The sequence below is a fragment of the Arthrobacter sp. 01T428 genome (genome assembly GCF_056398685.1).
Genome location: NZ_JBFTPW010000009.1, coordinates 115,343 through 158,707, shown reverse-complemented (window position 1 = coordinate 158,707; position 43,365 = coordinate 115,343). Strand labels below are relative to the sequence as shown.

The 43,365-nt window shown below is 63.4% G+C and carries 36 protein-coding genes and 1 pseudogene (1 of these 37 running past the window's edge); 17 read left to right on the top strand and 20 right to left on the bottom strand.

All coding sequences use genetic code 11. The features are described 5' to 3' along the window. The 3 genes and pseudogenes from AC1DJB_RS12740 to AC1DJB_RS12730 all read left to right on the top strand — a co-directional run. Positions 1-988, top strand: a pseudogene (locus tag AC1DJB_RS12740) (HNH endonuclease signature motif containing protein); the annotation flags it as partial. A 276-nt stretch (positions 989-1,264) separates the two neighbouring features. After that, positions 1,265-2,014 (top strand): helix-hairpin-helix domain-containing protein, encoded by a 750-nt coding sequence (locus AC1DJB_RS12735; protein ID WP_306959808.1) that lies wholly within the window; start codon positions 1,265-1,267, stop codon positions 2,012-2,014. Position 2,015: 1 nt separating this feature from the next. Next, positions 2,016-2,948, top strand: a complete 933-nt coding sequence (locus AC1DJB_RS12730; RefSeq protein WP_476910387.1) for a ComEC/Rec2 family competence protein — start codon at positions 2,016-2,018, stop codon at positions 2,946-2,948. Between the two features lie 1,186 nt (positions 2,949-4,134). Here the strand turns inward: AC1DJB_RS12730 and AC1DJB_RS12725 are convergent. From AC1DJB_RS12725 to AC1DJB_RS12710, 4 genes are all read right to left on the bottom strand, one after another. Next, positions 4,135-5,241 (bottom strand): Gfo/Idh/MocA family protein, encoded by a 1,107-nt coding sequence (locus AC1DJB_RS12725; protein WP_476910386.1) that lies wholly within the window; start codon positions 5,239-5,241, stop codon positions 4,135-4,137. Then, positions 5,238-6,854: a glycoside hydrolase family 32 protein gene (locus AC1DJB_RS12720; RefSeq protein ID WP_476910385.1), complete on the bottom strand. Its 1,617-nt coding sequence runs from the start codon at positions 6,852-6,854 to the stop codon at positions 5,238-5,240. The genes AC1DJB_RS12725 and AC1DJB_RS12720 overlap by 4 nt, the downstream gene beginning before the upstream one ends. Before the next feature lie 219 nt (positions 6,855-7,073). Beyond that, a complete protein-coding gene (locus AC1DJB_RS12715; protein ID WP_476910384.1) occupies positions 7,074-8,135 on the bottom strand; it encodes a LacI family DNA-binding transcriptional regulator in 1,062 nt (353 codons plus the stop codon). An 11-nt stretch (positions 8,136-8,146) separates the two neighbouring features. Beyond that, the gene (locus tag AC1DJB_RS12710) at positions 8,147-9,379 is read right to left on the bottom strand and encodes a Gfo/Idh/MocA family protein (RefSeq protein WP_476910383.1); all 1,233 of its coding nucleotides are present in this window, start codon (positions 9,377-9,379) and stop codon (positions 8,147-8,149) included. A gap of 154 nt (positions 9,380-9,533) precedes the next feature. Between AC1DJB_RS12710 and AC1DJB_RS12705 the strand changes: the two genes are divergently transcribed. The 6 genes from AC1DJB_RS12705 to mgrA all read left to right on the top strand — a co-directional run bounded on the left by AC1DJB_RS12705 (position 9,534) and on the right by mgrA (position 14,875). Next, complete coding sequence (locus AC1DJB_RS12705) at positions 9,534-10,490, top strand: carbohydrate ABC transporter permease (protein ID WP_476910382.1); 957 nt, start codon at positions 9,534-9,536, stop codon at positions 10,488-10,490. 11 nt (positions 10,491-10,501) lie between these two features. After that, the gene (locus AC1DJB_RS12700) at positions 10,502-11,425 is read left to right on the top strand and encodes a carbohydrate ABC transporter permease (protein WP_476910381.1); all 924 of its coding nucleotides are present in this window, start codon (positions 10,502-10,504) and stop codon (positions 11,423-11,425) included. Between the two features lie 81 nt (positions 11,426-11,506). After that, entirely contained in the window at positions 11,507-12,859 is a 1,353-nt protein-coding gene (locus AC1DJB_RS12695) for an ABC transporter substrate-binding protein (RefSeq protein ID WP_476910380.1), read from the top strand. Between the two features lie 85 nt (positions 12,860-12,944). Then, positions 12,945-13,166, top strand: coding sequence for a hypothetical protein (locus AC1DJB_RS12690; protein ID WP_476910379.1), 222 nt, complete (start codon positions 12,945-12,947; stop codon positions 13,164-13,166). A 31-nt stretch (positions 13,167-13,197) separates the two neighbouring features. Further along, positions 13,198-13,557, top strand: coding sequence for a hypothetical protein (locus AC1DJB_RS12685; RefSeq protein ID WP_476910378.1), 360 nt, complete (start codon positions 13,198-13,200; stop codon positions 13,555-13,557). Between the two features lie 280 nt (positions 13,558-13,837). After that, on the top strand, positions 13,838-14,875 hold the full coding sequence (gene mgrA / locus AC1DJB_RS12680; RefSeq protein WP_476910377.1) for an L-glyceraldehyde 3-phosphate reductase: 1,038 nt from the start codon (positions 13,838-13,840) through the stop codon (positions 14,873-14,875). Between the two features lie 440 nt (positions 14,876-15,315). Here the strand turns inward: mgrA and AC1DJB_RS12675 are convergent, their stop codons facing one another. Further along, positions 15,316-16,347 carry a LacI family DNA-binding transcriptional regulator gene (locus tag AC1DJB_RS12675; protein ID WP_476910393.1) on the bottom strand — a complete coding sequence of 344 codons (1,032 nt, stop codon included), beginning with the start codon at positions 16,345-16,347 and terminating at the stop codon, positions 15,316-15,318. 212 nt (positions 16,348-16,559) lie between these two features. Here AC1DJB_RS12675 and AC1DJB_RS12670 point away from each other — a divergent pair, with 212 nt between their 5' ends. From AC1DJB_RS12670 to AC1DJB_RS12655, 4 genes are all read left to right on the top strand, one after another. Next, positions 16,560-17,915, top strand: coding sequence for an ABC transporter substrate-binding protein (locus tag AC1DJB_RS12670; protein WP_476910376.1), 1,356 nt, complete (start codon positions 16,560-16,562; stop codon positions 17,913-17,915). Then, on the top strand, positions 17,912-18,859 hold the full coding sequence (locus AC1DJB_RS12665; RefSeq protein ID WP_476910375.1) for a carbohydrate ABC transporter permease: 948 nt from the start codon (positions 17,912-17,914) through the stop codon (positions 18,857-18,859). Before AC1DJB_RS12670 ends, AC1DJB_RS12665 begins: the two co-directional genes overlap by 4 nt. 1 nt (position 18,860) lies before the next feature. Next, on the top strand, positions 18,861-19,688 hold the full coding sequence (locus AC1DJB_RS12660) for a carbohydrate ABC transporter permease (RefSeq protein ID WP_476910374.1): 828 nt from the start codon (positions 18,861-18,863) through the stop codon (positions 19,686-19,688). 135 nt (positions 19,689-19,823) lie between these two features. Continuing rightward, the gene (locus AC1DJB_RS12655) at positions 19,824-21,557 is read left to right on the top strand and encodes an alpha-amylase family protein (RefSeq protein ID WP_476910373.1); all 1,734 of its coding nucleotides are present in this window, start codon (positions 19,824-19,826) and stop codon (positions 21,555-21,557) included. A gap of 429 nt (positions 21,558-21,986) precedes the next feature. Here the strand turns inward: AC1DJB_RS12655 and AC1DJB_RS12650 are convergent, their stop codons facing one another. Beyond that, positions 21,987-22,478 carry a TIM barrel protein gene (locus AC1DJB_RS12650; RefSeq protein ID WP_476910392.1) on the bottom strand — a complete coding sequence of 164 codons (492 nt, stop codon included), beginning with the start codon at positions 22,476-22,478 and terminating at the stop codon, positions 21,987-21,989. 17 nt (positions 22,479-22,495) lie between these two features. Between AC1DJB_RS12650 and AC1DJB_RS12645 the strand changes: the two genes are divergently transcribed. Both AC1DJB_RS12645 and AC1DJB_RS12640 read left to right on the top strand, forming a co-directional pair. Further along, positions 22,496-22,963 (top strand): hypothetical protein, encoded by a 468-nt coding sequence (locus AC1DJB_RS12645; protein ID WP_476910372.1) that lies wholly within the window; start codon positions 22,496-22,498, stop codon positions 22,961-22,963. Next, on the top strand, positions 22,950-23,876 hold the full coding sequence (locus AC1DJB_RS12640; protein ID WP_476910371.1) for a hypothetical protein: 927 nt from the start codon (positions 22,950-22,952) through the stop codon (positions 23,874-23,876). Before AC1DJB_RS12645 ends, AC1DJB_RS12640 begins: the two co-directional genes overlap by 14 nt. 246 nt (positions 23,877-24,122) lie before the next feature. Here AC1DJB_RS12640 and AC1DJB_RS12635 read toward each other — a convergent pair whose 3' ends face one another. The 5 genes from AC1DJB_RS12635 to AC1DJB_RS12615 all read right to left on the bottom strand — a co-directional run bounded on the left by AC1DJB_RS12635 (position 24,123) and on the right by AC1DJB_RS12615 (position 28,549). Then, positions 24,123-24,437 carry a hypothetical protein gene (locus AC1DJB_RS12635; RefSeq protein ID WP_476910370.1) on the bottom strand — a complete coding sequence of 105 codons (315 nt, stop codon included), beginning with the start codon at positions 24,435-24,437 and terminating at the stop codon, positions 24,123-24,125. Between the two features lie 275 nt (positions 24,438-24,712). Beyond that, the gene (locus AC1DJB_RS12630) at positions 24,713-24,922 is read right to left on the bottom strand and encodes a hypothetical protein (protein ID WP_476910369.1); all 210 of its coding nucleotides are present in this window, start codon (positions 24,920-24,922) and stop codon (positions 24,713-24,715) included. 35 nt (positions 24,923-24,957) lie between these two features. Continuing rightward, positions 24,958-25,554 carry a hypothetical protein gene (locus AC1DJB_RS12625; protein ID WP_476910368.1) on the bottom strand — a complete coding sequence of 199 codons (597 nt, stop codon included), beginning with the start codon at positions 25,552-25,554 and terminating at the stop codon, positions 24,958-24,960. After that, positions 25,551-27,401, bottom strand: coding sequence for a tyrosine-type recombinase/integrase (locus AC1DJB_RS12620; RefSeq protein WP_476910367.1), 1,851 nt, complete (start codon positions 27,399-27,401; stop codon positions 25,551-25,553). The genes AC1DJB_RS12625 and AC1DJB_RS12620 overlap by 4 nt, the downstream gene beginning before the upstream one ends. Continuing rightward, a complete protein-coding gene (locus AC1DJB_RS12615; RefSeq protein WP_476910366.1) occupies positions 27,398-28,549 on the bottom strand; it encodes a tyrosine-type recombinase/integrase in 1,152 nt (383 codons plus the stop codon). Before AC1DJB_RS12615 ends, AC1DJB_RS12620 begins: the two co-directional genes overlap by 4 nt. A gap of 111 nt (positions 28,550-28,660) precedes the next feature. Between AC1DJB_RS12615 and AC1DJB_RS12610 the strand changes: the two genes are divergently transcribed. Further along, positions 28,661-29,425 (top strand): hypothetical protein, encoded by a 765-nt coding sequence (locus AC1DJB_RS12610; RefSeq protein ID WP_476910365.1) that lies wholly within the window; start codon positions 28,661-28,663, stop codon positions 29,423-29,425. Position 29,426: 1 nt separating this feature from the next. Here the strand turns inward: AC1DJB_RS12610 and AC1DJB_RS12605 are convergent, their stop codons facing one another. Continuing rightward, positions 29,427-31,283 carry a PKD domain-containing protein gene (locus tag AC1DJB_RS12605; RefSeq protein WP_476910364.1) on the bottom strand — a complete coding sequence of 619 codons (1,857 nt, stop codon included), beginning with the start codon at positions 31,281-31,283 and terminating at the stop codon, positions 29,427-29,429. Positions 31,284-31,837: 554 nt separating this feature from the next. Here AC1DJB_RS12605 and AC1DJB_RS12600 point away from each other — a divergent pair. Continuing rightward, positions 31,838-32,782, top strand: a complete 945-nt coding sequence (locus AC1DJB_RS12600; protein ID WP_476910363.1) for an alpha/beta hydrolase — start codon at positions 31,838-31,840, stop codon at positions 32,780-32,782. 218 nt (positions 32,783-33,000) lie between these two features. Here AC1DJB_RS12600 and AC1DJB_RS12595 read toward each other — a convergent pair whose 3' ends face one another. The 8 genes from AC1DJB_RS12595 to AC1DJB_RS12560 form a co-directional block, all read right to left on the bottom strand. Then, complete coding sequence (locus tag AC1DJB_RS12595; RefSeq protein ID WP_476910362.1) at positions 33,001-33,675, bottom strand: SDR family NAD(P)-dependent oxidoreductase; 675 nt, start codon at positions 33,673-33,675, stop codon at positions 33,001-33,003. Continuing rightward, positions 33,672-34,709 (bottom strand): zinc-dependent alcohol dehydrogenase, encoded by a 1,038-nt coding sequence (locus AC1DJB_RS12590; protein WP_476910361.1) that lies wholly within the window; start codon positions 34,707-34,709, stop codon positions 33,672-33,674. Before AC1DJB_RS12590 ends, AC1DJB_RS12595 begins: the two co-directional genes overlap by 4 nt. Beyond that, the gene (locus tag AC1DJB_RS12585; protein WP_476910360.1) at positions 34,709-35,566 is read right to left on the bottom strand and encodes a fumarylacetoacetate hydrolase family protein; all 858 of its coding nucleotides are present in this window, start codon (positions 35,564-35,566) and stop codon (positions 34,709-34,711) included. The genes AC1DJB_RS12590 and AC1DJB_RS12585 overlap by 1 nt, the downstream gene beginning before the upstream one ends. Then, positions 35,511-36,476, bottom strand: coding sequence for an SMP-30/gluconolactonase/LRE family protein (locus AC1DJB_RS12580; RefSeq protein WP_476910359.1), 966 nt, complete (start codon positions 36,474-36,476; stop codon positions 35,511-35,513). The genes AC1DJB_RS12585 and AC1DJB_RS12580 overlap by 56 nt, the downstream gene beginning before the upstream one ends. After that, positions 36,473-39,349 (bottom strand): FAD-binding and (Fe-S)-binding domain-containing protein, encoded by a 2,877-nt coding sequence (locus tag AC1DJB_RS12575; protein WP_476910358.1) that lies wholly within the window; start codon positions 39,347-39,349, stop codon positions 36,473-36,475. The genes AC1DJB_RS12580 and AC1DJB_RS12575 overlap by 4 nt, the downstream gene beginning before the upstream one ends. Further along, positions 39,336-41,069: an IlvD/Edd family dehydratase gene (locus AC1DJB_RS12570; protein ID WP_476910357.1), complete on the bottom strand. Its 1,734-nt coding sequence runs from the start codon at positions 41,067-41,069 to the stop codon at positions 39,336-39,338. Before AC1DJB_RS12570 ends, AC1DJB_RS12575 begins: the two co-directional genes overlap by 14 nt. 32 nt (positions 41,070-41,101) lie before the next feature. Further along, complete coding sequence (locus AC1DJB_RS12565; RefSeq protein ID WP_476910356.1) at positions 41,102-42,130, bottom strand: family 43 glycosylhydrolase; 1,029 nt, start codon at positions 42,128-42,130, stop codon at positions 41,102-41,104. Positions 42,131-42,337: 207 nt separating this feature from the next. Next, positions 42,338-43,365 carry the final stretch of a glycoside hydrolase family 3 N-terminal domain-containing protein gene (locus AC1DJB_RS12560; protein WP_476910355.1) on the bottom strand. Its footprint extends 1,384 nt past the window's final position, so only the last 1,028 of its 2,412 coding nucleotides appear in the window; its start codon lies beyond the right edge, outside the window; the stop codon is at positions 42,338-42,340.

The following is a 43,365-nucleotide window of genomic DNA, read 5'->3' as shown; positions in this document are numbered from 1 at the left end:
TCACCGGGCAAACGGTCCCTGCCCGGCACGGGGAAACGGCCGCGGCGCTGGCGTCCGGGGTGATCGGGTCCCGCTCGGCCGGGATCATCACGATGGCCGTGGCGAAGGTGCGTCCGTTGTGCAGCCCGGAGAAGGCCACGGRGATGGAACATGCCCTGGCCCGCACCGCGGAGGAAAACGACCAGGACTTCCTGGCCAGGGTGGCCCGGCGCTGGATCGAGGCGATCGACCAGGACGGACCGGAACCGTCCGAAGAATCCCTGCGCCACCACCAGGGAGCGTTCCTGCGCCGCCCCAAACACGGCCTGGCGCATGTGGAGATCTTCGCCACCACCGAGCAATACGAACACCTGCTCACGGTCATGAACACCGCCACCAACCCCCGAACCCGCACACCCCAGGGCGCAGCAACCCAGGGCACAGCTCAGGTCTGCGCGGAGCCTTCCGGCGATTCGTCCGGGGGACCATCCGGCGATTCCCCCGGCGATTCGTCCGGCGATTCATCCGGCGAGTCGTCCGGGAGTGCCGGGGCGCCGGACCGGCGGTCGCGGGCGCAGAAGCTCCTGGACGGTCTGGTCGGCGCCTGCAAGCTCGCCCTGGCCACGGGATCCCTGCCCGCCACGGGCGGCCACCGCCCGACATCATCCCCGTGGTCCTGGGCGGCGAGGGCCAGGTCCTGGACATCGGACGGGCCTCACGGATCTTCCCGCCGCACATCCGCAAGGCCATCACCGCGCGGGACAAGGGCTGCGCCTTCCCCGGGTGCACCATGCCGGCCCCTTGGTGCGAGGCCCACCATATCGAGTACTGGTCCCGCGGCGGAGTCACGAGCGCCGCGAACGGGACGCTGCTCTGCAGCCATCACCACCACCTGATCCACAAGGAAGACTGGCACATCCAGGTCCAAGCGGGCGTGCCCTGGTTCATCCCGCCACCGCACACCGACCCCCACCGCAAACCCCGGAGAAACCACTACTTCCAGTTATGAGTCCCGAGATGGGCGTTCTCCTGTGCCCACTTATCCTCCACAAGCACTCTGCGGCGGGCCTGTCCACATAGCACCGGTCCGGGCTGCTGCTGCGGGCTCGGACCTTCTAGGCTCGTGGATATGCCACGTAGGAACCGAGCCTCACCCGCGGATGATGCTGCGAGTGCCGCCCGGCTCCGATTCGTTGCTCGTCTTGCGTCACCGACGGACCACGAGGCCGAGGCTCAGCCTGGCCACGTCAACAAAACGGAGCCTCTGCTTCCATTGCAGGCCTTGATGACATCCGGACCGGCTATGGACGATGTGGGGGAGCAGTCAGGCACCGAAGGGGTGTCCGAAGAGGCAGGACCTCCATCGAGGCTTCGGTGGCGCACTCCATGGCGGGTAGCCGTGTTGTTGGCTTTGCCTTGTTTGTTGCTGGTGATTTGGTTCTTCTGGCAGTCCTGGTCCGGGCAGCCGATGGTTGAGCCCCTCGTTCGAAGTTCACATGCGGGAGGAAATCCCGAAGCGGGCGCGGGAAGTAGAAATGGCGGTGTCGATGGGGACCTGGAATCACCCGATGGAGCCCAGCTCCTCATAGTCCACGTGGCGGGTGCCGTGAAGAACCCCGGGATTGTCAGGGTGCCCGCCGGTGCGCGGGTATTCGACGCGATCGCCGCAGCTGGTGGTGCGGATACAACTGCCCAGCTTGACAGCCTCAACCTTGCCGCCATCGTGGAGGACTCGGCGAAGATTCATGTTCCGCGGCTGGGGGAGGCTGTTCCGTCACAGCTTGCGGGGCCAATTGGCGGTGCGCCCACAGCCGGTGGCGCGGGAACCGGGACTTCTGGCGGTGGAAAAGTCAACCTCAATACCGCGACGGCCGAGGAGCTCGACGCCTTGCCCAAGGTCGGCCCCGTCCTGGCCAAACGCATTGTCGAATGGCGGCAGCAGCACGGCCCGTTCGCTGCCGTGGAGGACCTCGATGCCGTGGATGGTGTTGGTCCCAAGATGATGGAATCGCTTCTGCCCTTGGTGACGGTCTAGGGTGAGCGGAGTCAAGCTGAGCCCCGGCCGCGTAGACCTTCGGCTGGCCCCGTCTGCCGTTCTCACGTGGGCTGTCTCCCTTGCGGCCGCCTATCTACCTTCCCTCTGGACGGGAGTTGTGTGCGTGGCTTTGGCCCTCGCCGCGTGTCTTCTTCTCGCCACTCGGGCCAGGGCTCCTCGTAGCCTGAGGACGTTTCCTGCCACGTTGGCCGTTGCGTGTTTGTTCGGCGCGGCCGTGGCCGCCCACGCCGCAATGCAAGCCGGACAGCGCGACGACGGACCGGTTGCCGACGTTGCAGCGGCGCGCGATTCGGTGGTCATTCATGTGTTGATCGTGGGTGATCCTCGCGAGTTAGGCACGGATTCCCGTGGATCGGGACGGTGGGCCGTGCCGGCCGAAGTGATTGATATCGCGGCCGACGGCATGCTGATCCGCTCCCGCACCAGAATTCTGCTGACCGGAGGGGAAGGCTGGGGGCAGGTTGTCGCGGGACAGGAGGTAAGAACAGCCGGAAAACTGAAGCCTGCAAAGCCAGGACAAATCGAGGCTGGTGTTCTTGCCGCCGCCACCCCACCCATGCGGCCGGACTCACAGCGGAAGCCAGACACACAGAACAAGCCAGAAGCAAGGCACCCGACGCAAGGACCTGCCGACGTTCCCCACGGTCCCGCCCAATTGAAAAGGCAATTCAGTTCCGCCGCCGAGTGGTTGCAGGGCGACGCCGCCGGACTCCTGCCTGGAATGGTCACGGGCGACACCACGGGCTTGGACGAAAGCCTGGAGACGGCGATGAAAACCACCGGCACCACCCATCTCACCGCGGTCAGTGGCAAGAAAATCTTCTATATGATATGGGTTCAGCTCGGAGCAATTTCGCGCATCCCCGCAGGTCAAAGCCATTTCAACTACCCATCTCCTCTTAATAGTTTGTGACCAGTAATGTTTACTTTTAAGGTACTCGATGTGCCGATGACACTTCGACCGGGCGGAAATTCTGTTGACCGGCACTGGGCCGCGGCCCTTGAGAGTCGCAATCTGGGGGAGAGGATTCCACCGTCGGCGCGGCATGCATGATCCGCGAAACTGCAGTTGCTCAGCGACTGACATCGAGCCGGCCGGACTCAGGGCTCCTGCGAGGTCCTTGAACATCGAAATCCCCTAGTTCGCATCGTTGAGAGGCGTGGGAGATGCGGTGCCAGCGATCCTAGCGGAAGTGGCTTGCGCCGGTCGGGTCGGAGGCATCCGCGGGAGACGTACCCCAAGCAAGCCCATTCGGCTCAAGGACATGCTCGAGCGGAATGGCTTGCCGTTAGGATCCGGTCAGGGAACTATCGCCGTGAGGGCTGCCCTAGCTGAGACCTGGAAGACTACATCGCTCGGATGTGCGCGGCTGCCGCAGCAGACATCGTGGCCACGCTGTTGGGAACCGACTGCGAGGACGCCGAGTGAGTCAGGCGGTTAGCTGCCTGGGCCCCGGGGCCAGGGCTAATGCGGAAGTGGGCCCAGGATGGCGGTGCGTTCCAAGGGAAGAAGGTCGTTCGCCCCCACGTGTCAGGTTGAGTTCTACGACCCACTCGTCACCTTGCCAGGAAAGAAAGAAGTGGACCCCAATCTGACAGCACTCGGGGGGGACGCTGACGTCAGGTTGGGGTGTACCCCAGACAGAACTAAACACGGTGTGGTGCGATTCCAATTGTGAATCGCAGCGATAAATGGCGTCCTTTTCGCGGCGCTAGATTTCGGGATTGGGCTGGTTGCGCGCGTTGGAACTCGCGGTAGATGGCGGCACAGGAGACGCCGAATAGTTCTGCAAGCTCCGTCTTGGGGTGGGTGCGGGCAGCGTGGACGGCGACTAGGTGACCTTACGGCCCAACGCGATGGGCCGCGGCACGTTCCGGCGACACCCCTTGTGGTCACCAAACTCGACAATCTGGCCACGCTCTCTTCCAGATGCACGCGACATCGCCGACGAGCTAACACGGACATAATTTCGGCTTAGCCTAGGCCGAAGTGGGCGAAGCGCCTCAGCTGCTTTTACGTCCGTGCGGATGGTCGACCCGGGCGCGACGGCGCGCTGGCCGAACCTCACAGGTGCGAGCCTGCGGGCGTGGTCAGGATCTCAAGCCGGCGGCGGCTGATCGTTGGCGTACACCACACCCAACTGGGAGCGAACGCCGTCGAACAACTCCAGAATGGCCACCGAATCAGCCAATGGCATGGTGGCGCTTTCCAGTTGTCCTGCCTGGATGCAGCGGGTAACCTCACGCAGCTGGTAGGTGTAGCCGGACCCGGGCTGGTCGAAGGATTCCTCGCGGCTGGTGTCCCACCCGGTGCTGATCCGGATGGTCCTGGGATTGTTCACTAAATCCACAGTTTCGATCATGCCCTTGGTTCCCGAGACCACGGCCGTGCGGGGCCCTAAGGAGGACAGGTAGCTCATCAGCTGCGCCTGGGCACCACCGTCATACTCCAGCGTCAGTGCGTTCTGGCTGTCCACGCCAAAATCCGTCACAGTGCCGGAGGCGTGCACCGCGTTGGGGGCACCCAACGCACCCCAGGCCCAGAGCAGCGGGTAGACGGTAACATCCAACAACGCGCCACCGCCGTCGGCCGGGGCCCAGACGCGGGCACTGAGGTCTTCCGGCGCCGGGAAGCCCAGATCCGCACGGACCCAGCGCACGATGCCGATTTCTCCCGAGGCGATGATGTCCAGGGCCCGCTGGATGCCGGGCACGAAACGGGCCCAGACTGCCTCCATCAGGAACAGCCCGCCCTCACGGGCCAGCTCCACCAAGGCTCGGGCCTCGGCAGCATTGATGGTCAGCGCCTTCTCGCACAGGACATGCTTGCCTGCGTTGAGGGCCGCCTTGGCCACCTCGTAGTGGTAGGCATGCGGGGTGGCGATGTAGACCACGTCCACCTCGGGGTCCAGGACGAGCTGCTCATAGCCGGCCCCGCCGTCGTCCGCGGTCCTGTCGTAGTAGGCGCGGACAAAGCCAAACTCCGCTGCGAACTCCTCGGCATTCGCCTGGGTGCGGGAGCTGACTGCCTGAAGCACGGCATCCTCCAACAGCGCCAAGTCCGCCGTGACGGTGTGGGCGATGCCGCCGGTGGCCACCACGCCCCAGCGCAGTGCGGTGCCTGTGGCGGAGAGGGTCTCCGGGGTGTCCGTGGTGTACCAGTCAGGCTTGGCGATATGGCGCGGTTGGGGCATCAGTTCAGTCATGGGGCCATTCCCCCCACGGCCATACCATGCCCCGGAGAATCTGCTACGGCATGCGGGCTTGTCCGGTGGGGGTGGGATCGCAACGGCTCTGCGGTTCGCGCCGGTGGCTCTGCGGGTCGCGTCACTTTCAGGCTGGGGACGGTGGCGGTCCCGCCTGTGGCGTAGAGCGACAGGCGGGTTCTGTCCGGCCCGGGAAATATGAGGCCTGTCATGGTGACCTGGCCGCTTTGGGCGAAGACTTCCACTGAGCTGTGGTCGATGAAGAGGGTGAGAGTGTATGAGCCGTCGGAGGCCGGTTTCAGTGGTGCCGTATCGGTGGAGGCAAAGGCGTCATGGAATTCCGTGTTGCCGGAGTTCGTACGGTCCATGATGAGCCGGTTGGCGGAGGGACAGATGCCGATGCGTGTGCCCTCGGTGTCCTTGCCTCGAATGATGAGTCCGAATTCCTCTGCGGATCCCGGGATGAAGGTCACCTCTATGATCTCTACCGGTGCCCCGGCGTGCAGGTGGCGCATTCCTTCATCTATTGCAAGATCCGACCAGGTAATCACGGACAGTGCGTCGCCGGTTCGATATTCGTCGGCGACCCGTTGGGACAGTCGGGGCTGGCCCTGGTCCGTGACCAGGGACATTTCGCGTACGAGTGACATCGAACTGCGCCATGGCCAGGTCGGGATGTCGGCGCCGTATTGCCAGTTGTTCATCCAGCCGACCATGAGACGGCGCCCGTCGGGTGCGTTGGCGAAAGACACGGCCGCGTAGTAGTCCCGTCCCCAATCGAGCCAGTGGTAGGCGTCGAGCCCGGCCGTTTGGCTGCTGCCGTCGGTGACGGTTGTTTCGGATGTGAAGGCCACGCCGTCGAAGTGGCCGACAAAGTATTGACCGCCTGACCCGCCATTGGGTCCACCGGGGTTGAGGTTCACAGTGAGAATCCACTTGGTCTGCTCTTCGTCGCCGTCCAGTGGCAAGGGGAAAAGGTCAGGGCATTCCCAGACGCCGCCGGTGGCGTTGGCGGGTCCGAAGCTGCTGAGGTAGTGCCAGTCCCGAAGGTTGTCGGAGCTATAGATGACCACTGTGTGCTCCTTGGCTTCGACGGCCACCATGACCCAATAGCTGCCCTGGTGCCCGTTGTAGCGGAATACCTTCGGATCGCGGAAGTCTGCGGAGCTCCTGTCGAGGACGGGGTTGCCGTGGTGCTTCGTCCAGGTGTAGCCGCCGTCGGAGCTCCAGGCCAGCGACTGGGCCTGTGTGCCCCGGCGGGCTGAGCTGTCCTTGTAGGCGCTCGTGTAAATTGCTACCAGCGGGGCTGTCCGCCCGTTGCCGAGGCCGCTGGTGTTGTACTGGTCGATGACGATGCTGCCGGAGTAGATGTCCTCTTCGGCGTCGCAGAGGATGGCCACGGTCTGCTCGTCCCAGCTGATCAGGTCCACCGAGGTGGCGTGGCCCCAGGACATGTTTCCCCATACGTTCCCGAAGGGGTTGTTCTGGTAATAGAGGTGGTAGATGCCCTCGTGGTAAACGAGTCCGTTCGGGTCGTTCAGCCAGGTGTTTTTGGCCGTGTAGTGGATGGCGGGCCTGAAGATGTCATCCACTTGGGCGGGAATGGCAGTCATGACGTTGGGTGCCTTAATGGGTAGTCGGTGGTCGCCGGGGTAGGTGGCAGCTGCTGCGGTTGCCGGGGTGACTTCCGGGCAGTAAGGAAACGCGATCGCCGGTGGGCAGTTGCGAACGGACGTCGGGCCCGGAGGAGCGGGTTCTCCCATGGTTGGGGGATGCCGGCCCTCCACCGGCAGGTGATCGCCTTTAGCGCAGCCGGAGAGGCTGTGTTTGTGTCAGTGGCAGCCGCACGAAGCGCGCAGTACCAGCTCGGCGGGGAAGATTTTGGTCTGGGTTTCCCCTCCGGGCTCGGGGACCAGGAGGGCCTCCAAGGCGGTCTGTGCAAGGTCTTTTACGGGTTGGGCGACCGTGCTGAGCCGGGGCCAGGTGTATTCGGATTCGGGCGAGCCGTCGAAGGAGAACACCGCGAGGTCCTCCGGTACGCGCAGGCCACCCTCGTGGAGGGCGCAGAGCAGACCCACCGCCTGCTGGTCGGAGCTGACGAAGACTGCGGTCGGACGCTCGCTGCGGGCCAGCAGCTCCTGCCCGGCACGGTACCCGCCCTCGCGGGTAAACGGTGCCCTGGCGATGGGGCCCGCGATGAGGCCGGCATCCTGGATCCCCTGATGCCACCCGACCTCGCGTGCGTCCAGGTCACCGCCAGCGTTGCCGCCCATGACCAGCCCGATGCTCTCGTGCCCGTGGCTGATGAGGTGCTCGACCGCCATGCGTGCCCCGTCCTGGAAGGCCACTCCAACGGAGTCGTGGCCTCCCGCCCCGTGCTTCACGACGGCGGGACTGCCTGCCGTGGCGAGGTCGGTGCTGTGGTTCAGGAGCACAACGGGAATCTCTGCCTGTTCAAGGTCCATCAGATCGGGCTCGAACAGCACGCTGCACAGGAACAGGCCATCCACCCTCCGGGCGGCGAAGTTCTTGATGAGGCGGCGCTCCGTGCGCAGCGAGGCCTGGGAGTCCGCCAGCAGGAGGGCGTAGCCCCGCTCGGCCGCGGCGTTTTCGACGGTACGGGCGAGCGAGGCGAAGAACGGATTCATGGCATCGGAGACGATCATCGCGAGCATCTCGCTGGAACCCAATGCAAGTGCCCGGGCTGCCGGATTGGGCCGGTAGCCAAGAGCCTTGATTGCCTGCCGCACCTTGGCCTCGTTCGCCGGGGACACGGGCCTGGGCCCGCCGTTGACCACGTAGCTGACGACGGCGGGGCTGACCCCTGCCAGCCGGGCGACGTCGTCGCGGGTGGCGGTCTTGGCGTGTGAGGTGGGGTGCGGCATGGCAACCATGCTAACGGGGTTTACTTGGCGGATTCGTGGAGTGCCGGGCGAGGCAGCTCTGCGGGGGCGTCGCCGAAGTCGGGCACCGGCAGGCGTTCGCCGCCACGCAGGGCGGACTGGTGGGCAACGATGCCTGGAAGCGTGTAGCGGGCCGCTTCCCAGGCGTTGACCGGAGGCAGGGTGCCGGTGTTGATGGCGGTGACGAAGTCATCCACGAGGAAGTGGTGGCTGCCCTCGTGGCCGTTGGGCAGGCCGCGGAACTCTGCCGGCAGGCGTCCTGCGTCGTGCACGGAGGCCATGCCGGAAATAAAGGCGTCGCGCAGCGCGGGGGCGACGTCGGCAAGCATGGGGTCATCCGCGTCCATGGTGGCCTGGGTCTCGAGCTGGTCACTGATGTCGGTGACGGTGTGCTTGTCCTGCCAGACGCTGACCAGGGCGAGCTGTTCCATGCTGGCCTCGGTGCCGAAGTAGCGGAAGCGGCTCTCGCGCAGGTGGGAGGGGTAGCCCACCCTGCGGAACTCGTTGATGCGCATGGACCCGCCGCCGGCGAGTTCGAACAGGGCGCTGGCGTTGGAAAAGTCGTTGGCGAACATGCTTACCTCCCGGTCGAAGACGCCGTCGCCGCGCTCGTCCCTGACCCCGACGCAGCTGACGCTGACGGCGTGACCGCCGGTTGCTCCGAGCACTCCGCCCACGGAATGAGTGGGGTAGAGCATGGGCGGGTAGCTGGCCGTGCGCTTCCAGTTTTCTCCGCCGCTGTACTGGTAGGCGTCGTAGAAGCCGAGGTCCATGTCGTGGACGTAGTCGCCCTCGGCGTAGAAGATCCGGCCGAAGGCGCCCTCTGCGTTCTTCTTGCGGGCCAAGACGGTTGCCGGGTTGTAGTAGCTTGTCTCACCCATCATATAGGTCAGCCCGGTCTCCCGGACCGCCTCGATGATGTCGGCGATCTCCGCTTCGGAGATCGCCATCGGCACGGCGGAGTAGACGTGCTTGCCGGCGCGCAGCGCCTGCACGACCAGGGGCCCGTGGGTCCAGCGCTGGGTGAAGATCGCGACGGCGTCGACGTCGCTTTCAAGCATTGCCTCGAAGCTGTCGAAAGTCCCTTCAGCCCCAACACTGCTGGCTTGCGACTCTGCACGCTCACTGATGAGGTCGGTGAAGTAGATGTCTGAGATTCCGGGGTGGGCAGCGAAGAGCTTGGCGAACACGCCTGAGAACTGTCCTGCACCAACGATTCCAATTGAAGAAGTCATGGGAAAAAGTATGGGCACAAAATCTACGCGCGTCAAGACATTCATCCGATCAGACTTTTAACCCTGATATTTCAAAGAAAATCTTGCATCTCACGTTGTGACGCGCGTAGAGTAACGGCCAATTGTTAGCTACCTCACAGGAGAGGGATCAAAGATGACCACCACTGCCACCAGCCGGGCCGCCAGAGCCGGCACGGCGCTCCATGAACAACCAGGACGGGCCGGGAAGCCCTTTTGGCGCCGGCGCCATGGAGACGTGCGGATTGCCCTGTTCTTCATCGCCCCGGCCCTGCTCGGTTTTGTCACCTTCTACGTGGTACCCGTGGTCCGGGGCATCTACCTGAGCTTCACCGAGTACAGCCTTTTTGGAGACCCCAAATGGGTTGGAGGGGCGAACTACGCAGCGATCGCAAAAGACCCGCTGTTCTGGAACTCACTGGCAGTGACGGGCGAATACGTGCTGATCAACGTAGTCCTCCAGACGACCCTGGCCCTGGGCCTGGCGCTGCTGATGCACCGGGTCGCCAAATCCACCCTTATCAGGGGCGCACTGCTGTTGCCCTATCTGATGGCCAACGTGATCGCGGCAATGCTCTGGTTCTGGCTGCTCGACTACCAGATCGGCATCGTCAACTACTTCATCGAAGCCGTCGGCCTGCCGCGGGTGGCGTTCTTCGGCAACGAGACCTGGGCCATTCCCACCCAGGCCCTGATCAACACCTGGCGCCACGTGGGCTACACCGCATTGCTCATCTTCGCCGGCATCCAGGCCATCCCACGGCAAATCTACGAGGTGGCCGAGCTCGACGGCGCCTCCCCCTTCCAGACCCTGCGGAGAATTACCCTGCCGCTGCTGCGTCCGGTGCTCGCGCTGGTGCTCATCGTCACCGTGATCGGATCCATCCAGATCTTTGACACCGTTGCCGTAACCACCCAGGGCGGCCCGGTCAATGCCAGCCGGGTCCTGCAGTACTACATCTACCAGCGGGCCTTCACCGAGTCGGACTTCGGCTACGGTTCCGCCCTCTCCGTCATCCTCTTCGTCATTCTCGCCGTGGTGGCCTTCGTTCAAATGAAGTTCCTCCGCGGCAACGAATCGGACCTGGATTAAGGAAAGCAACCATGACCACCACCCACCGTCCTAACCCTCCCCGCCTGCAGCGGTCCCGCAAACCCATGACCTGGCGCCGGTCAGTGTCCTGGGCCCTGATCATCGTTGCCGTTGCCGTCTCCGTGCTCCCGTTTTATTGGGTGCTGAGAACCTCCCTGTCTACCAACAGCTCGCTGGCCAGCAACGCGACCAACCTGCTGCCGGCCGATTTCAACCTCGGCGCCTTCAAGCGCGTGTTCGGACTCCAGTCAACCCAAGAAGCAATGGCAGAAGGCGGCTCCGGCGCCCACATCGACTTCTGGCTGTACCTGCGCAACTCCGTCGTCTTCGCCTCCATCACCACCGCGGGCGCACTGTTCTTCAGCGCAATGGCCGCCTACGCCTTCGCCCGACTACGCTGGAAGGGCCGGAACGCTGTCTTTAGCCTCTTCCTCGCCACCCTGATGATCCCCGGGATCTTCACCGCCCTGCCCAACTTCCTGCTCATCAAAAACCTCGGGCTGCTCAACACCTTGCCCGGCCTGGTGCTGCCCTACATTTTCATGAGCCCGTTCGCCATCTTCTTCCTTCGGCAGTTCTTCCTGAACATGTCCCGGGAAGTCGAGGAGGCAGCGATGCTCGACGGCGCCAAGCACCTGCGGATCTTTTTTCAGATCGCCCTTCCCAACGCCGCAGCACCCCTGGCCACCCTCGCGCTGCTGACCTTCATCGGCCAGTGGAACGAGTATTTCTGGCCCCTCCTGGTCGCCAACCAAGACGAGCTGAGGGTCCTCACCGTCGGACTCGGCGTCTTCAAGGCCCAGGCCCCCCAAGGCTCTCCGGACTGGTCCGGCCTGATGGCCGCGACCCTGGTCTCGGCCCTGCCGATCCTCCTGCTCTTTATCGCCTTCGGCAAAAAGATCGTCAATTCCATCGGCTTCTCCGGCATCAAATAACCCCCGCAAGCAGTTCCCCCGCCCCGCGGGAACAGTGCCGGTCCACTTCCGGCGCCCCCACCCTGTCCTGAAAGGACCCACATGAAAAAGAAAACAGCCAGCGCCATCGCCGTTGCCGCTGCCGCTGCGGCCGTTCTGGCCCTGTCCGCCTGCGGAAGCGGAGGAAGCAGCTCATCCGATGAAGCCAAGGGTGAACTCAACTACTGGCTCTGGGACTCCAACCAGCTCCCGGCCTACCAGCAGTGCGCCGACGATTTCCACAAGGCAAACCCGGACATCACCGTCAAGGTCACCCAGCGAGGATGGGACGACTACTGGTCCACCCTCACCAACGACTTTATCGCCGGAAACGCCCCGGACGTCTTCACCGACCACGTCACCAAATTTCCGGACCTCATCAAAAACAAGCAGCTGCTGCCCCTTGATGAAGCCCTCAAGAAGGACCCCGTCGACCTCTCGATCTACAACAAAGGCCTTGCCGACCTCTGGGTCGGACAAGACGGCAAGCGCTACGGGCTGCCCAAAGACTGGGACACCGTCGCCGTCTTCTACAACAAGAAGATGACCGCCGACGCAGGTGTCAGTGAGGCACAGATCAAAAACCTCACCTGGAACCCCACCGACGGCGGCAGCTACGAGAAGACCATCGCCCACCTGACCGTTGACAAAAACGGCAAACGCGGCGACGAACCCGGCTTCGACAAGAACAACGTGGCCGTCTACGGCCTGGGCCTCAACGGTGCCGGATCCGGCCTGGGCCAGTCCGAATGGAGCTACCTTACAGGCACCACCGGCTGGACCCACACCGACAAGAACCCCTGGGGCAGCCACTTCAACTACGATGACCCCAAATTCCAGCAGACCATCGCCTGGTACGCCGGTCTCATCCAAAAGGGCTACATGCCCAAACTGGAAACCACGGTCGGGGCAAGCACCCCTGACATCTTCGGCGCCGGCAAGGCAGCCATCAACGTCAACGGCTCCTGGACGATCGGCCAGTACGCCGGCTACAAGGGGATCGACCTCGGCATCGCCCCGACTCCCACCGGTGTCAACGGCAAGCGGGCATCCATGATGAACGGTCTCTCCGACGCCATCTGGGCCGGCACGAAGAAACCCGTAGCTGCCGCGAAGTTCGTCGAATACCTCGGATCGGCCGCCTGCCAGGACGTCGTTGCGTCCAAGGCAGTCGTCTTTCCCGCCATCACGTCCTCCTCCGACAAGGCCGCCTCGGCTTTCCAGGCCAAGGGCGTGGACGTGACCCCCTTCACCCAGCAGGTGAAAGACGGCACCACGTTCCTCTTCCCCATCGCGGAGAATGCCCCCAAGGTCGACGGCATCATGACACCTGCCATGGACGCGGTCGTCTCCGGCAAGAGCCCCGTCAGCTCGCTCACCCAGGCCAACGAACAAGTCAACGCCCTCTTCAAGTAACCATCCGATTCCGGTGGGAGGGGCGGGGCCCTTTCGGTTCCGCCCCTCCCACCGGGCGACAACGATCCACCCCTACAGGACCACCATGTACACCGACCCATCAAATGAAGACCTCCTCCACATCCGCGTCCAGAAACGGAGCCAACTAGAGGACCAACTGGACAAAGCCGTGAACATCCTCGCCGAACGGGCTCCGCTCTGCGGCGGCAAAGGGATCCTCGTTGCCCGGCACTCACCCCGGGACTTCACCGTCCAGCTCCACCCGGACGTCCCGTACGGAACCATCCAGGAAAGGCAGGAATGGTAACCCGCAACGCGAACAGCCTCCCCACGAAACCATGACCAGGAAATACCCATCGCCCGGGATGAAACGCCGCCGGAAACCACAACCCACGGGCCCCACCCTCACCACCCCAGGCACCGGCGTCCTCGACACCATGACCCACCGGGCCCGCCTCGCCACCTCTGCATGCCCGGAACTGCTTATCGACACCGACGGCTGGGCCCTGCCCAGCCAAGTCGCCTACCGGAGCTGGACCTCGGCACAAGCCGGTCTCGGGGTTCCCAGCCTGTACTACACCGTCCGCCTCGATGTACCCGACCCCAGCGAACAACCCATCCCGCCCGCGTCCCTGCACGCCACAGCGCAGCACCGGGCAGCACCGGGCAGCACCGGGCAGCCTACCGGGCCACGCTAACCCGTTGAGGCTGAATAACGTACGAAAAAACGGGGGTGTTCAGCGTCGGATGGCGGGAGGCTGCACACCCACCGCGAAACACAACAGCAGCTTGGGCTTCGCTCGAAGCATCTCAGTACTGTCTGCACCAAGGAGTCAGTGCCACCCTGGCTTTGTTGCGGCCCTCACGTACCAGCTGACCTCCTGGGTTGACCCTTTCTGGCCGGTTCATTCCTGCCTTCAAACTTCCCTCACCCGTGCGCCGGACCGGCTTCTTGCCGCGGCCGGCAGAAAGGCACCGATGACTTATTCGGCTGCGAACACCCGCTATGAATCCATGCCCTACCGCCGCGTCGGACGCAGCGGCCTGAAACTTCCCGCCATCTCCCTGGGCCTGTGGCACAACTTCGGCGACGACAAGCGCTTCGATGAACAGCGCGCCATCCTCCGCCGTGCCTTCGACCTAGGCGTCACCCACTTTGACCTGGCCAACAACTACGGCCCGCCGGACGGCTCGGCCGAAACCAACTTCGGCCGCCACCTGCAGGACGACTTCAAGCCGTACCGGGATGAACTCGTCATCTCCACCAAAGCCGGCTACTACATGTGGCCGGGTCCGTACGGCGAGTGGGGATCCCGCAAGTCCCTGCTCTCCAGCCTGGACCAGTCGCTGGGCCGGATGGGCCTGGACTACGTGGACATCTTCTACAGCCACCGGCCGGACCCCGAGACGCCGATGGAAGAGACCATGGGGGCGCTGGACTACGCCGTGCGCTCCGGCAAGGCGCTGTACGCGGGCATCTCCTCCTACACTCCGGAGCAGACCATCGAGGCTGCCCGGATCCTGAAGGGCCTCGGCACCCCGCTGCTCATCCACCAGCCCAGCTACTCCCTGCTGAACCGCTGGACCGAGAACGGAACGCCGAACCTTTACGAGGCGCTGGAAGAGGTGGGCGCCGGTTCCATCGCGTTCTCCCCGCTGGCACAGGGCATGCTGACGGACCGCTATCTGGTCGGCATCCCGGCCGATTCGCGGGCGGCCAAACAACGGTTCCTGTCCAAATCTGCCCTGACCGAGGACAAAATGGACCGTGTCCGCGGGCTCAACAGGATCGCCGCCGGCCGCGGGCAATCACTGGCGCAGATGGCGATCGCCTGGATCCTCCGCGACCAGCCCAAGGGATCCCCCGTCACCTCCGCCCTGGTGGGTGCATCCAGCGTCAAGCAACTGGAAGACACGCTATGCGCTATCAACAACCTCGCATTTACCGGCGAGGAACTCGCGGCCATCGACGACTTCGCAGCTGAATCAGACATCACCGTGACCGTCCGCACCTAATGCCCCGCCAATATCCCGGTGGTCGAAGGCGATGAGTGATCGTTTCCGAGGTGTGTCGATGTGCCAGTTGTGCCAGATCGCTGGGGCATATGCGGAGAGTCTGGCTGCGACTCTCGCGCAGACCACCGAACGCTGTGCTCTCCGACAAAAATCCCGCCAGCTCACTCCTGCGGGCCGCGGGCATCGAATCCCCCGCAGCGTCCAGCCCCACCATTTATACGTTCGTTTAGGTGACAGCCGGATCCGAAATCGGGATACCCTTGGCAACTGTCACTTAACCTGTGACCTTTGGCGCTCTTTGGCGGCATTCTGTGATCGCCAGGTGGCGCATCGATCTGAGTCCTCGAGCCCCATCTAGAGCGGCCCTAACGTCTCGTCACCGTCAAACGGCACCCTGGCATTCGGCTCGGCGCATTCCGAAAACACACCGATAGCCGAGCTCAAGGGGTCGCTGGGGGGAGGTCTGGCATTGGGGGTGCGGTTGTGGCGCGGATGACAAGTGACGTGGGGAGGGTGGTCGTCGGGGGGACCGCTTCGCCGCGCAGCAGCGCGAGCACGGCCTGGGCTGTCGTTCGGCCCAGCTCGAACGGGTCTTGCCGGACGGTGGTGAGATCGGTGAGCGATGCGAGTGGGTGGTCGTCAATGCCGATGACCGAGATGTCTTGGGGAACGCGCAGGCCTGCCCGCCGTATGGTTCTCATTGCGCCGAGGGCAACTTCGTCGGAGTGCGCATAGACGGCGGTGGGCGTTTGGTGCAGGCCCAGGAGTGTTCCCATGCAGGTCGCACCCTCTTCGCCGCCCCAGTCTGCGACCGCGACGAGTTCGGGAACGATGGGCAGGCCAGCCTCCGTGAGTGCGTCGTAGTAAGCGGTCGAGCGACGTCGGCTCAGGTGAGGAAGATCCGGGTCGGTCGCCTCGATCATCGCGATTCGCCGATGGCCGAGGTTGATCAGATGATCGACCGCGCGGCGCGCTGCCACATAATCGTCAATGTGCACGAGGGGGCTGACGCCATCCTGCAGGGCGGCCGTGACGATGTGGACACCCATGAGTTCTAGTTGGCGCTGCTCGTCCTCGGTCACGGGAAAACCGATGATGATGAGCGCATCGACCTTGCGTCGAGGGGGAAGCGCACGGAAAAACCGTCTGCGGTCACCCGCATCGCCCACGTGGTACAGCAGGAGGTCCAGTGCTGCCTCTCGCAATATCGTTTCGACGCCCTCTACGACGGCTCCGAAATGCCACCGCGACAGATGCGGCACTAAGACACCAACACGACCGGTGTTCCCCTTTGCCAATCCCGCGGCCTGGGGAGAGACGACGAAGTGCTGCTGTTCCGCGATCGCCAGGACTCGTTGCCGCGTGCGGGCAGAGACACCGTAGGAGTTGCTCAGCGCGCGGGAAGCGGTGGCCATGCCAACACCCGCGAGGCGCGCGATATCGGCCAGCGTCACCGAACTCGATTCCTGCATCACAGAATCAGCTTATCTGATCGGAATCGATTCCAAACATTCGACCGATCCGCGGTGCCGCCGAGTGGCCCTCTTTCCGGTCCTATTGACTTGATAACCATTGTGTGGATAACCTTTGTTTCGGAAGCGCTTCCGAAAACAAGGAAATTCCACGTTGCTGTTGCGCTGTTCCTTTTCAGCCCCGATTTCCCTTCTCACCGTGGAGCAGTGGCATGTACAGTAATTCATTTCGTTTCTCACGACGCGCCCGTGGTGGCGCCGTGATCGCCATGGCCGTCGCCTTGGTGTGCGTCGCAAGTGGCTGCGCGCCGGGTGGTTCGGCGCCGGGCAACACCGATGCGACAAATGTGACGGCCCACACCCTGGGCGACGCCCAGGTGAGCTTGACGTTGTATGACGGTCAGGGCCTGAAGCCGCTGGACGACGCGTTGATCGCGGCGTTCCAGAAGCAGCACCCGAACGTCACCATCGCCGCGACTTACGACCCGGACAATGTGACCAGCCAGAACCAGCCGCGACGGCTGGCCTCGGAGACGCCGCCTGACCTGACCCGGGTGGTGTCGGTGACAGCCAACTCCAAGGCGGGTCTGCTGACAGACCTCACCCCGTACCAGGACCTGTATGGCTGGAACAACATGCCTGCGACACAACTGGTGCAGTTCCGCGCAGCGAACGGCGTCGCCGGGTCCGGCGCGCTTTACGCGAAACCGTCCGGGTTCACCATGACCGGCTTGTACTACAACAAGCAGTTGGCCCAGCAGATCGGGATGGACACGCCCCCGCGGTCCGTCGCTGAGCTGACCGGCCTCTTCGCGTCCGCGAAGAAAGCAGGCCTGTACGGGCTTGTTGTGGGTAACAAGGAGGGAACGGGGGTCTTCCCGTTCCAGTTGCTGCTCAACTCGGGGATGGGTGTCGCTGGGGTGTCAAACTGGGTGTTCAACGCGCCCGGGGCGACCATCGACACACCGGAAGCGACCGCTGCAGCCGAGCAGATCGTGCGGTGGGGTAAGGCGGGCTACTTCCCGGAGGGTGTGAACGGTCTGGACGCCACTGCGGCGGACGCCATGTTCGCCGCCGGCAAGGGCGTCTTCTACGCCTGGGGCAACTGGGCGGCGGTCAACCTCGACAAGACCATGCCCGGCAAAATCGGATTCATCCCGATGCCTCCGGCACAGGCAGGTGGTCAGCTGGCCGCGATGTCCGACGCGGCGACCGCGTTCGGCATCCCGGCAAAGTCGAAGCACAAAGACGCCGCGGCTGCGTTCCTGGACTTCCTCTCCAGTGACAAAGCCCGTCAGATCGCAATCGAGAACGGGTTCATGCCATCGGGTCTGGCAAGTCAGGCAGTTCCGACGGTTCCCAAGGATTCCGTGATGTCGGATGTCGTCAAGGCGTTCACGGCAGTATCTGCGGCTGGCGGGCAGGTCCCGTTCGTTCAGAACGCGACGGCCGCGATCGCGAACCAGGCGTGGAACCCGGAGAGCCAACGTCTGTATGGCGGTGAAATCGGCCCGGAAGAGTTCGTGCGTAACGTTCAGGCGACGTACAAGTCCGAGATCGAGAAGTGACGCTCCGCATCACCACGGCCTCAGAGCTCCGCGGGGAGGGCGCGGCTGCGCCCTCCCCGCGGAGACTCCGGTCCCCGAAAAGCCGGCGGGGTGGATGGTCTGGTTGGCTGTTCGCCCTCCCAGCGCTTGCCGTGTACGCCACGTTCTGTCTCTACCCGGTCCTGACGGCGGTGCAGTACTCGTTCTACGAGTGGGACGGTATCGGCCCGGCCACGGCGGTCGGGCTCGCGAACTACGCCCGGGTGTTCACCGAACCGCAGCTATTCGCATCGATTGAGCACTCTTTCATCCTGATCATCTTCTTCACCGTACTGCCGGTCAGTCTTGCGCTCGTCGTTGCCTCCATCGTCCGAGAAATTCGTTCCCGTGTACTGGGCGGCGCAGCCCGGACCCTCATGTTCCTGCCCCAGATCATTCCGGGTGCTGCCGCGGCCATCGCCTGGACGTGGATGTATGCCCCGAACGGGGCGGTCAACCAGCTGCTCGGTGCGGTGGGGCTAGGTTCACTGAAGACGGCGTGGCTGGGGGATTTCACCTGGGCGCTGCCGGCGGTGGGAATCGTCGGCACCTGGCTTGCAACGGGGCTATGCACTCTGCTGCTCCTCTCCGGCATCGGCAAAATCGACAACGCCCTCTACGAGGCGTCGGTGCTCGATGGCGCCAACCGGATTCAGCAGTTCTTCGCGGTCACGCTTCCGGGTCTGCGCCGTGAGATCGGTGTCTGCGTGACGATCACGATTATCACCGCTTTAGCCAGCTTCGATGTCGTCTACATGACCACCCAAGGCGGCCCTGGGTACAGCACGATGGTGCCCGGCGTGCAGGTCTACCAATTGGCGTTTACCCAGTTCAAGATCGGGCAGGCCTCCGCACTCGCGATCGTGCTGAGCTTGTTGGTACTCGTGGTGATCGTTCCCCTTCAGTGGCTGTTCCGGGAGAAGTGACATGTCCGTTTCTGTGATCAAAGACACCGCGCCACGCGCCCTTCTGCTTACCGCTGTCGCGCTGTTGTCGGTGTTTCCGCTGCTGTCGATGCTGTCGGCCGCGCTGCAACCACAAGGCACAGCCCCGTCGGGACTGGCGATCCCTACCGACCCGCAATGGCACAACTTCGTCGACGCGTGGAACGTTGCCAACCTGACCGTGCTCCTGCGCTCCAGCGTTATCCTCGTGCTCGGCGTGGTGCCCGCCACCTTGCTGTTCGCCGCGCTGGCCGGTTACGCCCTCGGACAATTGAAGATCCGATTCGGCGGGCTCTTCTTCGTCCTGCTGCTGTTTGGGCTCACACTGCCGTTCGAAGTCGTAGTCGTGCCGCTGTACTACCAGATGCAGTCGCTCGGCCTGCTTAACACCCAGCTGGGGTTGATCCTCGCACTCATCGGGCTCAACATGCCGTTCGCGGTGTATTGGATGCGCGCACACTTCCAGTCCGTCCCGATCGAACTTGGCGAAGCATCCGCCCTGGATGGTGCAGGCCCCTGGCGCGCGTTTCTGCACGTGCAGCTGCCGCTGGCCGGCCCCACGCTGGCGAGCCTAGGGATCCTGACTTTCCTGGGCACCTGGAACCAGTTTCTGCTGGCGATCGTCCTCATTGACGACCCCAACCAGCGCACCATGGCCGGGGCTCTCCAAGCGTTCGTCGGCGCACACAGCACCGACATCGTTTTGCTGAACGCCGGGGCCCTGCTGATCATGGCGCCCACCATCCTTGTCTTCATCATCTTTCAGAGGTACTTCATCCGCGCCATGTTGGCCGGCGCCGTCAAAGGCTGACCCTCCGGCGGACGGCCACGCGACATCCGCGTGACCACGAATCGACGACCACTCCCACCCCAAATCACGAGCGGAGCCCCACGGGTGTTCACCAATAAGAATTTAGACCAAGGCCGCCTCAAGACGGCCGGATTAGTGGCATCAGTTGATCCTTCGCGCGGGATTCTCGACGTGCGCGCGACCGACGGAACCACGCTGGCCCGCCTGCGGCTACTCTCGAGCATCGACACGATCGAAGGCACTGACGAGGTCAGCGTCAGCAACGTCGACATCACGGGGCCCGGGGATGATGATCAGCGCATCATTGTCACCGCCGACAGCTCTCGATGGGACACCCACGAGACGGTCGTACGCGCGGCAGAGGACGCGCTTGAGATCCATACCACCGTCCGAGGTCATGGACGAATCTCCACGGTGCAGCAGCTCGGCGCTCGTAGCAGCACCGGCCGCGGCGTTCTTTCGAGCGACCTCATGCACCGGTCGGTCTTTGCCCCCACCCCCGACCAACCCTGGCGGATTCTCCGCCGTGCCGAGGAATCCGCCGTGCTCGGAGTCGTCGGCGACGGCGGCGAGCCAGGTGTGGGCCGCTGGTTGTTCACACCACCACCCCTGTGCATAGGGCTCTCAACGGCAGATGACAATGACGACCGCGAAATGGCCGGGCCGTGGCTGATGATCGGCGTCGCGGCCACCCACCGCCCGTTCACGCACCTGACTTACGACGCCGTCACCCCCGGCTTCTCATTCCGATACGACTACGATGGCCACACAGTCGCGGAAAAAGAGTTCGCCACACCCACGCTTCTGTTGTTCCTCGCCGACGACCCCTATGCGGGGCTGGCCAAGTACGGCGAACTGCTCTCGGCCCGCGGCCTGGTGCCGGATCGCCGATGGGCGGCGCCCTCAGCCCGTTGGCGTGAGCCCATGTTCTGCGGTTGGGGAGCGCAGAACGCAGACGCGGTGTCTGCGGGCGCGCCTCTTGACGCCAGCGACTGGGCACGGCAGGGCCAATACGACAAGTACCTGGCTGCTCTTGAGACATACGGCATCCGCCCGGGCACGGTAGTGGTGGACGACAAGTGGCAGCAGAACTACGCCACCTGCACACCCGACGTCACGAAATGGCCCAACATGGCGGAATGGATCCGCAACCGCCACCTCGCGGACCAGCGGGTACTGCTGTGGTACAAAGCCTGGGACCCTGAAGGCGCACCACCAGAGGCCTGCGTCCGCGACCGCCACGGTACGCCCGTCGCGCTCGACCCGGAGTCCTCCGCAGGACGTCGGATACTGCGCGAGGCCGCCCACAGCATGATCCTCGACCTCGATGCGGACGGCGTGAAAATCGACTTCACTGCCAGCACCCCCGCCGGAACAGCGCTTACCCACGCGGGACCCTCCTGGGGCATTGATCTCCTCCACGAGCTTCTCTCCGTCTTTTACGACGCCATCAAACAGATCAAACCCGACGCCCTCGTCATCACCCACACCCCCGACCCCGCATTTCGCGACGTCACCGACATGCTGCGACTGAACGACGTCATGATGCTCGATCAACGAGACGGAAGTAGCGAACCCTCCTTCGGGCACCCGGGCAGGGCGGTCAGCGACGCCATGTCGTTCCGAGCGCGAATCGTGCGTGCAGTGAATCCAGACACGCTCATCGACACCGACGGCTGGGTCCTTCCTCACGCCGCGGCGTACGAGAAATGGACAGCGCTGCAAGGCACGATCGGGGTTCCAAGCCTCTACTACACCGACCGGCTCGACACGTCCTCCGAGCAGATCATCCCCGACGACCTGCTCCAAGCGACCAGCCATCACTGGGAGTCCTACCGCCAACGCCTGCGGACCTCAAAGCACCAATAGCAACCTCCGACGCCTCGATCTCCTTAGCAACCGTGGTCGGATGAGGAGGGACTCACGGACTGTCTGCACGATCCTTACGGGCGCCGGTGAATGTCCAGTTGAGGTGTGCCCTAGCTGGGCGAACACCCGGCCAGTTGGCCAGACTCTCCGGACTTAGCGAGTCCGGCTACCCACGAGGCTGTGCTCGCCAAAAACTTTGAGCAGCCCTGGCGTACAACGTTGTCGCACAGGCAGGAATAGTTCGAAATCGAATGTGCACGTGTACCAGTAACCCCTCAACCAAACTCTCCCATCTTCCGACCAGGCGGGCACCTTGGTGAGATGTACCAGTGGGTGTGAAAGGAGGCTGCGAATTGGGGAAAGTAGAACTAGTGGAAGTAGCTCGGGCCGGCTCCGGCTCCGGGTGTCCTAAGTGCTGCTTCCTCGGGCTCAAACCTGAACGCCATATTTCCACATGGAGGATGTTTTGTCCTCAAGGAAGGAGCAGATGGCGAAGGGATCCGTATGCATCGGAGGGTGCAAGGTGACGTCCACGGAAATGGGCAAGGTTACGCCGTTCTGAGTAATGGTCCTCAGGAACCTAATCAGGTCAGCGCCTTCTTCCGGGCCTCGGCGATTTTGGGTAGCGCGGCTGGTGTAGTCCAGGGCCTCCTGTGCCGTTACTTCATGTGAGATCCGGATCGTTGAAATGTGATCGGCCGGAATGGCGACCAGGTCCTCGGCCGCGTTTTTGGCCCCGAAGTATTGCCAAGTGTCGACGCAGATCCCAGCGTTCCTGCGCTGAGCGCGCGACACCAGCATTGCTGCCGTTTGGATGGAGGCGATGTTTGTGTTCGTTCTGGGTTCTAGGCTGACTGCAAGGCGCCGTTCCGACGCTTGGTCGCAGATGCGCCGGAATTTCTCGACTGCATCATCTTCCAGCTGGCAAGCACTCGATCATGATGGCGTTCGACAACGCCACCGTCACCGGGCTGAACGCCCGCGCCCAGGCGTACAAGATCGCCACCGGTGAACTGGACGCGAAGAAGCCGGCCACGATGCTGCGCGACGGCCTCACCGCCCGTGCCGGGGACATGGTGGTCACCCGGGAGAACAACCGGCGGCTCTCCACCAACCGGGACAAAGACTTCGTGAAAAACAACGACGTCTGGGACGTCGTGAAAGCCCACAAGGACGGTTCGCTGACCGTCAAACACCACGGACACCAGGGCACGCTCACCCTTCCGGCCGGGTACGTGCGCCTCCACACCATGCTCGGGTACGCCGCGACGATCTACCGCACCCAGGGCGTCACGTGCGACACCACGCACCCTCATCGGCTCCGGCCTGTCCAGGTCCCTGGCCTACGTCGCCGCCTCCCGGGGACGGGAGTCCAACAAGCTCTACGGCGTCGTGGTCGAGGGTGAAACCCTGGAGGATGTCCTGGCGGCCGTGGCCGCGAACCACGATTCCAACCTGACCGCGCACGAACAGATGGACGCCGCCCGCGCCCAGGCCCGTTCGCTGCCGGACATGTCCGCGGCGTACCGGGACATTGATGACCAGGCCAACGAGCTGCGCATGGCCAACCTCGCCGCCCGTGTCTTGGGCGAAGGAACGGCAGCCGGCTTCACCCAGTCCACCGCGTGGGGTGCAGTGGCCACGCACCTGCGCCACGCGGAGAACGACGGCTTCAACATCGCCAACCTGCTCGGGGACAGCGTCAACGAAGGCGACTTCGACGCCTCCGATGATCCCGGGGCGGTGTTGGCCTGGCGCGTCGAAGACCGTCTCGCCCGGTGGCGTGAGCGCGCCCAGGACCCGGGCCGTCGGCCCCTGGAATCCATGAGCGACGACGTCCTGGACCGTCTGGAGAAGCGCGCCGTCGGTGAGTTGATGCGTGCCAGGGCCGAAGCCTCCCGGACCCCGGACATGGAAAAGGCCGACCGGAAGACCCTGCTGCGCGGCTGGCTGGCCGAACGCAAGGACACCCCATGGCAGGGGCGCCTGCACGGGCACCTCAGCGACGATGACCTGGCGATCCGGATCACGGCCGCGACGCAGCAGCTGCGCACCGATACGACGATCAACGACACCGCTGCAACCAGTAAAGCCCGGTGGCTTACATCCTCCTTGCAGAAGGAACAGGCGCTGCGTGAGCTGATGAACCCGGAAGCCCGGGCCGATGAAGCCTACGAGCGCGGCGCAGTGACCAACTACGGCCGGGATGTGCACGCCTCCCGGATCCAGGCCGCGGCACAGATCCAGCGCCGGATCCGCGCTGAAATCGAACTGCGCCGACATCTGCCACAGCCCGTTTTCGGTACTCTCAAGGACTAGTTGTCGCGGTTGACCTGCGCTTCCATGTTGTTGGGTGCACTGGCCGAGGTGATGATGAGTCTGGCGGCCTGAGGTGGCCGGCATCTACCTGTGCCGACGCAGCCTGGCGTCCGGCAGTTCCGGAACGGCGAGCTGCGAGACCTAAACAGGGGAGACAAACGTGTTTCGCCCGACCAAGGAAAGCGCTGCCTGGGGGTAACCACATACTTCCCCTGCAGAACCGTCAGCCCCGGAGAACGTGCATACTCACGACGTGCGCGCGAAAGCGAGGAGCACGGACACGGCTACAAAAACGGCGCCGCCCACCACGGAGACCGCGCCATACACCCGAATGTAAATGCGCAGCCATGATCTGGCCTCCGCTACCGTCCATAGTCCTGCATATGCAGAAGCGTAACCGCGATAGTTCGTCGCCAAAATCATGCCCCAGACGAGCCCATCAACACCAAGTATCCCCAGTGAAAATGCAACCACAGCCCTTTGCCCTGAAGACATGACCAAGGCTGCGAAGGCGATCAGGAACACGCCGAGAGATACCAGCGCTCCGACACGGAGCGGCATCGGAAGCTTCCTAAGACGCTCTACGTATCTTGTCACTACTCGTTCCTCCATCGCTCGTCCTGACCACAGATTAACGCCCGGTAATCCAGAGGCCGGTCCATCACGGTTGATAACAGCGTGTCACGGGGCGGACGCGTCTTGTTGCCCAAATCGGGTTGCCGTTGACCCTTCCATCGCCACTGGAACATCTACCAGATATGCACAAATGAACGTGTCCCTGTGACTCCAACCGGCGGGGTCGACGCTGGGCCGTCTTCCCCTATAGAGAGGAACCGTCAGGCGTCCGGGTCGTGGCCGAGGATTCTGAGCAGATACCGGAGGGACATCCTGACTTGTTCGTATCCGTGCTGATAGAAAAGCGGGGTCATCTCGTGCAGGCCGGTGTCGTCGAGTTCGTGGATCATTTCTACCGTCTCCCGGATGAAGGCTTCGACGTCAGGGGGCAGCCGTCCCGGCCACGCGGCGTTGGTTTCCGGGCTGGTCACGATGTTGTGCCTTTCTCGTTCAGTCTCTTCCCTGCTCAAGCGTTCAGGCGGCGTGTGAGGTCGGTGTTGAGGCGTCGGACGGCGTCCAGTTCCTCGCAGCGTTCGTTGAGCAGCAATTGAAGGGCGGCCGTCTGCTCAGACAGCTCCCGGATGCGTTTTTCACTGGCTGGGTCGATGTCCTGGGCGAGGCGGCCCAGGACCGGTAGTTTGTCCTGAACGGCGTGGCCGAGGACTTCACCGAGCCGGCGTTCCAACGCTTGCAGGCGCTGTTGCAGACGGCGGTTGGTGGCGCGGCTGTTGGCCAGATCAGCCCGGGTCGTTGCTGCCGTCACGAGACCCTGGGCTTGGGTGCGGGCATCCCGGGAGTCGAGGATGCGTGCCATTTGGGTGCGCAGATACCCGACAGGTCCCATGCCGAACACCTGCGCGCAGAGGGTGCAGGGTTCCGACTCGTGGCGGTAGAGAAACGTTTCCGTCACTGCTGCTTTCCGGGCGATGCTGGCGGCGGAATCGGTGGTGCCGCGGGCAACGCAGGCATCGATCGCGGTGCGGACGGCGCGATGTTTGGCTTCGCTTTGGGTCCGGCGCTGGCGGAGCATGCCGTCGGTCTGACGTGCGCTCGAGGATTTCATCGTGCTCTCCCGGTTGTCGGTATGTGGACGGCGCCCCGTAGCCGTGCAAAGGATCCGGCGAACAGGGTTGGCTCGCCGGTGCGCACGATTCCCAGCAGTTCCAGCGGCACTGCCTGGGTGGCGCCAACCCGGGCAGTCCGAACCTGTGCGACATGCGCGTTGATCTCGGCGCGTTCCTCTTTGGTCAGGGATTCAAGTGCGGTTTCGCAGCGGCGGATCAGGTGGCGGACCCGATCGATCTCCTCGTTGGAGGGCATGGCACTGTCCCGGGCCCATGGTTCCAAGGCGCTGTCAGCGGCGGTAAGCCGTTCACGCGAGAGCAGCAGTTGGGTCAGGTATTCACCGAGCTCAGGGAGGTAGGACGGATCGGTGCGAAAGTGTGAGCAGCCCAGGCAGCGCATCCGGTAGGGGCAGCTATGGCCGCCGGCCTTAACATTGCTGGGTTCCACACAGGTCCCAAAAGGAACGGCCACCGAGCCGACTTGGCCGCGGAGATCTTCCTCGCGCTCAAGGGTTCGTAGGCCTGCGGCGACGAGGGAACCGGTGTTGGTCAGCTGCAGCCGGCTGAGCCGGTTCATGGCCTCATGCCGACGAGCATGCGTCATCCGGTAGTAGCCCTGAGTGGTGCCCGGTTTCGAGTGGCCAAGCAAGTCCTGCAGCACCTCAAGCGGGGTGCCTGCATCGGCGTGGTCTTGAGCCCACGTATGCCGCAGAGCATAGGGGTAAACCTTCTGGCGCGGGAACGGCCGGTTCCCGCTGACCGGTTCCTCAGCGCCGGTCGCCCTGCCGTCCTCATCCATTTGCGGGCAGCGAAGCTCGGGCAGTGCTTCCACCCATCGTTTCAGCGAAACTTCCACCTGATAGGTCGCCACCGGGCGCTGGCCGGACTCATTGTGATGCGGATGCGGGAACAACGGAAGCCGCGCCCTATCGGTATTGGGGTAAGCGTCCACCACCTGCTGGCGCTGATCCTCGATCACCGCAGCCGTTTCAGAATTGATCGGGAGCCGGTAGGACGTGAGGCCGACCTTTGACATGTTGTGGATCAGCACGGCGTGGGTGCGCTCTGTCCCGTTTTCATCGCGGAGCACGTTGTAATCCAGACACCCTTCAAGGGGCAGGTGGTTCAACTCGCCGGGGCGTCTGCCGGTGCCGAGAGCGAGTTTGAACCAATTCACAGGCCACCTGCCGACTCCTGATTCCAGCAGAGCCAGGGAATCTGGTGCCATGAGCTGACGGACAACTTCCCGGGGCAAGGCCTTGCCGGGCTCATCCACGCCGCGAGTGAAGCCCCCGGGATGATCCCGACGGGTCAAAGCGAAGCTGTCTGGCAGTCCCGCAGCGGCACCGCCCGCATCAGTGAGCCCCCACTGGCGGATATCTTCCAGAACATGGTTGATGAAACGCACGCAGCGTTGCTGCCCGCTGCGGCTGAGCAGCGCGGTTTCGCGGAGTTGTCCCAGCCGTATCAGATGCGCGGTGATGTCCTCCCGGCCCAGTCGTGTGGCGTCGAGCCCGGCATCCGGCCGTTCACGCAAGGTCGCGGAGAGCAAGGTGAGGGCAAGGACCACATTGTCCATGTAGCTGGCACTGACGCGGCGAAGAGCACTGCGGAGAACCCACTCCTTCGCAATCGAGAGCAGCCACGGCTGGCTGATGTCTGTCGCGCCGCGACCGGCACGGTCAACGCGGCCCCGGAACCGGGCATGGGCGGTGGCCCGGTTGTACCCGAACACCCGCAGGTCCCAGGTGTCCAGTGGAAGTTGTGCCTCGATGGCCGCCGACAAAGGGTGCCCTGCCAGCGGATGACTTGCCGCTGGCTCGAATAACCGGGCGACCGCAGTCATGAATGCTCCCGGGACGTCAGTCGGTCCGTGAGACGGTCAACCGCCGCGCGGCGGCGGTCGTCGCTGACGTGGATGTACGGATCTGCCGACGCGGGGCTGCTCCATCCCAGAAGGGCCTGCAGCTCATCGCGGGTGGTTCCCGACGCCAGATGCTCCGACGCGGCGAAGTGCCGCAACATGTGGGGGTGGATGTGGCGCAGACCCGCTGCCCGGGCGAGCCGCTTGATGATCTTGTTAAGGTTGCGGGGTGACATCGCGCACCCGCGGGTCGGCCCGATCAGCGTAACGATGAGCATGTCGTTGGCAGCGGCCTCCTCGCAGCCGTCACGCTCGAGCATGTAGTTGTCGTAAAGGGCCAGCAGAATCCCCGGTGCAGGGACGGCGAAGTCGAATTGAGCTTTGGACCAGGCGCCGTTCGGGTTGCGGCGGCGGACGACGTGGATATGTTCCCCCGGGACGCGACACAGACTGCCGGTGCCCGTTGCGGATGGCAATCCGAGGCCAGCAGCATCGGGCACGAGGTGCAGGTCTTGCCGGCGAAGTCCCAGCGCCTGTCCGATTCGCATCCCGGTGAGTGCAAAGAGAAGGATCAGGAACCGGTCGCGGGCGGTCGTGGCAGCATCGAGGAGAGCGACAACTTCAGTTGCAGTCGCCTGATCAGGTGCCGTTGCGCGTCTGGGCTCACGGCGTCGGTGCCGCACCCGCGGACCTCTCGCCGAATGGAACTCCCGCTCGTCGGGAAGCTCGTATAGATCGCTCAGAAGCCGGTTCGGCAGGGCACCTTCGGTGATAGCGAATCGGTAAAACTCACGCACGGCTACGAGGATCCGGTTGGCTCTGCCCGCCGTCCGGGGCAAGCCGGCATTTCTCCCGGACGTCTGAGGTTCTGTCGCGAGATAGGCCGCGAACAGGTGAAGCTTTCGGGCGGCCTGCTCAAGGTCTCGTCCGCTTTGTTGCGCCCAAGTCAGGAATAAGGCGATGGAGCTGGCGTACTGCGCGCTGGTTGTTTCCGCTTGGGCCCGTCCGAAGAAACGGACTTCAAGCCACCGCGACGCGAGCTCGTGCGGCCGGTATGCCTCGTCGACCACGCTGTAGTAGGCCCCGAGGTTCGGGGTCAGGATTCGCAGACGTCGGTAGCCCACCACCACAGCAACAGGATAGGAGCCTGTGTGAGCGGTACCGAGAACATCCCCCGTGTGTCGTTCGAACGGGCATCCGTTCAGTGAAGACCAGTGCTCAGCCGGTACCGAAACCAGCCTGTGGCACAAATTCCGCGGCTGGACGGACTGCCGGGCTGGATGGCACCGGCCGACGTCGTGAACCACCAGGACACCCCGGCACTGTGGCGGAAGGAACTCGCAGCACGGCGTGAGCTCATGGCCAACGAAGCCACCCGACTGGGCGCCGAGCTCGCCGCCGAACCCCCGGCCTGGGCAGCAGCCCTGGGCCCGGTCCCCTCGGACCCTGCACGGCAAGAGCAGTGGCGCCAGCTCGCCATGGAAATCTCCACCTACCGCGACACCTACCGCGTGCCGGAGCCCGAGACATCGCCTGTTCCCGCCCAGCACCAGGAGAATGGCACGGGTGCCGAGCTGACAGCGAGGATCACGGCCATGCACAAATACAGTGCCCAGACGGCCAAGGAACCCCTCGCCCCGGCCGACGCTGCACACATGGCCGAAGCTGCCCAGGTCGAAGCCCTTGTCAAGGACACCCCCACCCCGGCCGAGCAAGTCGTGGATCACCTGCAGGAGACCCGGGGCGCCGAGGCGCAGCTGAGCCCCGCCCAGGAACGCGCCGAACGCATCGCAGCACCCATGCCCCCGCTGCGACGTCCAGCCCGGCTCACCGTGCCGGTCCCGATCCGGTGCCGTCGCCTCGACCTCGGGCGAAGTCCCGGACCGGTCGATTTCGCCGAACGTCTGGGCCGGCGCCGCTGCGCATCGTCGGTCCGGTGCTGCCGGAGTGGTACGCGTCGCGGATACCACTCCGGCAGTCGCCGTCCGGGCGCTAGGAGGTCATGATTTACTGAGTTGGCGTGACGACGACCCTAATGCGGTCTAGGTTCTGCGCCAGTGCGAACTTGGCCGTGGTGTCGCCGTTGCGCTCTGAAGACACACGAAGGGCAACCAAATACGTACCTGGTTTATCGAAGGTGGCTGTCCTTTCGAGTGTGATGGTCTTTCCGACGCGATTAAGCGGTGCATCCGTATAGACCCCGTCGCCGTCCAGGTCCCACTCAGCTTTGATAATCTGCCCGGCCCCAGGGGGAGCCTGCACTTTAGCTTTGAGGGGAACTGTCTGTCCCACCTTGGCTGTGATGGAATCCTTGCCTTGGCTCGTCAAAGCGACCGTGGGTTGAATTCCACGCCTGGCGGCGGCGTTGTCCGGCACGACGATCTGGGTGTCCGAAACCGAGTAGTTCGTTGAGTCGGGCGGTGCCACTCCATCTTCAACCCATGCGGCAACGTCCCTCAGGGCCTGCTCGGCCATGCCATACCAGTTGACGAGGTCTTTGGCCCGTTCTCCAACAACCGGCGCATCTTGGTGGTCGGCGTGGTCATTAAAGTAGACCCTGTAATTGTTGGCCGCGGTGTCGGTGCCCAGGCTTGCTTCAATTCGATGACGGTACCAGTCGGTGTGCCACGGCAGAGCATCGGAGTCGTAGAGGTTGGATACCGCGATGACCTTACCCTTGATCGAGCCGTCGAAGGCGGTGTTCCCGGATACTGCACCGCCGAAGTCCGGCGCCTTCACCGGCCGCTGTGGATATAGCGGTGTGCCGTCGGCTTTACGGAATTGGTCCAGCCCGATCCATCCCTCGCTTGCGGGCGGAATCTGGTATCGGTAGTAGAAGCGGTTAGCGATATCCCAGCGATTGGCCGTGGTGTCTCCTGCTTTGGCTAGTTCGGCCCGGACACGCTCACCGAGGGGGGAGTTTTCTGTACCCAAGTAGCCGCTTGCGTTCCAGAAGTCGTTAACGTATGTAGGGTCGTAGGCCAGAGGGGCGCTTTGGGTGAGCCCGTCGCTCTGCCACTGCGTGTGGCCGAGCAGGTAGTCAGGATATTCCCAACTCTTCCAGGGGATCCCAAGCGCCTGCACCTCTTTGAGCATTGCCTGTTCAGCTTCATCAAGGCCTGCGTAGGGGTTGCCGGACCCCCCGGGCAGCAAAGCGTCCCGGATCTGGACGGCTTTGGCCCCAAGGATAAGTTGCGCGGCGGCCCGGCCAAGGAAATTGTAGGAGGTTGGCGTGGGGACGGCCTGAACCATTGGAACATATCCTTGCCACACTCCCGTCGTGTTTTCGGCGGCTCCGACGGTTTGGAATGATCCGCCGCTGGGTCCGTACAAGTAGCCGAAGATCCGCCGATCGCTGCCGTAATACCGGGCTGCCACAGTCTCGGCGAATTTTGCCGCAGCAGCATCGGCCCGGTATCCGAGGGAAACGGACTTATTTCCAGCTTGCACGGCGTAACCTCCGCTGGAGAGGGCGAAGCCGATGGCGCGGTCGTCGGCACTCGACGTGTCCGTTACAGGGGCAAAGGGGATTGGGTAAGTGAACTGGAAAAACCGACCTTTCCATTGCGCTTTGTCCTGCTGCGAGTGCAGATAGATAGTGAACTGAATATTTGTGCCATCGAAGTGCCCGCGTACGCGGTGGTGCGCCACCGGGACTGTTTCATCCGTTTCACTGTCAACGACGGGGTGACTGTAGGTCGCATCAACGCAGTCCGCGTTCACCTGCATGGCGCCCTTTACTGTCGCGCAGTCGGAGGGGCCAGCGAGACTTGGGGCGGCAGTGAGAAGGCCTGTGCCCAGCAGCAGCGTTGCGGCGAGGACACTGACACCCCCCCGCCGGGCAACGGTGGCGTAGGTTTTCATGGTTCTCCTTCATTGGGGAATCTTGAATGCGGGGCGGGAAAACTTCGTAGGCTCCGCGTCTGAAGAACGTTCTCCATGGAACGTTTCAAGGGACAGTACAGGGGGGATTTTATGGCGTCAATACCTTGACTCCAGGATCCCGCCGAGGGTGATGGCCGCCAACAATTGGCCACTGTTCTCGTCGTGCAGCTCGTTTCGCTTCGCAGGCCCAGCTTCGCCGCCGCTGATCCGATAACTCCTGGCGACGGTAGCCATCTAAGACCGTCAGGGAGCAATGAAACGGGTAGGTCGGCACCATAGCTTGACGCATCGAACATAGGATCCCTATTCTTTGTAGAACGTTGCACGAATCCCGTCAGCTGCGTCAACCACGGTAACCGCGTGTGGCGCCACTGTCCTGACCAGGATTGCTCGTTCATCCAGTGCACGGCTGACGCCCGGACTGCGGCACGCTGGCAGCTGGGTGGCGGCTTATCCGAGATGCTGCGTGCGTTTCAGGTCCGACATGAGAGCACGTTCTAACCCCTTGACCATCGCGACAGCAGGATCATTCAATGGCAAACATCCCACCGAAGTGGCCTACTCCCCGTCATCTCAGTAGCACCGCTCAGCAGGCACTCGCGATTCCGAAAGAACCGGATGCGTACTCCGGTCTTCGGGAAACTGCGGCGTGGTTGCAACACATCGAGAAGTTCAACGAGGGGGCACTCGAAAGCCTGCGAACAGCGGCAGGCGCTGAGGCAGCTCGTAGGCTCGACCTTGAAGGCGTTACTGTCTACGAGGCCGAACCGGCTGCCCCTCTGAGCGCGGGTACTCCTTTCGTTTATCTGAGCATTCACGGCGGCGGGCTCATCTACTTCGGAGGCGAGCTCAGCAGGTCCATTACCAAGCTCGATGCCGAAACATCAGGACTGACCACATGGGGGGTGGACTACAGGATGCCTCCGCTGCACCCGTATCCCGCTGCCCTGGACGATTGCCTGGCTGCCTACACGGCGTTGCTCGAGAGGAGAAAGCCGGAGCAGATAATCGTTGGCGGGTCCTCGGCCGGCGGCAACCTCGCCGCGGCAATGTTGCTGCGCGCCAAGAACGAGGGACTCCCACTGCCCGCAGCCGTTGTTTTGTTCTCCCCGGAAGTAGATCTCACTGAATCAGGAGATACGTTCAACACCCTTGCTGGCGTCGATAACACCTTGGGCATGCTCCAGGAGGTGAACCGTATCTACGCGGAAGGCCACGATTTACGGGACCCGTATCTATCGCCGCTTTTCGGAAATCTTGCTGGACTACCTTCGGTATTCCTGCAGTCAGGAACACGGGACCTCTTCCTGTCCAACACTGTCCGCTTCCACAGGAAGCTTCGGGGAGCAGGGGTAGAAGCGGAACTGCATGTATTTGAGGCTATGCCGCACTCGGGCTTCGGCCCACAGTCCGAGGAGCATGCTGAGCTAGTCAGTGAAGTGAGGAGCTTCCTTCTGCGCCACATCACGAAACCTTAAAGCGCCCTGTCGCACGGCGAACTGCAGGAGATTCCTCCAAGGTCAAATAGGAGATCGGCGGGACGCAGGGCTGTTCTCGGTCGTTCAGCGGATTGCCCCGGACCGGTGAACTTCGCCGTCGTCCGGGGCACCAACCAACATGTAATTGCGAAGAAGCTCCGTGTGAAAAGGTTCTGCCCTAGGGGCGCCTGAACCGCCGGGTCCACCGCGTAGTTCGCTCAGTAAGTGGCACGTCCGCCGCTGATGTCGTAAACGGCACCCGTGGAGAAGCTGACCTTTTCCGATGAGAGCCAGGCGACAAGTTCGGCTACTTCCTCCGCTTTGCCCACTCGTTTCATGGGGATGAGGCTGGTGATGTGGGCGAGCACGTCTGGTGATGTGTTGTCGTTCATTGGCGTTGCGATCACGGCCGGTGCGATTGCGTTGACCAGCACGCCGGTCGTGGCGAGCTCTTTACCGGATGATTTGGTGAGCGCAATGACGGCCGCTTTTGATGCTGAGTAGATGGAGAGATTGGGATTTCCGTCTTTGCCGGCCATGCTGGCAAAGTTGACGACGCGTCCCCACCCACGTTCGACCATTCCGGGCACGAATGCGCGCATGGTGGCAACGACGCCGAGGACGTTGACGTCGAAGACGGTTCGCCAGTCCGTGGAGGTTGTCTCGACAAGGGGAAGGCCAGGGCCGACAATGCCAGCGGAGTTTATAAGGATGTCGACAGAGCCAATTTCGCTGGCTGCCTGAGCGAAGCCGTTCTCATCGGTAATGTCGACGACGATGTCTACGTCACCGGCGATGTCGAGGGTGATCACGCGGATGCCGTCCGCTCGGAGCCGATCTGCAACTGCGGCGCCAAGGCCTCTGGCGCCACCGGTGACTAGTGCTGTTTTCATGGTTTCTCCTGGTTAAGTCGAGGGTCGACGTGGACTTTCGGGCCGAGGCCGGCATTCTTGCCTCGATGTCCCTCGAGCCGGTTTGGGACATCTTCGAGCGCTATCACTTCGCTGACTATGGCGTCGGGGACTACGGATCCACTCGCAAAACCTGCAATTGCTCCGGACAGGCCGGGGGATGCCGAAAGAATGCCGACTGCTGTGATGTCCTTCAGTGCGATCTCGCGGGTGTCGACGTGGCTGGGGCTTGAGGACAGGCCGATATAGACCGCTCGTCCGGCTGGCTTCGTGAGACGAACGGTGAGAGCCGGCATTTCAGCGTTACTCGTCGCCTCGATGGCAGCGTCGAATTCGTCGGAGCGGCCGTCGGTGAGCTCGTCGAGTTGCCATGTGTGCTGTACGCCCAGTGAACGGGCAAGGGCCAGTGATTCTTCGCGTACGCCGCCGACGTGGACTTCGACGCCGTCCGCGAGTGCGAATAGCGCGGCGAGGAGCCCGATCGTGCCGGAGCCCAGGACGAGGAGTTTTTGCCCTGGAAGCAGATTTGCGGCGCGCACGGCGCGGAGGGAGTTGCCCGCGGGCTCGACGAGGGCGGCGGAGGTGAGACTGACGTTCTCCGGGATTTCGTAAGCAAACTTGGTGGGGACGAGCATGCGTTCGGCAAGCGCCCCATCCCAACCGTCGCGAACCCCTACTTCGAAGCGGTTGGGGCAGACGTGGTGGTGCCCCGAGTGGCAGTATTCGCAGTGCCCGCAACCGAGCATGGTGTCTCCTGTGACCCGTTTGCCGATCCAGCTCTCATCTTCTGGTGAGCCTGCTGCAACAACTCGGCCGGTCCACTCGTGGCCGAGCCGCAAGGGAAAGTTGGTGAAGCCCTGGTCGATGTAGGCCATCTCACCCGTGTAGAGCTCGACGTCGGTGCCACATATGCCGACGCGTTCGACGTCGACGAGCAGCTGGCCGGGTGCGGCGACGGGGTCGGGAACGTCCTGCACGTGGGCCTGGCGGGGCCCGGTGACGATAAGTGCGCGCATCAGTTGCCGATCACTTGCTGCGTCTGGCTTCCCAGCTGGGTGATGCCGAGGGTCATGGTTTCGCCGCCGTGCAGGAAAACCTGCGGTGACATGCCCATGCCGACGCCGGGCGGTGTTCCGGTGTTGATGAGGTCGCCGGGCTCGAGTGCCAGGAACTGGCTCAGGTAGTGGACGATGAAGGCCGGGCTGAAGATCATGGTCGAGGTCGAGCCGGTCTGCCGTCGCACGCCGTCGATGTCGAGCCACATGTCCAGGTTGAGGACGTCATCGATCTCGTCGGGTGTCACGAGGTAGGGCCCTGCGGGGTTGAAGGTGGGCGCAGATTTGCCTTTGGACCACTGGCCGTTTCGTTCCAGCTGCCACCCCCGCTCACTGACGTCGTTGACCAGGACGTAACCGGCGATGGCGGCCGCGGCTTCTGTTTCATCCGCGAGGTAGGAGGCGCGCTGTCCGATGACGATGCCGAGCTCGACTTCCCAGTCGGTTTTCTCGGAGTTGCGCGGGATCAGCACGTCGTCGTTGGGGCCGATGAGGGTGTTGGGCGATTTCGTGAAGAGGATGGGCTCAGTCGGTACGGCCTGGCCGGTCTCTGCGGCGTGGTCGCTGTAGTTCAGGCCGATGCAGAGAATCTGATGGGGCCGGGCGATGGGTGCACCAAGGCGGCGTCCACCGATCGTTTCACTCCGCCCGTCTGCGATTCGGGAAGCGACAATGTCGGGAAGGGTTGCGATCGCGCCTGATGCGAAGAACGCCTCGTTGAAGTCGCTGACAATGTCTGAGAGGTCGATGAAGGTCTTTTCGTCAATCAGTGCGCCGGGGGTCTCGGAGCCGGCGGCTCCGACTCGTATGAGTCTCATGTGTTTTCTTTCTCCATTGGGGGGTGGTTGTGCTGCCTGTCCACCGGTGTGGTGGCAGGCCTGAAACTCCGAAGTCGGCGAGGAAGATGGCTCCCGCCTGGTCGGTGAGGGTGTCGAGCCCTTCCTGGGCGGTAGTGATAGCCAGGGTGTCGAGGTTCGGTCCGATGAATCCCGGGCATGAGGCCTGTGCGGCGTCGACTTCCACGATTGCAAGGAGTTCGCCGGTTGGTGCGTGCCGCCGAACACTCGATCCGCCCCACTGTGCGACCCAGAGCGCGCCTTCAGCGTCTACGGTGAGTCCGTCCGGGTATACGGGCAGGCCGTCGAGGACAGTGACCCAGGGTTCTTCCGGGTTGAGCGGGGCCGGGCCGTAGGAGTGCCGTGAAACCGTGCCAGCGAAGGTGTCAACGTGGTAGATCGTGGCGCCGTCGGGCGAGAACGCGACACCGTTGGAAAGGCCGATGCCTTCGCGCAACGTCTCAACGTGCCCGTCCGGCCACACGCGAAGCAGGACCTCTTCGTCGGTGCGCTCGGTGAGCGAGAGGGTGCCGACGACGAAGGCGCCGTGGGGATCGACTGTGCCGTCGTTGAACCGCACGTCGGTCCGCTCGCCGAGCAGGTCGGGTCCGAGGGATATGTCGCCTGTTGGTGAAACCGTCGCGAGGCCACGGGCGGCGGCGATCAGGAGTCCGCCGTCTTCCGCGAGTGCGACCGCTCCCGCGGTTTGCCTGATGGTGATTTCGTCGATGTCGGTGATACGTCCGCTATCAAGTGCGCCGGAGAGTATGCGGCCCTTCCAGATGTCCACCCACCTCACTCGGCTGGCGCGGTCGTCCCAGAGCACGCCTTCGGCAAGGTTGTATTCAGCGGGCGTCGCGGCCGTCGCGGCCAGGCGGGGAATCTCACTCATGGTCTTCCTTCGCATGATCGCGGATCTGCGGCCCGGTCGAGTATCTCGAGAACGTGGACGTACTGCTGGCCGGTGGCCCTTGTCATGCCGATCTCGCACGTGCGGTTGCACGAGACGTAGGCATCGAATTCGCCGGAGACGATCTCGTCTGACTCGCGCTTGGTGGCGCTGGCTGTGAGCTCTGGATGCAGCATGCCGCGGTCACCGGCGAAGGCGCAACATCCCCAACTGTCCGGGACTGTCACTTCGGAGGCCACGGCGGCGGCAAGCTTCGCGAGGTTTTTGTTGGAACCGGCCCGGGTGCTCGAGCACGTCGGATGCACGGCGACGCTGTTGACCATAGTGCTGATGTCGAGGCGGGGCAGGATGCGCTCGGCGGCGAAATCGACGGCGTCGATGATGCGCATAGCCCGGAAGTCCGGATTGTTGTCGACCGCCTTTTCGAGTGCAAGGACCAGGCCCTCTGAGCATGAGGAGTTGTCGCATACGATGGGGAGCCGGCCGTGGTCCGAGGCCTCCCATAAGGCGGCAGCGGTGCGTTCAACCATGCTGTGGTATCCGCTGAGGATTCCTTTGGACTTCCAGGGGGTGCCGCAGCACAGGCCGCCGATCCCATCCGGCCGTACGAGTCCGATACCGGCCTTGGCGGCGAGGGATTCGAAGGCGGCTGCGACACCCTCGCCTCCTTCGGCCGGGCCGAACATGGTTCCCACACAGGCCTGGAAGTAGACGGCGTCCACTTTTGTATCCGCCCCTGACCGGCGTCTGCTGCCGCCTTTTGGCAGGTCTTTGGACCACAGCGGTAGCGTGTCTGCGCCGAGCAGTGCCCTGGCGGCCGAGTTCGGACCGGTAATGAGTGGAGCGGGCACAGCAGATGCGATCGTGAGGGCGGCGGAGGCTGCCTGGGTCACCGGTTTCCACGCCTTGCCCGCGGCGGTCCATACAGCAGCCTCAACTGCGCCGACCTTTTCGGACCGGAGACGCCGCACCAGGTCCCCTGTATTGATGAGCACCGGACACGCCGTCTGGCACATGCCGTCGACGGCGCATGTGTCGACGACTTCGTATCCCTGCACGCGGCGCAGCTCGGTGACGAGGGCTGTGTCGCCGCGCAGTTCCGCCTCGGCGATCGCTCGTTGAACGACGATGCGTTGGCGGGGTGTGGTCGTGAGGTCCTTGCTGGGGCAGACCGGCTCGCAGTAGCCGCATTCGACACACCGGTCGACTTCGGCTTCGACGGTGGGTGTGGACTTGAGGTCTTTGAGGTGCAGGTCGGGGTCGGTGGTGAGGACGGCGTCCGGGTTCAGGATGCCTGCCGGGTCGAATGCCTTCTTGATCTCCAGCATGATGCCGTAGAGCACGGGACCATACTGTCGGGCGACGAACGGTGCCATGATGCGCCCTGTCCCGTGTTCGGCTTTGAGGGTGCCGCCGGCGCCAAGCACGAGCTCGACCATGTCTTCGGTGAACGCCGCATACCGGGCGAGATTGGACTCTTCATCGAAGTTTTCGTTGATGAGGAAGTGCACGTTGCCGTCTTTGGCGTGCCCAAAGATGACGGCGTCGTCATAGCCGTGAATTTTGAACAGGCGGGTGAGGCCCGCGCAAGTTTCGGAGAGCGTCGCAACCGGCACCGCGATGTCCTCAAGAAGAGCCGTCGTGCCCGAAGGGCGTGAGCCGGCAATTGTTGCGTAAAGTCCCTTGCGGATGCGCCAGAGCGAGGCGCGGGCCATCTCGTTCTGGGACAAGACAGGCGCAGCAGCAAGCGGCAGGCGGGCGAAGAGTGCCTCTGCCCGGTGGCTTAGCTCCGCGAGTTCAGGTGCGGTCGCGGCCTGATACTCCACGAGCAGCGCGCAGTGGTTGACGGGCTCGAACTGGGGGAGCGCAGCGCGGGACGCTGGATCAATGCGGGCCGCGCGCAACGATGCCGCGTCCATGAGCTCAATAGTTGCCGGTCCGGTGGAGATGATGTCCACGAGCGCGTCTGTAGCGGCGCGCAGGGTGTCGAATACCAGCAGGGTCGTGGCCCCGAACTTGTGCAGCGGCACGGTGTTGAAGGAGGCTTCTGCGACAAAGCCAAGCGTGCCCTCGCTGCCAACCATGAGGTGGGCGAGGATCTGCACGGCCGTGTCGTGGTCGACGAGCGAGTTGAGACCGTAACCCATGGTGTTTTTGATGCTGTACTGACGTGCAATCTCAGCGCCGAGCTCCGCGTCGGCGAGGACCTGCTCCCGCAGTGCCATAAGCGAGTGCCAGAGCTCAGGTTCTGTGGCGCAAAGCATGTCGTCAGCGTCTTCGGCGCTGGTGTCGATAATGCTGCCGCTCGGTAGGACGATGACCGCCGACCGCAAGGTCTGGTAGGTGTTCTGGCGGGTTCCGCAGGCCATGCCAGAGGAGTTGTTGGCTACGACGCCGCCGATGGTGCAGGCGATCTCGCTGGCAGGGTCGGGCCCGAGTTTGCGGCCGTGGCGCAAAAGTCTGGCATTGACCTGGCGGACCGTCGCGCCGGGACCCACCCGGGCGATAAGCCCGTCATTTTCGATGGTGATGGAGCGGAAGAATTTGCGGGTGTCGACGAGGATGTTGCCGGTTGAAGCTTGCCCTGACAGGCTTGTGCCACCGGACCGGAACGTCAGAGCTTCACCGCTGCCCGTCGCGTAGGCGAACAGTGACGCGACCTCCTCGGGGCTCTTCGGGGTTACGACTGCACGCGGAGTCAGCAGGTAGTGGGAGGCGTCGACGGCGGCAATGACCCGGTCGAAGGGGCTTGTTGTGACGGCTCCCCCACGGGGGAGGGCCTTGCTAAGGGCGGTGCCCAGCCCGGTCTCCGGGCCAGTGAGAGCGGAACGGGAGGCTAAGTTAGTGGCTTTCACGGCCCACCGCTACCCCGCTGGAGCCCACCAGGAAATCCAGGTCGGCGCCCTGGTCTGCCTGCATGACGTGATCGACGTACAGTTTCGCCCAGCCGCGTGCGGGTGCGGCGTAGCCGGCCTCACTGGCCGGGCTCTGAGTGCGGGCGTGCAGCTCCTCATCAGAGACATTCATGGTGAGAGTGCGGTTTTCGACATCGAGGGTGATGATGTCCCCTGTGCGGACGAACGCAAGCGGCCCGCCGGCCGCGGCTTCGGGGGCGACGTGCAGGATGACGGTGCCGTACGCGGTGCCACTCATCCGGGCATCGCTGATGCGGACCATGTCGCGAACGCCCTGTTCCAGGAGTTTGCGGGGGAGCGGCATGTTGCCCACTTCGGGGAACCCGGGGTAGCCGCGGGGTCCGCATCCACGCAGGACGAGAACGGAGTCGGCTGTGACGTCCAAGTCCGGGTCGTCGATGCGTGCGCGCATGTCTTCGATGCTGTCGAAGACAACGGCAGGGCCGGTGTGCTGCAGGAGTTCGGCCGTCGCGGCCGCGGGTTTGATGATGGCTCCGCGTGGGGCGAGATTGCCGCGCAGTACCGCTATGCCCGCATCCTCCATCAGCGGGGCCTCACGCGGGTAGATGACGGTTTCGTCGTGGACCGGCTGGTCAACGAGATACTCGACGAGCGGGGTACCGGTGACGGTGATGGGTGCCGGATGCAGGAGATCCTTGATCTGGGACAGAAGGGCGAGTACGCCGCCGGCGCGGTACAGGTCATCCATGAGAAACGCGCCGGAGGGCTGCAGGTTTGCCATAACGGGCACCCCAGCGCCGGCGGCATCGAAGTCTTCGAGGGTCAGGTCGATCCCGAGGCGCCCGGCGATTGCGAGCAGGTGCACGACGGAGTTGGTTGATCCGCCCACGGCGGCGACAGCGATGATTGCGTTGAGGAATGCTTCCCTTGTCATGACGTCGCTGGGCCGGCGGCCCTGTGCCACCATGTCAACGATAAGCCGGCCGGTGTCGTGAGACATCGAGAGCAGGCGGGCGTCCGGCGCCGGGATTCCCGCGAACCCGGGAATTGTCATCCCGAGTGCTTCGGCGACCACCGCCATGGTCGAGGCGGTTCCCATCGTGTTGCAGTGGCCCTTGCTACGGATCATGGACTGCTCTGACTGGATGAACTGGCTGTCAGTGATGTTCCCCGCCCTGGCCTCCTCACTCAATCGCCAGACGTCCGTGCCGCAACCCAGAGCCTTGCCACGAAAGTGGCCGGTCAGCATCGGTCCCCCGGGCACGACGACCGCGGGAAGATTAACCGACGCCGCGGCCATCAGCAGAGCCGGGATGGTCTTGTCGCATCCGCCCAGCAGCACGAGCCCGTCAATGGGATTGGCGCGGAACATTTCCTCCATCGCCATGGCGGCCATATTCCGCCAGAGCATGGCAGTGGGCTTGACCTGGGTTTCGCCGAGGGAGACGACAGGAAGGTTGAGTGGGACGCCGCCTGCGGCCCACACGCCCTGCTTGACCGAGTCGGCGACCTCGTTGAGGTGCATATTGCAGGGAGTGAGGTCCGAGGCGGTGTTCGCGATGGCAATCTGCGGTTTGGTGGAATCGAAGGCACCTTCCGGAAGGCCGCGGCGCATCCACGCACGGTGGATGTACGCGTTCCGGTCCATACCGGTATACCAGTCGGCGCTTCTTAGCTGCTTCAGGAGATTCTTTTCCATTTTATTCTTGTCCCTGGGGTTCGCTGATGGGGCTACGGCCGCCATGCGTCCTGCCAATCGATGACCGGCATGCCGTTATCGAAACGGATCTCCAGCCAAACGTGACGGGCCTGCGAGGTGTCCGGGGCGCTTGCCTGAATGAAGGCATCGAGTTCAGCATCACGGTCGCCGCCAGTGAACTGTGCCTCGGTCGCCCGCCAACCACGACGGATCATGTCATCCGGGACATCGGGAAGCCATCGATCGGCAATTGCTATGTGGCGTCCGTCTTCAAGAGTGAGCACCGATGAGATTTGGGAGTGAAAGGACGTTCCGGTCGCATCGTTGCGGTGCGGGTCCCCGAGCACGGTCCATGGGCCGTGGAACTCGTCCGCGACTGCAACCTCCGAACGGTTGGGAAAATACCAGCTCGTGCCTGACGTGATCAGGTAATGACGACCCTCGTGACGAAAGTATGCCGGTGCTTCTCGAACCAGCGGCGGGTGTGGATGGGGAAAATGCGTGGAGTACGTACCCGTGACGTCAGTCAGGTCCTCGTTAAGATCGGCACAAATGAGATCAGAATGGACGCGCTCGAAATAGTAGTAGCCGCGGCCTGTCTCGGGGTCGACCACGATGTCAAAGTCGCCGGCGCTCATGCCCAGAGGTTCGAAACCGGACCGCGCCAACCGGTAAGGCCCTTCGAACCGATCGGCTTCGTAGACCCAGGAGCGCTGCACGCCGTCATCATGCATAACTTTTAGCCAGCAAATGAACTTTCCGGTGGAGGGGTGACGCAAGATGTGCGGCCGGTCCATCATCGTCGTCGGGTACAGAGGTGATTCAGGATCATCCGGTTCTGCCGGCAGAATGGCGCCGAGGTCTGTCCAGGTCAAAAGGTCTTGTGATCGGTAGGCCCGGATCCCGCTATGCCACCTGCCGGTAGCCGGTGACGACTGGGACTTGTCTTCTCCGTACCAGAAGTATTCGCCGTCTAAGGCAAGGACAGAGCCACCGTGGATGTGGATTCGTTTTCCTTCAGCGTCGTTCATAATCTCACCGGGGCGAATCAGGTCAGTCATGGAATTCTCTCTTTTCCGGCTGCAATGCAGCGCTTTGTGTTGATACACGACAGTTGATTGGTGCCGTCTGCCGCTCTCGGGCTCGACACGTTCGTGCACAGTCGTTGTTTCCCGGCAGGGCAGCGGTCCCGCAGGCTGGTGGCTGGTTACGGCGATCAGGGAGCTAGGGGATGCCTTCCCTGGTCCGACTGCCAGCTTGGGCTGGTATCATTCGGCGTAGAAGCCGCGCGTTTTTCCGTCGACCAGTGCATCTGATACGACCGACACTGTGTCGGTTAGCCGCAGGTCGTTGGACGAGCTTCCTACCATGATGTCCACTTCCCCAGCTTCCACCCGCCACCGCATTTCGGCGTCGAGGAACGCCAGTTGGCTGATGTCGAGATGAAACTCGACCTCTTCCGACTGCCCCGGGAGCAGATCGAGCCGGCGGAAGCCCGCAAGCTCAAGAACTGGGCGCGAAACGGAAGCGAACCTGTCACTGACATAGAGTTGGACAATTTCGGTCCCTTGCCGCGTGCCGGTATTCGTGACCCTGAGGGAAATGACAAGCGTCTCGTCGGCTGCTATCTGATGTCCCGAGAGGACCAGGTCCGAGTACTCGAATGTCGTGTAGGACAGGCCGTGGCCGAAGAAGTACCGGGGCGTGTGAGGTGCGTCGACGTAGTCTGGAAAACCTATGCTTTCACCTTGGTGCCAGGCTGACCCGTGGGGGTGGTTGTAGTAGACCGGTACCTGACCGGCATTGCGTGCGATGCTGACGGGAAGCCGGCCGCTGGGATCGTGGACGCCGGTGAGAACGTCGACGATTGCTTCGGCGCCGCCCTCGGCTGGACTCCATGCCTCCAGGAGCGCGTTTAAGTGTGTGTCCGCAGCGTCACTGGACACCGGTCGGCCATCCAAGTGAACGCCTATCACCGGCTTGCCCGTTTGGGCGAGTTTGAGGATGAGGTTTTCCTGGCATGACGGGAGATTGATGTTTGTGGCATCTATGCCCTCGCCTGTGGATGCGATGGAAGCGGTGCCGTGCTTGCCGCCCAAGGTCACGAGCACGACGTCGGCGTTCTCGGCCAGGGCGATGGCCTCGTCGTGTCCGGAGTAGTCGTCCCCGGCAATTGGGTAGCCGTGCGCCCAGTTCACCTCAGTTTCAGGCATCCGGAGGCGAAGTTCTTCGAGGAGGCTGCGGATGCCGGGCTGCTGCTGTTGAAGCAGTTCCTCGAATGCCGGACCGTCGGATG

Coding starts and splice junctions, on each gene's coding strand:
- AC1DJB_RS12695 (WP_476910380.1), top strand. CDS start 11,507: ATGAAAAAGAAAACAGCCAGCGCCATCGCCGTTGCCGCTGCCGCTGCG.
- AC1DJB_RS12690 (WP_476910379.1), top strand. CDS start 12,945: ATGTACACCGACCCATCAAATGAAGACCTCCTCCACATCCGCGTCCAG.
- AC1DJB_RS12675 (WP_476910393.1), bottom strand. CDS start 16,347: ATGCAGGAATCGAGTTCGGTGACGCTGGCCGATATCGCGCGCCTCGCG.
- AC1DJB_RS12590 (WP_476910361.1), bottom strand. CDS start 34,709: ATGCGCGCACTTATCGTCACCGGGCCCCGCCAGGCCCACGTGCAGGAC.
- AC1DJB_RS12720 (WP_476910385.1), bottom strand. CDS start 6,854: ATGACTGCCATTCCCGCCCAAGTGGATGACATCTTCAGGCCCGCCATC.
- AC1DJB_RS12565 (WP_476910356.1), bottom strand. CDS start 42,130: ATGACTGACCTGATTCGCCCCGGTGAGATTATGAACGACGCTGAAGGA.
- AC1DJB_RS12725 (WP_476910386.1), bottom strand. CDS start 5,241: ATGACTGAACTGATGCCCCAACCGCGCCATATCGCCAAGCCTGACTGG.
- AC1DJB_RS12595 (WP_476910362.1), bottom strand. CDS start 33,675: ATGAAAACAGCACTAGTCACCGGTGGCGCCAGAGGCCTTGGCGCCGCA.
- AC1DJB_RS12625 (WP_476910368.1), bottom strand. CDS start 25,554: ATGAAATCCTCGAGCGCACGTCAGACCGACGGCATGCTCCGCCAGCGC.
- AC1DJB_RS12635 (WP_476910370.1), bottom strand. CDS start 24,437: ATGCCGCTCCGTGTCGGAGCGCTGGTATCTCTCGGCGTGTTCCTGATC.
- AC1DJB_RS12580 (WP_476910359.1), bottom strand. CDS start 36,476: ATGAGTGAGATTCCCCGCCTGGCCGCGACGGCCGCGACGCCCGCTGAA.
- AC1DJB_RS12715 (WP_476910384.1), bottom strand. CDS start 8,135: ATGGTTGCCATGCCGCACCCCACCTCACACGCCAAGACCGCCACCCGC.
- AC1DJB_RS12700 (WP_476910381.1), top strand. CDS start 10,502: ATGACCACCACCCACCGTCCTAACCCTCCCCGCCTGCAGCGGTCCCGC.
- AC1DJB_RS12570 (WP_476910357.1), bottom strand. CDS start 41,069: ATGGAAAAGAATCTCCTGAAGCAGCTAAGAAGCGCCGACTGGTATACC.
- AC1DJB_RS12670 (WP_476910376.1), top strand. CDS start 16,560: ATGTACAGTAATTCATTTCGTTTCTCACGACGCGCCCGTGGTGGCGCC.
- AC1DJB_RS12705 (WP_476910382.1), top strand. CDS start 9,534: ATGACCACCACTGCCACCAGCCGGGCCGCCAGAGCCGGCACGGCGCTC.
- AC1DJB_RS12620 (WP_476910367.1), bottom strand. CDS start 27,401: ATGACTGCGGTCGCCCGGTTATTCGAGCCAGCGGCAAGTCATCCGCTG.
- AC1DJB_RS12685 (WP_476910378.1), top strand. CDS start 13,198: ATGACCAGGAAATACCCATCGCCCGGGATGAAACGCCGCCGGAAACCA.
- AC1DJB_RS12585 (WP_476910360.1), bottom strand. CDS start 35,566: ATGAGACTCATACGAGTCGGAGCCGCCGGCTCCGAGACCCCCGGCGCA.
- mgrA (WP_476910377.1), top strand. CDS start 13,838: ATGACTTATTCGGCTGCGAACACCCGCTATGAATCCATGCCCTACCGC.
- AC1DJB_RS12660 (WP_476910374.1), top strand. CDS start 18,861: ATGTCCGTTTCTGTGATCAAAGACACCGCGCCACGCGCCCTTCTGCTT.
- AC1DJB_RS12645 (WP_476910372.1), top strand. CDS start 22,496: ATGATGGCGTTCGACAACGCCACCGTCACCGGGCTGAACGCCCGCGCC.
- AC1DJB_RS12605 (WP_476910364.1), bottom strand. CDS start 31,283: ATGAAAACCTACGCCACCGTTGCCCGGCGGGGGGGTGTCAGTGTCCTC.
- AC1DJB_RS12710 (WP_476910383.1), bottom strand. CDS start 9,379: ATGACTTCTTCAATTGGAATCGTTGGTGCAGGACAGTTCTCAGGCGTG.
- AC1DJB_RS12600 (WP_476910363.1), top strand. CDS start 31,838: ATGGCAAACATCCCACCGAAGTGGCCTACTCCCCGTCATCTCAGTAGC.
- AC1DJB_RS12735 (WP_306959808.1), top strand. CDS start 1,265: ATGACATCCGGACCGGCTATGGACGATGTGGGGGAGCAGTCAGGCACC.